This is a genomic window from Antiquaquibacter metalliresistens (assembly GCF_029211225.1).
In the GTDB taxonomy this organism is placed as follows: domain Bacteria; phylum Actinomycetota; class Actinomycetes; order Actinomycetales; family Microbacteriaceae; genus Rhodoglobus; species Rhodoglobus metalliresistens.
The window spans coordinates 451,419-506,820 of record NZ_JARGEM010000002.1; the positions used below are offsets into that span (position 1 = coordinate 451,419).

The 55,402-nt window shown below is 70.5% G+C and carries 55 protein-coding genes (2 of these 55 only partly in view); 25 read left to right on the top strand and 30 right to left on the bottom strand.

What is annotated here, in order from left to right; all coding sequences use genetic code 11:
* The 6 genes from PYV02_RS05105 to PYV02_RS05130 all read right to left on the bottom strand — a co-directional run.
* Window positions 1–2,547, bottom strand: the 5' portion of a protein-coding gene (locus tag PYV02_RS05105) for an ATP-binding protein (protein ID WP_275756831.1). Its footprint begins 336 nt before the window's first position; only the first 2,547 of its 2,883 coding nucleotides appear in the window; the start codon lies at window positions 2,545–2,547; its stop codon lies beyond the left edge, outside the window.
* A gap of 41 nt (window positions 2,548–2,588) precedes the next feature.
* Complete coding sequence (locus tag PYV02_RS05110; protein WP_275756832.1) at window positions 2,589–3,404, bottom strand: alpha/beta fold hydrolase; 816 nt, start codon at window positions 3,402–3,404, stop codon at window positions 2,589–2,591.
* Window positions 3,401–4,696, bottom strand: coding sequence for a glycosyltransferase (locus tag PYV02_RS05115; RefSeq protein WP_275756834.1), 1,296 nt, complete (start codon window positions 4,694–4,696; stop codon window positions 3,401–3,403). Before PYV02_RS05115 ends, PYV02_RS05110 begins: the two co-directional genes overlap by 4 nt.
* Window positions 4,697–4,754: 58 nt before the next feature.
* Window positions 4,755–6,773, bottom strand: a complete 2,019-nt coding sequence (locus tag PYV02_RS05120) for an OmpL47-type beta-barrel domain-containing protein (protein ID WP_275756836.1) — start codon at window positions 6,771–6,773, stop codon at window positions 4,755–4,757.
* An 85-nt stretch (window positions 6,774–6,858) separates the two neighbouring features.
* On the bottom strand, window positions 6,859–7,680 hold the full coding sequence (locus tag PYV02_RS05125; RefSeq protein WP_275756838.1) for an alpha/beta fold hydrolase: 822 nt from the start codon (window positions 7,678–7,680) through the stop codon (window positions 6,859–6,861).
* 90 nt (window positions 7,681–7,770) lie between these two features.
* Window positions 7,771–8,310: an NUDIX hydrolase family protein gene (locus PYV02_RS05130; protein WP_275756840.1), complete on the bottom strand. Its 540-nt coding sequence runs from the start codon at window positions 8,308–8,310 to the stop codon at window positions 7,771–7,773.
* A gap of 38 nt (window positions 8,311–8,348) precedes the next feature.
* On the opposite strand from PYV02_RS05130, the gene PYV02_RS05135 reads away from it, so the two are divergent.
* A complete protein-coding gene (locus PYV02_RS05135) occupies window positions 8,349–8,966 on the top strand; it encodes an alpha/beta hydrolase (RefSeq protein WP_275756841.1) in 618 nt (205 codons plus the stop codon).
* A gap of 27 nt (window positions 8,967–8,993) precedes the next feature.
* On the opposite strand, the gene PYV02_RS05140 is transcribed toward PYV02_RS05135, so the two are convergent.
* Entirely contained in the window at window positions 8,994–9,563 is a 570-nt protein-coding gene (locus tag PYV02_RS05140) for a TetR/AcrR family transcriptional regulator (protein ID WP_275756843.1), read from the bottom strand.
* Window positions 9,564–9,665: 102 nt separating this feature from the next.
* On the opposite strand from PYV02_RS05140, the gene PYV02_RS05145 reads away from it, so the two are divergent.
* The 4 genes from PYV02_RS05145 (at window position 9,666) to PYV02_RS05160 (ending at window position 16,857) form a co-directional block, all read left to right on the top strand.
* Entirely contained in the window at window positions 9,666–10,508 is an 843-nt protein-coding gene (locus PYV02_RS05145; RefSeq protein WP_275756845.1) for an alpha/beta fold hydrolase, read from the top strand.
* Between the two features lie 104 nt (window positions 10,509–10,612).
* Window positions 10,613–15,217 carry a DNA glycosylase AlkZ-like family protein gene (locus tag PYV02_RS05150; RefSeq protein WP_275756847.1) on the top strand — a complete coding sequence of 1,535 codons (4,605 nt, stop codon included), beginning with the start codon at window positions 10,613–10,615 and terminating at the stop codon, window positions 15,215–15,217.
* 128 nt (window positions 15,218–15,345) lie between these two features.
* Window positions 15,346–16,140, top strand: a complete 795-nt coding sequence (locus PYV02_RS05155; RefSeq protein WP_275756849.1) for a DNA-formamidopyrimidine glycosylase family protein — start codon at window positions 15,346–15,348, stop codon at window positions 16,138–16,140.
* A gap of 111 nt (window positions 16,141–16,251) precedes the next feature.
* Complete coding sequence (locus PYV02_RS05160) at window positions 16,252–16,857, top strand: hypothetical protein (RefSeq protein WP_275756851.1); 606 nt, start codon at window positions 16,252–16,254, stop codon at window positions 16,855–16,857.
* A 10-nt stretch (window positions 16,858–16,867) separates the two neighbouring features.
* Here the strand turns inward: PYV02_RS05160 and PYV02_RS05165 are convergent, their stop codons facing one another.
* A complete protein-coding gene (locus PYV02_RS05165; protein ID WP_275756853.1) occupies window positions 16,868–17,683 on the bottom strand; it encodes an HpcH/HpaI aldolase/citrate lyase family protein in 816 nt (271 codons plus the stop codon).
* A gap of 36 nt (window positions 17,684–17,719) precedes the next feature.
* Between PYV02_RS05165 and PYV02_RS05170 the strand changes: the two genes are divergently transcribed.
* On the top strand, window positions 17,720–18,478 hold the full coding sequence (locus PYV02_RS05170; RefSeq protein ID WP_275756855.1) for an SGNH/GDSL hydrolase family protein: 759 nt from the start codon (window positions 17,720–17,722) through the stop codon (window positions 18,476–18,478).
* Between the two features lies 1 nt (window position 18,479).
* On the opposite strand, the gene PYV02_RS05175 is transcribed toward PYV02_RS05170, so the two are convergent.
* Genes PYV02_RS05175 through PYV02_RS05195 form a run of 5 tightly spaced genes read right to left on the bottom strand, consistent with a single transcriptional unit; the run spans window position 18,480 to window position 22,934 of the window.
* Window positions 18,480–18,842 carry a hypothetical protein gene (locus PYV02_RS05175; protein ID WP_275756856.1) on the bottom strand — a complete coding sequence of 121 codons (363 nt, stop codon included), beginning with the start codon at window positions 18,840–18,842 and terminating at the stop codon, window positions 18,480–18,482.
* Between the two features lie 48 nt (window positions 18,843–18,890).
* Window positions 18,891–20,318 (bottom strand): MFS transporter, encoded by a 1,428-nt coding sequence (locus PYV02_RS05180; RefSeq protein ID WP_275756858.1) that lies wholly within the window; start codon window positions 20,316–20,318, stop codon window positions 18,891–18,893.
* Between the two features lie 11 nt (window positions 20,319–20,329).
* The gene (locus PYV02_RS05185; protein ID WP_275756859.1) at window positions 20,330–21,250 is read right to left on the bottom strand and encodes an NAD-dependent epimerase/dehydratase family protein; all 921 of its coding nucleotides are present in this window, start codon (window positions 21,248–21,250) and stop codon (window positions 20,330–20,332) included.
* A complete protein-coding gene (locus tag PYV02_RS05190; RefSeq protein ID WP_275756861.1) occupies window positions 21,247–22,032 on the bottom strand; it encodes a MaoC/PaaZ C-terminal domain-containing protein in 786 nt (261 codons plus the stop codon). Before PYV02_RS05190 ends, PYV02_RS05185 begins: the two co-directional genes overlap by 4 nt.
* Window positions 22,029–22,934, bottom strand: coding sequence for an SDR family oxidoreductase (locus tag PYV02_RS05195; protein WP_275756863.1), 906 nt, complete (start codon window positions 22,932–22,934; stop codon window positions 22,029–22,031). Before PYV02_RS05195 ends, PYV02_RS05190 begins: the two co-directional genes overlap by 4 nt.
* Window positions 22,935–23,049: 115 nt before the next feature.
* Here PYV02_RS05195 and PYV02_RS05200 point away from each other — a divergent pair, with 115 nt between their 5' ends.
* The 4 genes from PYV02_RS05200 to PYV02_RS05215 are packed head-to-tail and all read left to right on the top strand — an operon-like array spanning window position 23,050 to window position 26,487.
* On the top strand, window positions 23,050–23,808 hold the full coding sequence (locus tag PYV02_RS05200) for an enoyl-CoA hydratase family protein (RefSeq protein ID WP_275756865.1): 759 nt from the start codon (window positions 23,050–23,052) through the stop codon (window positions 23,806–23,808).
* The gene (locus tag PYV02_RS05205) at window positions 23,805–24,665 is read left to right on the top strand and encodes a CoA transferase subunit A (protein ID WP_275756867.1); all 861 of its coding nucleotides are present in this window, start codon (window positions 23,805–23,807) and stop codon (window positions 24,663–24,665) included. Before PYV02_RS05200 ends, PYV02_RS05205 begins: the two co-directional genes overlap by 4 nt.
* Window positions 24,662–25,417, top strand: a complete 756-nt coding sequence (locus PYV02_RS05210) for a CoA-transferase subunit beta (RefSeq protein ID WP_275756869.1) — start codon at window positions 24,662–24,664, stop codon at window positions 25,415–25,417. The genes PYV02_RS05205 and PYV02_RS05210 overlap by 4 nt, the downstream gene beginning before the upstream one ends.
* On the top strand, window positions 25,414–26,487 hold the full coding sequence (locus tag PYV02_RS05215) for an NAD(P)H-dependent flavin oxidoreductase (protein ID WP_275756871.1): 1,074 nt from the start codon (window positions 25,414–25,416) through the stop codon (window positions 26,485–26,487). Before PYV02_RS05210 ends, PYV02_RS05215 begins: the two co-directional genes overlap by 4 nt.
* 16 nt (window positions 26,488–26,503) lie before the next feature.
* Here the strand turns inward: PYV02_RS05215 and PYV02_RS05220 are convergent, their stop codons facing one another.
* From PYV02_RS05220 to PYV02_RS05230, 3 genes are read right to left on the bottom strand one after another with little or no spacing between them, the layout of a single operon-like run.
* Window positions 26,504–27,655: an acetyl-CoA C-acetyltransferase gene (locus PYV02_RS05220; protein ID WP_275756873.1), complete on the bottom strand. Its 1,152-nt coding sequence runs from the start codon at window positions 27,653–27,655 to the stop codon at window positions 26,504–26,506.
* A gap of 43 nt (window positions 27,656–27,698) precedes the next feature.
* Window positions 27,699–28,499: an SDR family oxidoreductase gene (locus PYV02_RS05225; protein WP_275756875.1), complete on the bottom strand. Its 801-nt coding sequence runs from the start codon at window positions 28,497–28,499 to the stop codon at window positions 27,699–27,701.
* Entirely contained in the window at window positions 28,496–29,662 is a 1,167-nt protein-coding gene (locus tag PYV02_RS05230; RefSeq protein WP_275756877.1) for an acyl-CoA dehydrogenase family protein, read from the bottom strand. Before PYV02_RS05230 ends, PYV02_RS05225 begins: the two co-directional genes overlap by 4 nt.
* 106 nt (window positions 29,663–29,768) lie before the next feature.
* Here PYV02_RS05230 and PYV02_RS05235 point away from each other — a divergent pair, with 106 nt between their 5' ends.
* The 4 genes from PYV02_RS05235 to PYV02_RS05250 are packed head-to-tail and all read left to right on the top strand — an operon-like array spanning window position 29,769 to window position 33,869.
* On the top strand, window positions 29,769–30,620 hold the full coding sequence (locus tag PYV02_RS05235) for an enoyl-CoA hydratase (protein ID WP_275756879.1): 852 nt from the start codon (window positions 29,769–29,771) through the stop codon (window positions 30,618–30,620).
* Complete coding sequence (locus tag PYV02_RS05240; RefSeq protein ID WP_275756881.1) at window positions 30,617–31,789, top strand: acyl-CoA dehydrogenase family protein; 1,173 nt, start codon at window positions 30,617–30,619, stop codon at window positions 31,787–31,789. Before PYV02_RS05235 ends, PYV02_RS05240 begins: the two co-directional genes overlap by 4 nt.
* Entirely contained in the window at window positions 31,786–32,748 is a 963-nt protein-coding gene (locus PYV02_RS05245; RefSeq protein ID WP_275756883.1) for an acyl-CoA dehydrogenase family protein, read from the top strand. Before PYV02_RS05240 ends, PYV02_RS05245 begins: the two co-directional genes overlap by 4 nt.
* 17 nt (window positions 32,749–32,765) lie before the next feature.
* On the top strand, window positions 32,766–33,869 hold the full coding sequence (locus PYV02_RS05250; RefSeq protein ID WP_275756885.1) for an acyl-CoA dehydrogenase family protein: 1,104 nt from the start codon (window positions 32,766–32,768) through the stop codon (window positions 33,867–33,869).
* Here the strand turns inward: PYV02_RS05250 and PYV02_RS05255 are convergent.
* Both PYV02_RS05255 and PYV02_RS05260 read right to left on the bottom strand, forming a co-directional pair.
* Complete coding sequence (locus PYV02_RS05255) at window positions 33,852–34,475, bottom strand: gamma carbonic anhydrase family protein (protein WP_275756887.1); 624 nt, start codon at window positions 34,473–34,475, stop codon at window positions 33,852–33,854. The two genes, PYV02_RS05250 and PYV02_RS05255, sit on opposite strands and share 18 nt — an antisense overlap.
* Window positions 34,475–35,221, bottom strand: a complete 747-nt coding sequence (locus tag PYV02_RS05260) for an SDR family NAD(P)-dependent oxidoreductase (RefSeq protein WP_275756889.1) — start codon at window positions 35,219–35,221, stop codon at window positions 34,475–34,477. The genes PYV02_RS05255 and PYV02_RS05260 overlap by 1 nt, the downstream gene beginning before the upstream one ends.
* 59 nt (window positions 35,222–35,280) lie before the next feature.
* Between PYV02_RS05260 and PYV02_RS05265 the strand changes: the two genes are divergently transcribed.
* The gene (locus PYV02_RS05265; RefSeq protein WP_275756891.1) at window positions 35,281–35,712 is read left to right on the top strand and encodes a VOC family protein; all 432 of its coding nucleotides are present in this window, start codon (window positions 35,281–35,283) and stop codon (window positions 35,710–35,712) included.
* Between the two features lie 7 nt (window positions 35,713–35,719).
* Here PYV02_RS05265 and PYV02_RS05270 read toward each other — a convergent pair whose 3' ends face one another.
* Window positions 35,720–36,448, bottom strand: a complete 729-nt coding sequence (locus PYV02_RS05270; protein ID WP_275756893.1) for an SDR family NAD(P)-dependent oxidoreductase — start codon at window positions 36,446–36,448, stop codon at window positions 35,720–35,722.
* 100 nt (window positions 36,449–36,548) lie between these two features.
* Between PYV02_RS05270 and PYV02_RS05275 the strand changes: the two genes are divergently transcribed.
* Together PYV02_RS05275 and PYV02_RS05280 are read left to right on the top strand one after the other, a co-directional pair.
* Window positions 36,549–37,415, top strand: coding sequence for a CoA transferase subunit A (locus tag PYV02_RS05275; RefSeq protein WP_275756895.1), 867 nt, complete (start codon window positions 36,549–36,551; stop codon window positions 37,413–37,415).
* Entirely contained in the window at window positions 37,415–38,167 is a 753-nt protein-coding gene (locus PYV02_RS05280; protein ID WP_275756897.1) for a CoA-transferase subunit beta, read from the top strand. Before PYV02_RS05275 ends, PYV02_RS05280 begins: the two co-directional genes overlap by 1 nt.
* 14 nt (window positions 38,168–38,181) lie before the next feature.
* Here PYV02_RS05280 and PYV02_RS05285 read toward each other — a convergent pair whose 3' ends face one another.
* On the bottom strand, window positions 38,182–38,817 hold the full coding sequence (locus tag PYV02_RS05285) for a TetR/AcrR family transcriptional regulator (protein WP_275756899.1): 636 nt from the start codon (window positions 38,815–38,817) through the stop codon (window positions 38,182–38,184).
* A gap of 122 nt (window positions 38,818–38,939) precedes the next feature.
* On the opposite strand from PYV02_RS05285, the gene PYV02_RS05290 reads away from it, so the two are divergent.
* Window positions 38,940–40,568 (top strand): AMP-binding protein, encoded by a 1,629-nt coding sequence (locus tag PYV02_RS05290; RefSeq protein ID WP_275756901.1) that lies wholly within the window; start codon window positions 38,940–38,942, stop codon window positions 40,566–40,568.
* 14 nt (window positions 40,569–40,582) lie between these two features.
* Here the strand turns inward: PYV02_RS05290 and PYV02_RS05295 are convergent, their stop codons facing one another.
* Both PYV02_RS05295 and PYV02_RS05300 read right to left on the bottom strand, forming a co-directional pair.
* Window positions 40,583–41,803, bottom strand: a complete 1,221-nt coding sequence (locus tag PYV02_RS05295) for an acetyl-CoA C-acetyltransferase (protein WP_275756903.1) — start codon at window positions 41,801–41,803, stop codon at window positions 40,583–40,585.
* On the bottom strand, window positions 41,800–42,606 hold the full coding sequence (locus PYV02_RS05300) for an SDR family oxidoreductase (RefSeq protein ID WP_275756905.1): 807 nt from the start codon (window positions 42,604–42,606) through the stop codon (window positions 41,800–41,802). The genes PYV02_RS05295 and PYV02_RS05300 overlap by 4 nt, the downstream gene beginning before the upstream one ends.
* Before the next feature lie 68 nt (window positions 42,607–42,674).
* On the opposite strand from PYV02_RS05300, the gene PYV02_RS05305 reads away from it, so the two are divergent.
* Window positions 42,675–43,505 (top strand): SDR family NAD(P)-dependent oxidoreductase, encoded by an 831-nt coding sequence (locus PYV02_RS05305; RefSeq protein WP_275756907.1) that lies wholly within the window; start codon window positions 42,675–42,677, stop codon window positions 43,503–43,505.
* Window positions 43,506–43,519: 14 nt separating this feature from the next.
* Here PYV02_RS05305 and PYV02_RS05310 read toward each other — a convergent pair whose 3' ends face one another.
* The 4 genes from PYV02_RS05310 to PYV02_RS05325 all read right to left on the bottom strand — a co-directional run bounded on the left by PYV02_RS05310 (window position 43,520) and on the right by PYV02_RS05325 (window position 48,568).
* A complete protein-coding gene (locus tag PYV02_RS05310; RefSeq protein WP_275756909.1) occupies window positions 43,520–44,332 on the bottom strand; it encodes an ABC transporter ATP-binding protein in 813 nt (270 codons plus the stop codon).
* Entirely contained in the window at window positions 44,329–46,155 is a 1,827-nt protein-coding gene (locus tag PYV02_RS05315) for a branched-chain amino acid ABC transporter ATP-binding protein/permease (RefSeq protein WP_275756911.1), read from the bottom strand. Before PYV02_RS05315 ends, PYV02_RS05310 begins: the two co-directional genes overlap by 4 nt.
* A gap of 2 nt (window positions 46,156–46,157) precedes the next feature.
* Window positions 46,158–47,015 (bottom strand): branched-chain amino acid ABC transporter permease, encoded by an 858-nt coding sequence (locus PYV02_RS05320; RefSeq protein ID WP_275756913.1) that lies wholly within the window; start codon window positions 47,013–47,015, stop codon window positions 46,158–46,160.
* Between the two features lie 317 nt (window positions 47,016–47,332).
* Complete coding sequence (locus PYV02_RS05325) at window positions 47,333–48,568, bottom strand: ABC transporter substrate-binding protein (protein ID WP_275756915.1); 1,236 nt, start codon at window positions 48,566–48,568, stop codon at window positions 47,333–47,335.
* Window positions 48,569–48,731: 163 nt separating this feature from the next.
* On the opposite strand from PYV02_RS05325, the gene PYV02_RS05330 reads away from it, so the two are divergent.
* A complete protein-coding gene (locus tag PYV02_RS05330) occupies window positions 48,732–49,517 on the top strand; it encodes an SDR family NAD(P)-dependent oxidoreductase (RefSeq protein WP_275756916.1) in 786 nt (261 codons plus the stop codon).
* Window positions 49,518–49,536: 19 nt separating this feature from the next.
* Window positions 49,537–49,974, top strand: a complete 438-nt coding sequence (locus PYV02_RS05335; RefSeq protein ID WP_275756918.1) for a nuclear transport factor 2 family protein — start codon at window positions 49,537–49,539, stop codon at window positions 49,972–49,974.
* Here the strand turns inward: PYV02_RS05335 and PYV02_RS05340 are convergent.
* Window positions 49,971–50,468, bottom strand: a complete 498-nt coding sequence (locus tag PYV02_RS05340) for a nuclear transport factor 2 family protein (RefSeq protein ID WP_275756920.1) — start codon at window positions 50,466–50,468, stop codon at window positions 49,971–49,973. The genes PYV02_RS05335 and PYV02_RS05340 overlap by 4 nt on opposite strands.
* 96 nt (window positions 50,469–50,564) lie before the next feature.
* Between PYV02_RS05340 and PYV02_RS05345 the strand changes: the two genes are divergently transcribed.
* Window positions 50,565–51,737 (top strand): NADH:flavin oxidoreductase/NADH oxidase, encoded by a 1,173-nt coding sequence (locus PYV02_RS05345; protein WP_275756921.1) that lies wholly within the window; start codon window positions 50,565–50,567, stop codon window positions 51,735–51,737.
* Here the strand turns inward: PYV02_RS05345 and PYV02_RS05350 are convergent.
* Both PYV02_RS05350 and PYV02_RS05355 read right to left on the bottom strand, forming a co-directional pair.
* Entirely contained in the window at window positions 51,725–52,198 is a 474-nt protein-coding gene (locus PYV02_RS05350; RefSeq protein ID WP_275756923.1) for a nuclear transport factor 2 family protein, read from the bottom strand. The two genes, PYV02_RS05345 and PYV02_RS05350, sit on opposite strands and share 13 nt — an antisense overlap.
* Window positions 52,195–52,944, bottom strand: a complete 750-nt coding sequence (locus tag PYV02_RS05355; protein ID WP_275756925.1) for a hypothetical protein — start codon at window positions 52,942–52,944, stop codon at window positions 52,195–52,197. Before PYV02_RS05355 ends, PYV02_RS05350 begins: the two co-directional genes overlap by 4 nt.
* Window positions 52,945–53,077: 133 nt before the next feature.
* On the opposite strand from PYV02_RS05355, the gene PYV02_RS05360 reads away from it, so the two are divergent.
* From PYV02_RS05360 to PYV02_RS05370, 3 genes are read left to right on the top strand one after another with little or no spacing between them, the layout of a single operon-like run.
* Window positions 53,078–53,821, top strand: a complete 744-nt coding sequence (locus tag PYV02_RS05360) for an SDR family NAD(P)-dependent oxidoreductase (RefSeq protein ID WP_275756927.1) — start codon at window positions 53,078–53,080, stop codon at window positions 53,819–53,821.
* Window positions 53,818–54,258 (top strand): acyl-CoA thioesterase, encoded by a 441-nt coding sequence (locus PYV02_RS05365; protein WP_275756928.1) that lies wholly within the window; start codon window positions 53,818–53,820, stop codon window positions 54,256–54,258. The genes PYV02_RS05360 and PYV02_RS05365 overlap by 4 nt, the downstream gene beginning before the upstream one ends.
* A complete protein-coding gene (locus PYV02_RS05370) occupies window positions 54,246–55,079 on the top strand; it encodes an SDR family oxidoreductase (protein WP_275756930.1) in 834 nt (277 codons plus the stop codon). The genes PYV02_RS05365 and PYV02_RS05370 overlap by 13 nt, the downstream gene beginning before the upstream one ends.
* 21 nt (window positions 55,080–55,100) lie before the next feature.
* On the opposite strand, the gene PYV02_RS05375 is transcribed toward PYV02_RS05370, so the two are convergent.
* Window positions 55,101–55,402, bottom strand: the final stretch of a protein-coding gene (locus PYV02_RS05375; protein WP_275756932.1) for an enoyl-CoA hydratase/isomerase family protein. Its footprint extends 481 nt past the window's final position; the window shows 302 of its 783 coding nt (coding positions 482–783); its start codon lies off the right edge, out of view — the gene reads right to left on this strand; it ends in the stop codon at window positions 55,101–55,103.

Here is a 55,402-nt window from a genome sequence, read left to right on the forward strand (position 1 = left end):
ATCACGTTGGCGCTCGGCCAGCGAGACGGCGATCGCGCCCGCGTGCAAGGCGAGGATGACCGCGAGCACGTCGCCCTGCGGCGCCAGTAGATCGAGGCAGCGCACGAGCTCGTCGATCGCATCCCGCGGGCGGCGGGCCTTGATGAACTCGTGGGAGAGGCTCCACGACGAGGATCCCGCGGCCCACCCGTCGCTCGCGGCGAGCGCGGCGCCGATCGCAGCTTGAAGGTCCGCCATCGTGTTGGCCGGCTTGCGTGCGGAGATGTGACAGATGCTGCGAAACCGGAAGAACTCGCTCACGGCCCATGGCTCGACACCACTCGCGAGGATCGATTCCGCCTCGGTCATGAGCTTCATGCCTGCGGCCACGTCGCGGTCGCACAGCCACATGGCGTTGCAGGCGAGGAAGAGCGCGTGCAAGGTTCTGCTGCCCGAGCGGGCGGCGAGCGGCATTCCGGCGAGCGCGTAGGCCTCGCCCGCGAACTTGTCACCGGAGCGGTAGACGATCATGATCGCGCCCCAGTAGGCGCGCGCGTCGAAGTATGGCGACACCTCGCCCGGCAGGTCGAGCGCCGTGTCGATCCATCGCCAGCCCTCCGAGATCACGCCGCGCATGAACCAGTGCCATGCCTGTCCGCCAGCGAGCCGCACCGAGATCTGCCGGTCGTTTCTGGCGATCGCATTCGAGAGTGCGGCCAGCAGCTCCGCGCGCTCGCTGTCGAAGGCGTCATGGGCCTCGGCACTGTGTGGGCCCCGCACGCGAGGCTCGAGCGTGTCGACGAGGTCGGCGAACCATTGCGAATGCCGCACGCGCCACGCGTCGCGGTCATCGATCGACGGCAGCTGCCGCGCATACAGCTTGACCGACTCCAGCAGACGGTAGCGGCGACCGCGCGCGCCGCCCCCCTCGACGGCGAGCAATGACTTCTGCGCCAGCACCGCGGCCACCTCGCGCACGTTGTCGTCGGGCAACACGCAGATGCCCGCGATCGCATCGAGCGAGACGCTGCCGGCGAAGTTGCCCAGTTGCGCGAGCAGTTCGAGCTCGGCGGGGCGCAGCAATCTCGCACTCCACTCGATCGTGTTGTGCAGGCTGCCGTGCCTGCCCGCGTCGTGCCCCCGCAGGCTCAGCAACTCCTCCGACTCGAGCGAGCGCACCAGTTCGGCGAGGTCCATCACATCGAGTCGCGCCGCCGTGAGTTCGAGGGCGAGCGGCAGCCCGTCGAGCAGTCGCGACAGATGCTGCACGGTGGGCAGCGTCTGCGCGTCCAGCTCGAAGCCGGGCATGGCATCCGCTGCCCGCTCGCTGAACAGGGCGACGGCGTCGTCCGCATCCTCACCGAGCATCGGGGCGACCGGGATGAGACGCTCCCCCGCGATGCGCAGCGGCTCCCTGCTCGTGACGAGCACGCTCAGGCCCGGGCTCGCCGCGAGAAGAGCGGCGATGAGCGAGGCGACGTCTTCGCGCAGGTGTTCCGCGTTGTCGACCACAAGCACGGTGCCCTGCCCGGAGAGTTGTTCGGCGATCGCCTCGATCGTCGTCGTCGTGGCACCGACGAGTTCGCGAAGCGCGGATGCCACCTCCCGCCCACTCGTGTAGCTCGCGAGTTCGAGCAGCCACTGCTCGCCATCGACCGAGCCGATCGTTTCACGCAGCGACTCCACCGCGAGTCGGCTCTTGCCGACACCACCCGGACCGGTGACGGTCACCAGGCGCGACAGACGGCGCGCCTGCGCGATGAGCTCGAGCTGGGCCCGGCGCCCGATGAACTTCGTGATCGGCAGGGGCACACCGTGCTGGGCCTGGCGACCGACCGCCATGGCCGGCAGCACGTCCGGATCCTGTCGGACGATGGACATGCGCAACGCGGCGAGCGCCGGCGAGGGGTCGAGCCCCTGGTCAACGGACAACCGCCGCGAGAACGCGTCGATCACCTCGAGGGCATCCGTCGTGCGCCCCGAGCGCGCCAGCGCGGTGGCGAGCAGGCGGGCCGGCGCTTCGTGGGCCGGGTGCGCCGCCACGAGTGGGGGCAACGCGTGCAGCACCGAGTCGAGCTCACCGTCGGCCAAACGCTGCTCCGCGAGCGCCTCGCAGACCCGGCGCCAGAGGTCGAGCAGTTCGGCCCGCCAACCGTCGGCGAACGGTGCCACGATTCCGCGAAGCGGCTCGCCCGCCCAGAGCGACTCGGCGCGCTCCAGGCCCGCGCGTCGCCTCGTCACCAGTGCCGCCTCCGCGGCGTCGCGAAAGTCGAGCACATCGACGCGAGTGTCCGCGGCGAGGGCGTACCCACCTCGACCGCCCTGAACGTGATCGCCAAGGCCAGCGGAACGCAGCCGGGAGACATTCGCCCGCAGCGTGCCCGCGGCCGTGGGAGGAGGGCTGGACCAGACATCGTGCGACAGTTGCTCGACCGAGATCTGCTCGCCAACGCTCACCGCGAGGCGAGCAACGATTGCCGCTGGCAGGGCGCCGCGCAACGCAACGGGCGATCCGTCCACATGCAGCACGATCCGCCCGAACAGCGTGACGGTGGCTGGCGCGGACACCCGCCCATTCTGGCTGACGACCGAACTCACCTGCGCGAGCGTCATCCCGCCAGCTCCTCCCAGAACGCGACGATCTCGCGAGCGAGAGCCGCAGGCTGCTCGAGGGGCACGAGCGTGCGCGACCAGGAGACCGTCGTCGAGCGAGCGCCGGCACGCTGGCCGGCGATCGCCTTCGCGAGTGCCGGGGTCCACTCACCACGGTCATCGCTCGCGATGAAGAGCGCGGGCGCGCTGCCGGCGCACAGGACCGTCCTGAGGTCACGGCGGCGAAGCACGAACGACGCGAACGTCGTCGAGAGGCTGCGTTTGCTCTGTCGATGCATGGAGTCGTGGATGACGGCGAGCGCATCCGGGTCGGCGGCGCGACTGTAGTCGGTCAGCTGCGCCTCGGCCACGAGCGCGATGAGGAAGGGCGCGGGGCCGGCGGCGCGCAGCACCGGGCGCAGCATCCGGAGCTTCCTCTTCTGGCGCGGGGTGAGGCACTCGGACGGCGCGCTGATGGCGACCAGACTGCCGATCCGACCGGGGTGGGCCGCGTCGAGCTCGTAGCCGACGTGCCCGCCCCAGGCGTTGCCCACCCAGTCGACAGGTTCCGTGATGCCGAGGCCGTCGAGCAGATCGACCGCGGCATCCGCACAGTGCTTCATCGTCGTGACTCGAACGAGTTCGTCGGATGCCCCGTAGCCGGGGCCATCGACGACCACGAGCCGGCGGTGACGTGAGAGCGGCTCGATCATGCGCGACCAGCTCGAGGAGTCGACGAACATGCCGTGCCACAGCACCGCGATGGCGCCCTGACCGTACTCGCGAACGGCAAGCCTGCCCAGTCTCGTCTGCACAAGCCGCGGTGTGGTCACGAGCGGACGTTCTCCGCGGAGAGTCGGTCGACGATCGCGAGGATGCCCTCAACCCCCGGAGCGCGTGCGATCGAGGCACCGATGCGGTTCGCTGCGTCGCGGAAGGAGTTGTCCGCCAGCACGCGACGCACGCCCGCGGCCACGGCGGTGTCGCTCGGACGATTGGTGCGCAGGTTCACCCCGACTCCCGACCACTCGACGCGGGCGCTGACCTCGATCTTGTCCTCGGTCGCACCCGCGACGACGAGGGGAACACCGTGCGTGAGCGCGAAGTGCACCCCGCCGTATCCGCCGTTCGTCACCATCACATCGACGCGAGGCAGGAGCTCGTCGTAGGGCAGGTACTCCGCCAGTCGAACGTTCGCCGGGACGCGTTCGGGCACCGACGAGATCGGACGACCGCCCGTCGACACGACCACGATCACGTCGTCGCCCGCGAGACCGCGCATGGTGGGCAGGATCAGCTCTTCGTAGTCCTGATTCGCGACCGTGCCCTGACTGACGTGGACGACCGGGCGTGAACCATCGAGCTCGCCCCACCACTCGGGCAGGGCCCCCGCGTTCGGCGCCGACGTGGAGACCGGTCCGACGAAGTGCACCATGTCGGGCAGGTCGGAACGCGGATACTCGAACTCCGGAACCGTGAACTGCACGATGGCATCCGCGAGGCTCGGCCAGTTGAGGAAGAAGCCGGGCATGTGCTTGCCGGTGATGGCCAGCATCTGCTCGTCAGCGAACTTCTGCACCGGGGCGAAGATGATCTTCTCGGCGACGAAGGTGTTGAAGCTGTCCCGCAGCCGGCCGACCGGACCAGGCATGGGTTTGAGCCCGAGGCCGAACGGTGCGGTGTCGCGACTCTTGATGCCGAGCGGAATGATGCCCAGGTTCACGATCGGAGGACGCTCAGCGCGTGGGGTGACGAGCAACGAGAGGATGCCCGTGAACATCGATTCCGTCATGATGAGATCGGTCGGTGCCGTCAGCGCTCCGCGAAGAGCAGCGGCCTGGGCGCGCATCGGCCTCAGGAATATCTCGATCATGTCGTATCGGATGCCGGCCGGCCCGGTCAGGCCGACGCGCCGGGGGAACGCGGTATCCATCGAACGATCGTCGTAGTCGGCGGCGTCGGGAAGCGGCAAGAATCGTGCACCGGCCGCCTCGACCGCGTCGCGGTAGCGCTGGCCGGTGAGAAACCGCACCTCGTGGCCCGCCGCGACAAGGGTGCGAGTGACGGCGAGCAAGGGGGTGACGTGCCCGTGCACGGGGGTGCTGCAGATGAGGATCGAAGACATTGGGTGCTTTCTGTTGGGGGCCGCCCGGCGGAGTCGCCAGGCGGCCCGTTGAGAGGGGTCAGCGGCGCACGCGCGCCACGGCCAGGAAGGAGGCACCGGCAGCCATGAGTCCGCCGATCAGCAGCAGGGGTGCCCAGATCTCGACGCCCGTGGATGCGAGGCCGAAGGTCGGCGCCTGGTTGCCCGCGACGACCGTGTACTCGAGCGAACGGGTCGTGCGGTTGCCCGCCTCGTCGATCGCTTCGAAGTCGATCGTGTGCTGCCCGAGCGTCTCGGTCGGCAGCACCGAACCGGCCACATCGACGGCCTCACAGCTCGCGACTCCCGAGAGCGCGTCGGCGCACTCGAAGGCGAGATCGACGACCTCACCCTGCGTGAACGTCTTCGTCGCGACGAGCGAGGCCACCTGGTTGCCGGGCTTCGAAATGTCGATCGTCGGCGCCGTGCGGTCGATGCCGACCGTGTAGTGCTGCGGCGCGGAGCTGTTGCCGGCTGCGTCGATCGCGTAGGTCGTGAAGACCGTCTCACCCTCGGCGGTCACCGTGTACTCGAAGGACGCGCCATCCACGAACCGACCGCTGATCGGCTCGGCGCCGTCGGCCTGCACCCACAGTTGCGCCACGCCGCTGACATCATCGGTCGCCCTGAGCGTCACCGTGACATCGCCGCGCGACACCCAGCCGCTCGCGGTCGACTGAACGTTCACCTGCGGTGCAGTGGTGTCGTCGGCGACCGTGTAGTTCCAGGTGGTCGTCGTGCTGTTGCCCGCGACGTCGGTGTTGGTGAGCGTGAAGGAGTGATCGCCCTCGACATCGGTGGGCAGCAGGCTGCCGGATGCCCCGTTGCTCGACGCGCACGATGCGACGCCCGAGAGGGCATCCGCGCAGTCGTAGTGCAACTCGTAGACCTCGCCGACCGTGAAGTGGCCCGGGAAGCCGCTGACGGTCGCCCCCGAGACCTCCTTGTCGACCCGGTGCACGTACTCGATCGGTTCGCTCACGTTGCCGAGCGAGTCGGTGGCGCGGAACTGGTTGGTGTGGATGCCGCTGGCGAAGAACTGGAAGGACGCCCTGACCTCCGACTCACCACTTGGGTTCGCGGCCGCGGTGACCCACGGGCCCCATCCACCAGCCGCGAGCGCGGGACGATACTCGAACGACTGGATGGGGTTGGCATCCGTGGCGACGAAGTCCACCTCGACCGCCTTGTTCCACCAGCCAGACGCGGGAACGGTCTCGCTCGGCTCGACGGTCACGACCGGGGCGGTGGTGTCGGGCTCCAACGCGGGGAGCACGGTGTAGTTGACGTGGGGCTGCGCGCCGTTCGTCGAGTTGTCGTTGCCGCCGAAGTACATGATCCACTCGCCGACCTTGTCGAGCGTGTAGGTCTCACCAGACACGACAGGCCTCCCCGGCTCCTCGTACGGGAACGCCGCGCACACGTTGACGCCGCTCAACGCGTCGGTGCAGCTGAAGTCGAACGTGATCTGATCGCCGACGCGGTAGACGTCGCCCTCCTTGGGCGAGTTGATGGAGAACACGGGGCCTTCGCTGTCGATGCGCAGGGTGTACTCCTCCACTGCGACGAACTCGGCCGAGTCGGTCACCGTGACCTGAAGGGTCGTGACTCCTTCCCCGGTGATCGAGATGGTCGCGGGCGACGAGCCCTTCGAACCGGATCCGGTGGTGGCACCGCTGAGGGTCCACTCGATGCTGACGATGCTTCCCTGGCCGACGGTCGCGCCGACCTGCACCGCGAACGGCTCATGGTGCCATCCGTTGTAGCCCGCGGGGATCGAGGGCTCGTGGAGTGTGACCGTGGGGCCCTCGGGGTCTTGCGGGTCGCCGGTTGAGGCGAGGCCCTCGGGTTCGGGCAGGGAGGCCTCGACGGGTGCCTCGAGAGCCTCGGCGACCGGAAGGGTCTCATCGACCGCGGTCTGTGCGACCTCGACGGTCTCGGGGGTTTCGGGCTCGCCGGTCGCGTAGGCGGCACCGACGGTGGTGGCAATGGTGATGGGTACCAGTGCGGCCACGGCGATCGCGGCGCGCGCCCATCTGGATGCGTTCTTGGTTGTCATGCGATCCACACTGACGAACCGCCGCGCCGCATCCGCTCGCGGGGAGGGGCTCACAACGTCCGCGCAACGTTGCCTGTCGCGGCGCTTACAGCTCGGCCCAGAACTCCAGGATGACCTCCGCGAGCTCCGCCGGCCTCTCGGCGGGAACCACCACGCGCGACCCGGCGATGATCGCCGTGCGGCTGTGCGGAACGAGTGCCGCCGCGGCATCCATGGCTTCGGGCGTCCACTCCGGACGGTCATCGCCGGTCACGAAGAGGGTGGGCGCGGAGATGCTCGAGAGGGATGCGGTGACATCCAGCCGTCGGATGATGAACGACTCGACCGTGTTCGCGAGGCTGCGCTTGCTCGCGCGCGACAGCGCCCCCGTGACCGACCTCGCAATCTCGGGATTCGCGCGGTTCTCGTCGGTGAACTGATTCTCGAGGATCGCCGATCGCACGGGCCCGACGGGCCCGAGCACGCGCAGCAGGGCCGTCAGGAAGCGCACCTTACGGCTCAGCGCAGCATCGATGGGCTGCGTGGGTGAGCTGATCGCAATGAGGCTCGCCACGAGTGCGGGGCGACTCGACGCGAGCGCCATTCCGGTGTGGCCGCCCCACGCGTTGCCCACCCAGTCGACCGGCTCGCGGATGCCGAGGCCGCGCAGCAGCTCTGCTGCTGCCTCCGCGCCCTCCTCGATCGAACTGATGGTCTCGAGCTCGTCGCTGGCCCCATAGCCGGGACCGTCGACGATGTAGAGGGTGCGTTCGGCGGCGAGCGCGGGAATCAGGCCGTCCCAGCTCGCGCCGTCGACGAACATGCTGTGCCACAGGATCGCGGCGGGGCCAGTGCCGACGATTCGCACCGAAATGTTGCCCAGGCGGGTCGGAATGAGTTGGGTTTGGATCGGAAGCGAGACAGTCATGCTGATCAGCTTCGGTGCCGGGGTGACAACCCGGACGCGCGGAACGCCGGCAACAACGTCCCTGCAACGTGCGACCCGGGCCGACGCAAACTACGGCAGCACGCCCACCGAGGCGAGCGCCGCCCGCAGCAGCGACCCGCGGCCACCCTCCATGTCGGCGGTGACGGACTCGGATGCGGCCTCCGCCGGGCGCAGCCACGTGACTTCCAGCGCGTCCTGGCGCGGCTCGCAGGTGCCCGTGATCGGCACGACGTAGGCGAGCGACACGGCGTGCTGGCGGGCATCCATGAACTGGCTCGATCCGGGCCAGGGGAAGTACTCGGCGACCGAGAACGGCACCGGTGAGGCCGGCAGTAGCGGGAACGCCATCGGGCCGAGGTCCTTCTCCAGGTGGCGGAACAGCGCGTCACGGAGTGTCTCGCCGTAGAGCACGCGTCCGGAGACGAGCGTGCGGGTGATCTCGCCGTCGTTCGCACGCAGCAGCATCCCGACCTCGGTGACCTTGCCGAGGCCGTCGACGCGCACCGGCACCGCCTCGACGTAGAGCAGCGGGATGCGCTTTCGCGTCTCCGCGAGCTCGTCGTCTGAGAGCCAGCTCGACTGCGGATCGGGGGTGCCCACGGTGCTCATGCTCCATTCTGACCTACGGATGGTGCTTGACTTGGCGAATGCAGCTCGACGAGTCCGCGATCCTCTGGTCCTCCCCCGAGCGCGAGCGCGCCGGGCGTCCCCTGCTGGTGCTCATGCACGGGCTCGGCTCCCACGAGGGCGATCTCTTCGGCATGGCGCCCGGCCTCCCGCTCGGGCCCGTCATCGCCTCGCTGCGGGCACCGCTGCCGGAGAGCGGCGGTTGGGCCTGGTTCCCGCGCACCACCCCCGGCAGTCCCGAGCCGACCGGCGTCGACGAGGCCGCCGTCGCGGTGCTCACCTGGCTGGACACCCTCGAGTACACCAGCGTCTCGCTGCTCGGGTTCTCGCAGGGCGGGGCGATGGCGTTGCAGCTGCTGCGCCACGCGCCCCAGCGGTTCACCGCCGCGGTGAATCTCTCCGGGTTCCTCGCGCCCGGCGAGCTGCCCGGCGATGCGGAGCTCGCCCAGCGCCGTCCGCCGGTGTTCTGGGGTCGCGGCACGGCCGACCCGATCATCCCGGATGCCGCGATCGAACGCACCGAGGCGTGGCTGCCCGCGCACGCCGACGCCACCATCCGCATCTACGAGGGACTGGGGCACTCCGTCTCCACGCAGGAGCTGGGCGACCTGGTCGCGTTCCTGCACGCCCACCCGTAACCCCTGCGGCGAGCGGTCGCTCAGACCCTATGCGGCGACGGGCCTCAGCGCCGCGGCGATCAGGGTCTCCGCGGCCCGTCGGGCGTGGGCGGCCGAGTGCGAGTCCGGCAGGATCGCCGCCGAACTCTGGGCGCCCTCCGCGAGCAGCGCGAGCTGCGGAGCGAGTGCTGCTGGGGCGCCCGCCTGCGCCACGAGCTCGCCGACGTAGTCGAAGAACGCCTGCTTGTGCTCGCGTGCGAGCTCGGCGACGACCGGCGAGGTGCCTCCGAGTTCGCCGAACGAGTTGATGAACGCGCAGCCGCGGAAGTCGTCTTCGTCGAACCACTGCTCGAGGAAGTCGTAGACGGCCAGCAGCCGGCCCTGCGGGTCCGGCACCGCGGCGACCGCGGCGGTCAGCCGCTGCGTCCAACTGCGCTGGCGGCGACGGAGCACCTCGGCGACGATCGACTCCTTCGAGGGGAACTGCGCATACATCCGCTTCAGCGGCACCCCGGCGTCCGCGCGCAGCTGGTCCATCGTCACGGCCTGGATGCCGCGCGAGTAGAACAGCCGCTCCGCGGCCTCGAGCACGCGCTCACGGGTGGTCTGGTCATCCATTCCGGCTCCTGGTGATGGGGGACTTGCGCTGAGAACGTCCGTTCTCTAGTGTAGGCCACAGAGATCGAGAACGCACGTTCTCACGATGAACAGGAGTCAATGATGGGATACGTCACCGTCGGCCAGGAGAACTCGACCGACATCCAGCTGTACTTCGAGGACCATGGCGCGGGGCGTCCAGTGGTGCTCATCCACGGGTATCCGCTCGACGGTCGCTCCTGGGAGCGCCAGACCGCAGCACTGCTCGACGCCGGGTACCGGGTGATCGCCTACGACCGCCGCGGATTCGGCAAGTCCAGCCAGCCGTCGACGGGATACGACTACGACACCTTCGCCGCGGACCTGAACGCGCTGCTGACGCAGCTCGACCTCAGCGATGCGACGCTGGTCGGCTTCTCGATGGGCACCGGCGAGGTCGCCCGGTACGTGGCGAACTATGGGACCGAGAGGCTCAGCAAGCTCGCCTTCCTGGCCTCGCTCGAGCCGTTCCTCGTGCACGGCGACGACAACCCGACCGGCGTGCCGTCATCGGTGTTCGAGGGGATCGAGGCCACCGCGAAGGCGGACCGTTTCGCCTGGTTCACGCAGTTCTACCAGGACTTCTACAACCTCGACGAGAACCTCGGCACCCGCATCAGCCAGGAGGCCGTGACGAACAGCTGGAACGTGGCCACCGGCAGTGCACCCATCGCCGCGTCCGCGGTCGTGTCGAGCTGGATCGAGGACTTCCGCGGTGACGTGCAGAAGGTGAAGGAGTCGGGGCTGCCGGTGCTCATCGCCCACGGCACCGCCGACCGCATCCTGCCGATCGACTCGACCGGACGCCCGTTCTCGGCACTGCTGGACGGCGCGCGGTACGTCGAGATCGACGGCGCCCCGCACGGCATGCTGTGGACGCACGCCGCCGAGATCAACGACGCGCTGCTCGGCTTCCTCAAGGGCTGACCTGCGCACCGATCGCCCGCCCGCCGCGTCCAGGTACCCGGCGCGGCGGGCATCGTCGCGTGCGATCCCTGCGCGCTGACAGCCGTGCGGGGGAGGATGGAGCCATGGTGCTCGAACGCTTCTCCCCCGCGACGCGGGAGTGGTTCACGGGCGCCTTCCCCGCCCCGACGCCCGCGCAGTTGGGCGCGTGGGATGCGGTCTCGTCCGGTTCGCACGCGCTCGTGGTCGCACCCACCGGATCGGGCAAGACGCTCGCGGCGTTCCTGTGGTCGATCGACCGTCTCATCACCGCTGCCGGCGAGGGCACGCGAGTGCTCTACATCTCGCCCCTGAAGGCGCTCGGCGTCGACGTGGAGCGCAACCTGCGCGCACCACTGGTCGGCGTGACCCAGACGGCGAAACGCCTGGGCCTGCCCGCACCGAACGTCACCGTCGGGGTGCGCTCGGGCGACACCACCCCCGCGGACCGCAGGCTGCTCGCGCGAACGCCGCCCGACATCCTGATCACCACCCCCGAGTCCCTCTACCTCATGCTCACCTCCGCGGCCCGCGAGACGCTCGCCGGCGTCGAGACGGTGATCATCGACGAGGTGCACGCCGTCGCCGCGAGCAAACGCGGCGCCCACCTCGCGGTCTCCCTCGAGCGCCTGGATGCCCTGCTGCCGAAACCCGCACAGCGCATCGGTCTCTCCGCCACCGTGCGGCCGCTGGAGGAAGTGGCACGCTTCCTCGGCGGACGGGCGCCCGTGACGATCGTGCAACCGCCCGCCGCGAAGACCTTCGACCTCTCGGTCGTCGTCCCGGTGGAGGACATGTCCGAACCCGGCGTCTTCGCCCGGCCCGACGGCTACACGCCGGTCGATGCCCCGCCGAGCGGCATGGCGCCGGAGGCCACCGGCTCGATCTGGCCGCACGTCGAGGAGCGCATCGTCGACGAGATCCTCGCGCACCGCTCGACGATCGTCTTCGCCAACTCCCGCCGTCTCGCCGAGCGCCTCACCGCCCGCCTCAACGAGATCGTGGAGGAACGCCTCACCGGCGTCGCCCCCGAACGCCTCCCGGCCCAGATGATGGCCCAAGCCGGCTCCACCCGCCGCAGCACGTCGAGCAGGAGCGGGGATGTCGACCAGGTCGCGCGGGGTTCGGCGGGCATCCATGGGCGGCGCGAGCTGGTCGACATCCCCGCGACCCCAGCCCCCGCCGCCCCCGCCCTACTCGCCCGCGCCCACCACGGCTCGGTCAGCAAGGAGCAGCGCGCCACGATCGAGGACGATCTCAAGTCCGGCCGCCTCCGCTGCGTGGTCGCCACGAGTTCGCTGGAGCTCGGCATCGACATGGGGGCGGTCGATCTCGTGATCCAGGTCGAGTCGCCACCGTCCGTGGCATCCGGACTGCAGCGCATCGGGCGTGCCGGGCACCAGGTGGGCGAGATCTCGAAGGGGATGCTGTTCCCCAAGCACCGCACCGACCTGCTGCACTCGACCGTCGTCGCCGAGCGGATGCTGGCCGGGCAGATCGAGGCGATCGCGATCCCCGCGAACCCGCTCGACATCCTCGCCCAGCAGACCATCGCCGCGTGCGCGCTCGGACCGATCGACGTCGAGGAGTGGTTCGACACGGTGCGCCGCAGTGCGCCGTTCGCGACCCTGCCGCGTTCGGCGTTCGAGGCGACCCTCGACCTCGTCAGCGGCCTCTACCCGAGCGACGAGTTCGCGGAGCTGCGCCCGCGGGTGGTCTGGGACCGCGTGGCCGGCACGATCGCGGGACGACCCGGTGCGCAGCGCCTGGCCGTGACCTCCGGCGGCACCATCCCGGATCGGGGGCTGTTCGGGGTCTTCATGGTGGGCGGCGAGGGCCCGGGGCGCCGGGTGGGCGAGCTCGACGAGGAGATGGTCTACGAGTCGCGGGTCGGCGACGTGTTCGCGCTCGGCACGACGAGTTGGCGCATCGAGGAGATCACGCACGATCAGGTGCTGGTGAGTCCCGCCTTCGGGCAGCCCGGCAAGGTGCCGTTCTGGAAGGGCGACGGACTGGGGCGGCCGGCGGAGCTCGGGGAGGCGATCGGGGGGTTCACGCGAGCGCTCTCGACGGGCTCGATCACCGATTCGAGCGCGAGGCTGGCCGCCATCGGTCTCGACGAGCGCGCCGCGAACAATCTGGTCGCCCTCGTGAAGGAGCAGCGGCAGGCCACCGGGCAGGTGCCCACCGACACGGTGCTCGTCGTCGAGCGCTTCCGCGACGAGCTCGGCGACTGGCGGCTCGTGCTGCACTCCCCGTACGGGATGCCCGTGCACGCGCCCTGGGCGCTCGCGGTGAGCGCGCGGGTGCGCGACCGCCTCGGGGTGGACGGCGCCGCGATGGCCGGTGACGACGGCATCGTCGTGCGCATCCCCGACACCGACGCCGAACCGCCGGGAGCCGACCTCTTCGCGTTCGAGCGCGCCGAGCTCGAGGAGATCGTCACGGAGGAGGTCGGTGGCTCCGCGCTGTTCGCGGCGAGGTTCCGGGAGTGCGCGGCGCGCGCACTGCTGCTGCCGCGGCGAGACCCGGGGCGCCGTTCCCCGCTGTGGCAGCAGCGGCAGCGGGCATCCCAGCTGCTGGACGTGGCCCGGCGCTACCCGAGCTTTCCGATCGTGCTGGAGACGGTGCGCGAGGTGCTGCAAGACGTCTACGACCTGCCCGCCCTCGGTGCGCTCACGACGCGGATCGAGCAGCGCAAGGTGCGCATGGTCGAGGTGGAGACCGAGGTGCCGTCGCCCTTCGCGCGCTCGCTGCTGTTCGGCTACGTCGCGGCCTTCATGTACGAGGGCGACTCGCCGTTGGCCGAGCGTCGGGCGGCCGCGCTCTCGCTCGACCCGACGCTGCTGGCCGAGTTGCTCGGCCGCGCGGAGCTGCGGGAGCTGCTCGACCCCGCTGTGATCGAGCAGACCGAGGCCGAGTTGCAGCGGCTGACCCCCGAGCGCCGCGCCCGCGACGCCGAGGGGTTGGTGGATGTGCTGCGGATGCTCGGGCCGCTGACCCTCGAGGAACTCGCCGCGCGCAGCATCCCCGCGCCCTCGGCATGGGTGGAGGGGCTGGCGCGGGATGGGCGCGTGCTGCCGGCGACGATCGCCGGCGAGGCGCGATGGGCCGTGATCGAGGATGCCGCGCGCCTGCGCGATGCCCTCGGCGTGCCGCTGCCGATCGGTGTGCCCGCGGCGTTCATCGAGCCCGTCGACGACCCGCTCGGCGACCTCGTGTCGCGGTACGCCCGCACGCACGGTCCGTTCACGGCACAGGATGTCGCGTCCCGCTTCGGTCTCGGCAGCGCCGTCGTCACCGACGCCCTGCGCCGCCTCGCCGCCGACCGGCGCGTCGTGGACGGGGAGTTCCGCCCCGGCGCTTCCGGCACGGAGTGGTGCTCGGTCGAGGTGCTGCGGCGGCTGCGGGCGCGGTCGCTCGCGGCGCTGCGCTCGGAGGTCGAGCCGGTCGAGCAGTCAGCGCTCGGTCGATTCCTGCCGTCGTGGCAACATGTCGGCGGCGCGCTGCGCGGTCTGGACGGCGTGCTGCAGGTGATCGATCAGCTCGCGGGGGTGTCGCTGCCGGCCTCGACCTGGGAGTCGCTCGTGCTGCCGGCCCGCGTACCGGACTACTCACCCGCCTGGCTCGACGAGCTCACGACGAGCGGAGACGTGGTGTGGTCGGGCAACGGCACGCTGCCCGGTTCCGATGGCTGGCTGGGCCTGCACCTGGCCCCGACCGCGCCGCTGACCCTGCCGGAGCCGAGCGGCGCCGAGACCACGGAACTGCAGCGCAGCATCCTCGCCGCCCTCGCCGGCGGGGGCGCCTACTTCTTCCGCCAACTGCAGCAGGCGGTGGGCGAGCCGGATGATGCGGCCCTCGTCACCGCGCTCTGGGAGCTGGTCTGGGCCGGGCTCGTCACCAACGACACGCTCTCGCCGCTGCGCGCCTGGCTCGGCGGACCGGCGAGCACGCGACGCGCGCCGAGGCCGCGTTCATACCGCGGACGGTCGCTCTCGGTCGCGGTCTCCGGCCCGCCGACCGTGGCCGGGCGCTGGTCGCTGCTGCCGCTCGCGGAGCCCGACCCGACGATCCGCGCGAAGACGACAGCGGAGCTGCTGCTGGAGCGGCACGGGGTGGTCACACGCGGCGCGGTCGTGAGCGAGGGCATCCGCGGCGGCTTCGCACTGACCTACAAGGTGCTCAGCGGGTTCGAGGAGCAGGGCCGCGCCAGACGCGGCTACTTCGTCGAGGGACTCGGCGCCGCGCAGTTCGCGACCGGTGCGACCGTCGACCGGCTGCGCGCCTTCGCGCGCGACCCCGACTCCGTGCCCGAACTGCGCGCGATCGTGCTCGCGGCGACCGACCCGGCGAACCCGTACGGCGCGGCGCTGAGCTGGCCGCAACTCGACGACGTCGCCGCGAAGGGCCACCGGCCGGGTCGCAAGGCCGGCGCGATCGTGGCGATCGTGGACGGTGGCCTCGCCCTCTACGTGGAGCGCGGCGGCAAGAGCGTGCTGACGTTCACGGCTGACCCGGACGTGCTGCGCGCCGCGACCCTCGAGCTCGCCTCGGTGGTGCGCGCTCGCATCGGCAGGATGCGCATCGAGCGCGTCGACGGCGAGTTCGCGGTCGGCACCGCGCTGGGTGCGCTCCTGGTGGAGGCGGGTTTCGCGGCGACGCCGCAGGGGTTGCGGTTGCGGGGATGATCAGGGGCGTCCGGGCCCCGGATTCACGGTCTCAGCGTCGGGTCGACCCGCTACCGTGAGGCACAGCATCCGTCATCGAAGGAGTCCAGCGATGCACCCGTCCGCGCCACCCGCACCACCGTGGGCCGATGCCCGAGGGTGACACCGTCTACCGCGAGGCGGTGCAACTGCATGCCGCCCTCGCCGGCTCGACGCTCACGCGCTGCGACCTTCGGGTTCCCGCCTTCGCCACCGTGGATCTCAGCGGGCAGACGGTGCACGAGGTCGTCAGCCGCGGCAAGCACCTGCTCATCCGGGTCGGGGATGCCACGATCCACAGCCACCTCAAGATGGAAGGCTCTTGGCACGTCTACCCGAACGGCACGCGCTGGCGCCGACCGGAGTTCACGGCGCGCGCGATCCTGACGAACGAGCGGTTCACCGCGGTCGGCTTCGAGCTCGGGCTGCTCGAGGTCGTGCCCACCGCGGCGGAATCGGAGGTCGTCGGCCATCTCGGGCCCGACCTGCTCGGCCCGGACTGGGATCCGGATGCCGCACTCGCGAACCTCGTGCGCGATCCGCAGCGCGCCGTCGGCCTCACCCTGCTCGACCAGCGGGTCATGGCCGGGCTCGGCAACGTCTACCGGTCGGAGCTGTGCTTTCTGCGCGGCATCCCGCCAACCATGGCCGTGGGCGACGTGCGCGAGCCGGCGAAGCTCATCGAGCTGGCCCAGCGCCTGATCGCCGCGAACCGGGATCGCCCCGAACGCACGACGACGGGCAACCTGTTCCGCGATCGACTGTGGGTCTACGGCCGCGGAGAACAGCCCTGTCGACGGTGCGGCACTCGCATCGAACACGGCCGACTCGGCGACGACGAACTGCAACTGCGCGACGTGTGGTGGTGCCCGAGCTGTCAGCCGACGTTCTCGATCACCGGCTGATTCGACTCCGACACGGCTCGACGCCCGCGCGGTGGGTCAGACGGTGGCCCTGGGGAGCACTCCCCATGCGCCGGGGCGCGAGGGCGGGTACGCCTTCGCTAGGGTTACCGCATGACTGACTCGATCGTTCCACCGCCGTCCGAGAACGTGTCGCGCGGACTGCTGTTCTCCCTCGGGTCGATCGTCGTGGGCATCGCCGGCTTCACCGTGCTTTCCGGCGTCATCGGCATCTACGGCACCATCACCGGCATCGTGGCCGTCGCGATTCCGCTGGTCTCCGCCTGGCTGTACACGAAGGGCGCCGGCGCCCCCGTCAAGAACGGACGCTGGCCCTGGATCGCGATCACCGCGTTCGCCGTCGTCGTCGGAGCGGTCACGAGCCTCGTCGCTGGCGCGTTCGCCGCGTTCACCAGCGTCGGTGGCGATGGCGGGTTCTTCGCGCCCGCCTTCTGGCGCACGGTCGGCAACCTGGCCGCCAAGCCGGACTTCCTGCTCCCGATCCTCATCACGCTTGCCGCCGGTGGATTCGGCATCTACCTGGGTCTGCGCGGGCCGCGCACGACGAGCGCCGTCGACGCCGCGAACCCGAACCGCATTCCGCCGACGGCGATGCCGGATGCCCCGACCCAGGCCACCCCGCCGGAAGCCGCCGCGCCCGCCGTCCCGTCGCCGGGCGTGATGCTCAACGGCAAGCCGCTGGACGAGAAGAAGCGATAGCGCTGCGCCCTCACCGTTCCGTTCGACGCCCCAGGATCGCCCGGGCCTGACGCAGCACCGGCTCATCGATCATCGCGCCGCGGAACGCGAAGGCGCCCGGAGCGCCCTCGGCGGCCGCGAGCAGCTCGGCGGCCCAGCGCACCTGCGCGTCCGTCGGTCGGTAGGCCGCTCTGATCGTCTCGACCTGCGAGGGATGGATGCACGCGGTCGCCGCGAACCCGAGGGCCGCTGCGTCGGCGGCCTCCTCCGCGAGCCCCGCGAGGTCCGGGATGTCGACGTGCACCGCGTCGATCGCCGCCGCGCCACCGGCCGCGGCAGCGAGCGCGATCATCGAGCGCGCCTGGCGGGGCACATCCCGGTAGCGGCCGTCCGGCGCGCGACTGGACGTGCCGCCGAGCGAGACGACCAGGTCTTCCGCTCCCCACATCAGCGCGACGACGTTCGCCTCGGCCGCGAGCGCGCCGGCCGCCAGCACGCCGGCCGCCGTCTCGCACAGCGCGATGACGTCGTAGTCCGCCAGCCGGGCGAGATCGGCGGGGTCGGCGGCCTTGGGCAGCATGACGGTGCGGAAATCCGTGGTGGCGAGCGCCGCGACATCCGCATCGTGATGGGCCGATGCCGCGCCGTTGACGCGCACGATAACCCGAGCCGGGTCGAGGTCCGCCGTGACGAGGGCTTCGCGAGCGGTCGACTTGGCATCGTCGGCGACCGCGTCCTCCAGGTCGAGAATCAGCGCGTCCGCGCGCTCGAGCGCCTTCGCGAAGCGATCGGGACGGTCCGCCGGGCAGAACAGCAGGGCGGGTCCGAGGTCGAACGATCGCGTCACACCCGTAGTCAAGCAGGTCTGTGATGGACTCGGTGCATGCAGCACAGCTTCTCGAGCTACGTGGCGATCGGCGACAGCTTCACCGAGGGCGTCGGTGACGAGTCGCCGGATGGCGGCACCCGCGGCTGGGCCGACCTGGTCGCCCTCGGCCTCGCGCTCGCGTCGCCCGAGCCGGTCGGCTACGCGAACCTGGCGATTCGGGGCAGACTGCTCGCGCCGATCGCGACCGACCAGCTCGACGCGGCGATCGCGCTCTCGCCGGCGCTCCTGAGCATCAACGGCGGCGGCAACGACATCATGAGACCGCGCGTCTCGATCTCCCGCGTCGCCGACCAGCTCATCGCCGCGGTGGAGCGGGCGACCACGGCCGGCATCCACGTGCTGCTGGCCAGCGGCGCCAACCCGACGCGGCACATCCCGCTCGGCGCCTCGATCGAGAAGCGCGGCGATCGACTCGCCGAGGCGGTGCGCGCCCACCTGCCACTCGGCCGGGTCACCTTCGTCGACAACTGGGCCGACGACGAACTCACCAAGCTCGAGTACTGGTCGCTCGACCGCCTGCACCTGGGGCCGGCCGGCCATCGGCGCGTCGCGGGCAACGTGCTCGCGGCGTTGGGAGTCGCGATCCCGGATGTCGCGGCCGACGCCATCCCCACCGAAACCCGACCGCGCACCGCCGCCTACTGGCGCGAGTACGTGCTGCCCTGGATCGGTCGCCGTCTCACCGGGCGATCGTCGGGCGACCACCGCGAGCCGAAGTCCGCGACGCTGCAGCGCGTCGAGGTGCCCCGCTGAGTCAGTTCGCGAACACCGCGATGAAGCCGACGAACACGCCGACCAGTAACAGGACGAGCCCCGCGCGGATGGCGAACGACTTCTGCCGGTACGCGGTCTGCACGTTCCCCCAGTAGATCGGACAACCCGCGTAGCCGATGGCGATGAGCCCGAGGCCGGTGACCAGCGCACTCGACCACCACGTCGCCGCAGCCGGTGGTGGCAACTGGGCTGGCCGCCATCCGCTCAGCACCAGCGCTCCCGTGGCGATCGCGGTCGCGAGCAGCGCGAACGCGAACCACCATGGAGCGACCGCGTCGATGCGGCGCAGTTCGGCACGAGCCGACATCTCCGGCTCGATCTCGGTCTCTTCCGTAGTACTCACGTCATCGATTGTAGAAACCGATCCGGTTCGACGGCACGGTCGGTGCGTTCAGACGGAGCCGCGGGCGGCTCTGCGCTGATCGACCACGGCGACGACGGCCGCGACTGCGAGCAGTCCGAGCGAGACCGCGGCGCCGTTGCGGTAGGCATCGCGATACGCCGACACCGCGTCCCCGTGCGCGACCGGCATCACCGAGGCGTAGAACACCGCGGTGACGATCGTCGTGCCGACCGCGGTGCCGATACGCTGTCCGACCTGGCCGACCGAGGCCGCGACGCCACCGCGCATCGGTTCCACGTCGTCGAGCGTGAGGGTCTGGTTGGCAGCGACCACCGCGCCGCCACCCGCGCCGCCGACCGTCAATACCCCGGCCACGACCCACGGCACGATCGCCTCCGGCACCAGAAACGTCACGGCGACGGCGCCCGCGAGGCCGACGGCGGTCGTCACCACTCCCGCGACGACGATGCCGCGACCGAATCGGTGGGTGTACTTGCCGAGCACCCAGGATGACACCGCCGACGCGAGCGCGAACGGCACGGTCGCGGCGCCCGCCGCCGCCGCCGAGACGCCCCAGCCCTGCTGCAGCACGAGCGCGGTCACGAGCAGGGCTCCGGGCATCGCGGCGTAGAACGCCGAGCCGAGCAGGATGCCGTTGCGATATCCGGCGATCCCGAAGAGCGTGAGGTCGACGAGCGGCCCACGGCCGAGGGCGCGGTAGCGCCGCTCCCACCACACGAACGCGGCCGTCGCGGCCGCCGCGATGGGCAGCGCGAGCCAACGCGCCGGATCATCGCCGGGCAATCCCGTCGTGAGCACGAACGGGGCCAGCAGCGCGACCGTCGCCACCGCGAGCAGCGCGACGCCGAGCGGATCGAGGTCGCGCGGGAGGCTCGACTCCGGCTGGTGCCTCGGGAGCACCCGAACGGCGATCGGCACGATCGCCACCACGATCGGCAGGGTCATCACGAACAGCAGACGCCAGCCGAACTCCGGCCCGCCGAGCGCGATGAGCACGCCGCCGATCGTCGGCCCGAGCGCGAGTGCGATGCTGAGCACCGCCCCGAAGACGCCGAGCGCGCGACCGCGTTCCGCTCCCCGGAACAGCTGCTGGATGATGCCGAGCGTCTGCGGCACGACGATGCCGGCCGAGACGCCCTGCAGCAGGCGGAACGCGATGAGCATCTCCGCCGTCGCCGCGAGGGCGCACCCGACGGCCGCGACACCGAAGAGCACGAGGCCGGCGATGAACAGGCTGCGCCGCGAACGCATGTCGCCGCGCCGCCCGGCCGGCACGAGCACGAGCGCGAAGGTCACGAGGTAGCCGACGACGATGAGCTGGATGCCCGTCGGACCGCCACCGAGGCTCCCCTCGATCGCCGGAACCGCGACGTTGATCTTCGAGATCTCGATGAGCGTCACCGCGGAGCCGATGACGCACACCGCGAATGCGGACCGTCGCCCGCGGTCGGACATGCCCGCGGCGGTCAGCCTCGTGCCCGATCGACCTCGTCGACGATCTGGCGCACGGCCCGCCGGACATCGCCGCGGTCGTAGCCGAGCAGCGCGCTCTCGGCCGGATCCGGCTCGTAGGCGAGCACCCGGCCGCGGCCCTGCGTGATGTAGCGGTCCATCAGGAAGGGATGCTCCTCATCCCGCTCCCGAATCGTCGCGCCGGACTCGGACTCGTCGGCGAACAGCTGGAAGAACTCGCGATAGCTGAGATTCTCGTCCCCGACGAGGTATGCGGTGCCCGCGACGCCGCGATCCAGCGCACCGGCCACGGCCTGCGCGAGGGAGCGAGCGGAGAGGTAGTTCGTGCCGCCGGGTGGGGCGGTCAGCGGCGGGGCATCCGTCGCGCCGCGCACCCAGTCCACCATCCGCTCGTAGCGGCGCAGCACCGGCCCCGGGATGCTCCCGACGATCGGCGGCGGGTTGAGGGTGACCGCGGCGAACGCCGACGACGAGAGGGCGCGCGTGCGCTCGTCGGCGAGCTGGCGGGCGCGCACGTAGGGATGCACCGCCGCGAGTTCGGGCATCGCCTGGTGGTAGCAGCTTCCGATCTGAACGAACCGGGCCACCCCGGCATCCCGCGCGAGGGCGGCGAACGCGGGCACGGCGTCGCTCTGCGCGGCGGCCCAGTGCGCCTCGGACTCGTCCTCGGCGGAGACATGGCGGGTATCGGTGCCCGCGGTGAAGACGACGGCGTCGAAGGGCTCGAGCTGCTCGCGGGTGAACGTGCCGGCGGCGTAGTCACCGGCGAGGTGGGGCATCCCCCGCACCGGAGAGGTGGCACGCGGTTCTGCACGCGACGAGACCGTGACCTCGTCGCCGCGTTCGGCGAGGAGAGTCGCGACGTGCGCGCCGATCATGCCGGTGCCGCCGACGACGAGCACGCGGGTGCTCATGCGAAGCGCACCGAACCGTCGGAGATGACCGTCGTGCCGGAGACCAGCACGTCGAACGCGCCGTCGTCCCACGAGCGAACGAGCAGTTCGTCCCCGGGCAGCACCGGACCGCTGAAGCGACCCGCGAGCGAGGCGAGGTCGGCGGGATGCGCTCCGACGACATCCGCGAGCGCGAGCGTCGAGGCCGCGAGCGTGCACAGTCCGTGCAGGATGGGCCTCGGCTGCCCGATGCGGGCGGCGGCCTCGGGGTCGATGTGGATGTGGTGGCGATCGCCCAGCAGGCGGTAGAGCGCCGCTTGATTCGGCGCCGTCGCGATGGTGCGTTCGTCGGTCGGCGCCGTCGCGGGTGCGTGGGCGCGGCCCGGCCCGCGCTCGCCACCGAACCCGCCGAACCCGGGAGCGAAGAGCGTCCAGGTGGCCGCGAAGTGGTCGCTCTCCACGATCACCTCGAACACCGCGGCCGCGCCCTTGTCCCAGACGTCACCCACACGAGCGGCAAGACGGATCTCGCCCTCGCGCGGTAGCGGCGCGAACACCTCAAGGGTCTGCGCGCCGTGCACGGCTCGCGCGTCGAAGGCTCCCGCCTCGGCGAGCACGTCCGGTGCCCATTGGGCGAGCGTGAGGCCGAAGGAGGGCAGCACGCGCAATCGGTCTTCGAAGACGAGATCGAGCGCGGTCGCCGGTGCGCCGATCGCGAGGGCGTAGAGGATGGCGTCGCGACTCGAATACGCGACGGTGCGTTCGCCGAGTGCGCGCCCGGCCCAGTCGCCCGCGCCGCTCACGAGCCGTACACCGGCTCGGGCACCGCCGCCTGGGCGATGAGCGAGCGGATCACGGGACCGAGCTCGGCGGCATCCCAGCGACGCCCGACGTCCTCGGCGGGACCGTGCCGCCAGCCCTCCTCGATGCAGATGCGGCCGCCCTCCACCTCGATGACGCGCCCGCTGACGTCGGCGGCGTCCGCACTGGCCAGCCACGCGACCACCGGCGAGACGTTGGCCGGGTCCATGCGGTCGAAGCCGTCGGCCGGGGCCGCCATGGCATCCGCGAACGGGCCCTCGGTCATGCGGGTGCGCGCCGAGGGCGCGAGCGCGTTGACGGTCACGCCGTAGTTGCGCAACTCCTGTGCGGCCACGATGGTCAGCGCCGCGATGCCCGCCTTCGCCGCCGAGTAGGCGGCCTGGCCGACCGAGCCCTGCAGCCCGGCGCCCGAGGACGTGTTGATGACCCGGCCCACGGGCTGGCGCCCCGCCTTTGACTCGGCGCGCCAGTACGCGGCGGCATGCCGCATCGTCGCGAAGTGGCCCTTGAGGTGCACGCGGATCACGGCATCCCACTCCTCCTCGCTCTGGTTGAAGAGCATGCGGTCGCGCACGAAGCCCGCGTTGTTGACCAGGACGTCGAGCCTGCCGAAGGTGTCGATCGCCAGCTGCACCATCTCGGATGCCTGCTGGAAGTCGGCGATGTCGGCGCCGTTGGCGATCGCCTCGCCTCCCTCGGCCACGATCAGGTCCACGACCTCTTGCGCCGGTCCCACCGATCGGCCCTCGCCGTCGAGCGAGGTGCCCAGATCGTTCACCACGACCTTCGCGCCCTGCCGTGCCAGTTCGAGCGCGTGCTCTCGCCCCAGCCCGCGGCCCGCGCCGGTGACGATCGCCACCCGTCCTTCACAGATTCCCGTCATCGCGTCCAGTCTCCTCGTCGAGCGCTCAGCGGGATGCACGACGGCTCGAATCTCCGTTGTATCCCGCTACCAAGCAAATGCTAGGCTATCAAGCAAACGTTAGGTCAGGGGTCCCATGGCAATCAATTCGACGATGCATCACAAGGGTGTGCGGATCGTCACGATGGATTATCCGCCCGTCAACGCCCTGCCGGTGGCCGGTTGGCACGGCATCGCGGACGCGATGAAGCAGGCCGGGACGGACGGGGAGACCCGCGTCATCGTGCTGCGCGCCGAGGGCCGTGGTTTCAATGCGGGTGTCGACATCAAGGAGATGCAGGCCACCAAGGGCTTCGAAGCCCTCCTCGGCGCCAACAAGGGCTGCTACGAGGCGTTCAAGGCGATCTACGAGTGCCCGGTGCCGGTCGTCTCCGCGGTGAACGGCTTCTGCCTCGGCGGGGGCGTCGGCCTCGTCGGCAACTCCGACGCGATCATCGCCTCCGACGACGCCTACTTCGGGCTGCCCGAAGTGGACCGCGGTGCGCTCGGCGCGGCGACCCACCTCTCGCGGCTCGTGCCCTCGCACCTCATGCGTCCGATGTACTACACGGGCCGCACCATCACGGCGCAGCGCCTCCACGAGCTCGGCAGCGTGCTCGAGGTGACCACGCGCGACCGGCTCGACGAGGTGGCCATCGCGCTCGCCGACGAGATCGCGGCGAAGGACCCACGCGTGGTGCGCGCCGTGAAGGAGGCGCTCAACGGCATCGACCCGATCGACGTCAACGCGAGCTACCGCTTCGAGCAGGGCTTCACCTACGAGCTCAACCTCGCCGGTGTCGCCGACGACCACCGGGACGAGTTCGTGGCGACCGGCGGCAACCTCACGACGTGAACGGCAAGCTGCGCGACCTCGACGATGCGGTCGGCACGATCTCCGACGGCATGACGGTCGGCATCGGCGGCTGGGGCTCGCGACGCAAGCCGATGTCGCTCGTGCGCGCGCTCATCCGTTCGGGGGCGCGCGACCTGCGCATCGTGAGCTTCGGCGGTCCGGATGTCGGCCTCCTGTGCGCGACCGGACAGGTGCGCGAGGTGACGGCCGGCTTCGTCTCGCTCGACTCGATCGCGATCGACCCGCACTTCGCGCGAGCGCGCGAGCACGGCGAGATCGGGTTCGTCGAACTCGATGAGGCGATGCTCGTCGCGGGGCTGCGGGCGGCGGCCCACCGGCTGCCCTTCGAGCTGACGCGTTCGGGCCTCGGTTCGGATGCCGTGCGCAGCAACCCGCAGATCCTCACGATCGTCTCCCCCTACCCCGATCGCGAGGAGTTCGTCGCGATGCCCGCCGTACCGCTCGACGTCGCCCTCATCCACGTCGACGTCGCGGACGATCGCGGCAGCGCCCGAATCCTCGCACCCGACGGACATTTCGACGACCTCTTCGCGCTCGCCGCCGAGCACGTGATCCTCAGCACCGAGCGCGTGGTGCCGACGGCCGAGCTTCCCGCGTTCGCCCCGGGCGGCAGCCTCGACCGCACGATGGTCCACGCCGTCGTCGAGGCGCCGGCCGGTGCGCACTTCACCGACGCGCCGGCGGTCGCCGCGCGCGACGAGGCGATGCAACGCGCCTACGTCGCGGCCGCAGCCGACCCCGAAGCGTGGGAGCGGTTCCGCGATGCGTTCCTGCTCGTCGACGAGTCCGGCTACCACCGGGCCGTCTCCGCGTTCCATGCGGGGGGCGCGGCATGACCGCGACCCGGGCCGAGATCGCCGCTGCGGCGTGCGGCGACGTGTTCCGCGACGCCGGCGAGGTGCTCGCCAGCGCGACAGGCACGGTCGCGACGATCGGGGTGCGGCTGGCGCGACTGACGCACGCCCCGCAGCTCATGCTCACCGACGGCGAGGCCGCGATCATGGCCGACACCCCTGCCGTGGACCGTCCCAGCGAGGCGAGCGAGGGATCGCTGCCGTACCGGGCGCTGTTCGACCTGATCATGCGCGGTCGGCGCCACGTGCTCATGGGCGGAGCCCAGCTGGATCGGCACGGCAACCACAACTTCTCCGCGATCGGGCCGCACGATCGCCCGACGCGGCAACTGCTCGGCACCCGTGCTGCCGCGACCAACACGGTCAATCACCCGACGAGCTACTGGATCGCGCGTCACTCCCCGCGCGTCTTCGTGCCGCGGGTGGATTTCGTCACGGGGCTCGGCACCGACCGCGCGGTCGAGGCGGGGGCCGCGGCATCCCGGTACCACCGGCTGCACCGCGTGGTCACGGATCTCGGTGTGTTCGACTACTCGGGTCCGGGCGGCACGATGGCCGTGCTCTCGCTGCATCCGGGGGTGTCGCTCGACGACGTCCGTGCGGCGACCGGATTCGAACTGCATGCACCGGCCGACGTGCCGGTGACCCGCACTCCCGACGCCGAGGAGCTGCGGTTGATCCGCGAGGTGCTCGATCCTCGCGGCGTTCGCGAACGAGAGGTACCGCAACCATGAGCACACCCCAGCTGATCTCGACGCGACTCACCGAGCTGACCGGGGTGGCACACCCGATCGTGCAGACCGGCATGGGCTGGGTGGCCGGCGCGCGACTGGTCACCGCCACCGCGGAGGCGGGAGCGCTCGGCATCCTCGCCTCCGCGACGATGACGATCGAAGAACTGGAGCGGGCGATCCTCGAGGTGAAGCGCCGCACCGACAAGCCCTTCGGCGTCAACCTGCGCGCCGATGCCGGCGACGCGCTCGAACGCGCCCAGCTGCTCATCACGCACGGCGTGAAGGTCGCCTCGTTCGCGCTGGCGCCCAAGCGCGAACTCATCGAGCGGCTCAAGGATCACGGGGTCGTCGTGATCCCCTCGATCGGTGCCGTGCGGCACGCGGAGAAGGTCGCGTCGTGGGGTGCGGATGCCGTGCTCGTCCAGGGCGGAGAAGGCGGCGGCCACACGGGTGCGGTGCCGACCACGCTGCTCGTGCCCTCGGTGATCGACGCCGTCGACATCCCCGTCATCGCGGCGGGCGGGTTCTACGACGGTCGGGGTCTCGCGGCCGCGATCGCCTGGGGTGCCGCCGGCATCGGCATGGGCACCCGGTTCTTGCTCACGAGCGACAGCGCCGTGCCGGAGGAGATCAAGCGGCAGTACCTGACGTTCGGTCTCGACGGCACGGTCGTCACCACCAAGGCGGACGGCATGCCGCACCGGTTGCTGCGCACCGACTTCGTCAACGACCTCGAGCGGCACAGCGCGCTGCGCCAGGTGCTGCCGACGCTGCGGCGCTCCTACCGCTTCAAGCGCATGTCCGGACTGTCGTGGCGCGAGCTCGCGGCCGATGCCCTGTCGATGAAGCGCAGTTCCGGTCGCAGCTGGGCCCAGATGATGCTCGCCGCCAACACCCCCATGCTGCTCAAGGCCGGGCTCGTCGACGGCGACACCGACGCGGGCATGCTCGCCGCGGGGCAGGTCGTCGGCGTGATCGACGACCTGCCCTCGTGCGAGCAGCTCGTCGACCGGGTGGTGCGCCAGGCGGCCGAACGGCTCACGAGCGCGGCGCGCACCGTCGTCGGCTGAGCGGCGACGGCGGGCGCTACAGCCGCTCGATGATGGTCACGTTGGCCTGACCGCCGCCCTCGCACATCACCTGCAGACCGAATCGCGCCTCACGACGCTCGAGTTCGTGCAGCAGCGTCGTCATGATGCGAGTGCCGGTCGCCCCGATCGGGTGCCCCAGCGCGATGCCGCCGCCGTTGACGTTGAGCTTCTCGCGATCGACGCCGAGCTCGCGCGACCACGCGATCACGACCGAGGCGAAGGCCTCGTTCGACTCGAACAGATCGATGTCATCGACGGTCATGCCCGCCTTCTCGAGCGCGTACTGCGTGGCCCGGATCGGCCCGGTCAGCATCCAGACCGGGTCGTCGGCGCGCACCGAGATGTGGTGGATGCGGGCCCGCGGCCGCAACCCGTGCCGTTCGACGGCGCGTTCGGAGGCGATGAGCATGGCGCTCGCAGCGTCGCTGATCTGGGATGCGACGGCCGCCGTGATGCGCCCGCCCTCGATCAGCGGCTGCAGCCCCGCCATCTTCTCGAGCGACGTGTCGCGGCGGGGACCCTCGTCGGCGGTGAGACCGGCGATCGGGGCGATCTCGCGCGCGAAACGCCCCTCGTCGGTGGCTGCGAGCGCGCGCCGATGACTCTCGAGCGCGAACTCCTCCATCTCGCCGCGGCTGATGTCCCACTTCTCGGCGATCATCTCGGCCGACCGGAACTGCGAGACCTCCTGCGTGCCGTACCGAGCAACCCACCCCGGTGATTCGGCGAAGGGCGTCGTGAACCCGAACTGCTCGCCGAGCGTCATCGCCGAGGAGATCGGGATGGCGGACATGTTCTGCACGCCGCCCGCAACGATGAGGTCGGCCGTGCCGCTCATCACCCCTTGCGCGGCGAAGTGCACGGACTGCTGGCTCGAACCGCACTGCCGGTCGATCGTGACCCCCGGCACGTGGTCGGGGAATCCCGCCACGAGCCACGCGGTGCGCGCGATATCGCCCGACTGCGATCCGATGGTGTCGGTGCACCCGAGGATGACGTCGTCAACAGCCGCCGGATCGATGCCGCTGCGCTCCACGAGCGCCGCGATCGCGTGCGCTCCCAGATCGGCGGAGTGCACGCCCGCGAGCGAGCCCCCGCGCTTGCCGACCGGCGTGCGCACGGCCTCGATGATGTAGGCCTCGTTCATCTGTGTCTCCTTCGATGGTGCCGCGCGAGCGGGCTGGTTCGGCTCAGGCGTGTTGACTCGACACGGCGACGACCTCGCCGGTCATGTACGAGGAGTAGTCGCTCGCCAGGAACACCATGACGTTGGCGATCTCCCACGGTTCCGCGGCGCGGCCGAAGGCCTCCTTCGCCTTGAGCTGCTCGAGCAGTTCCGGGGTCGTGACCTTCGCGAGGAAGGGATGCATCGCAAGGCTCGGCGAGACCGCGTTCACACGGATGCCGTGCTCGGCCAGGTCCATCGCGGCCGACCGCGTCAGCGCCATGACCCCGGCCTTCGCCGCGGCGTAGTGCGCCTGCCCCTCCTGGGCACGCCAGCCGATGACGGAGGCGTTGTTGACGATGACGCCCTTCGTACCGTCGGCGACCATGCGCCGCCCCGCCTCGCGGATGCAGCGGAAGGTGCCGGTGAGCGTCACGTCGAGCACGAGCGACCACTGGTCGTCGGTCATCTCGAGGATGGAGGCGGTGCCGCCGAGGCCCGCGTTGTTGATCATCACGTCGATGGGGCGGCCCTCGGCCTGCGCGACATCGAGCAGGGCCACGATGTCCGCATCCACGGTCACATTGCAGACTGCGTGCCGCACGCGCTCGGCGCCGAACTCGCTCGCAAGCTCCGCAGCGGCGGCCTCGAGTCGGGCGGCGTGCGTGTCACCGATCGTGACGAGCGCGGCGCCCTCCTCGAGACAGCGGCGCGCGACCGCGGAACCGATGCCCGCGCCCGCTGCCGCGGTCACCACCACGTGACGACCGTTCAGCAGTCCGTGCGGCGCGACATACTCGGGGGTCGGCTGTTCGCTGCGGGTCATGGGCGTGGCTCCTTCGGAAGGCCGAGCACGCGCTCGGCGATGACGTTTCTCTGGATCTCGTCCGAGCCGCCGTAGATGGTGTCCGAGCGGCTGAACAGGAACAGGGTCTGCAGGTCGTCGAGCTCGTACGGGGCATCCACGGTGAGCGCCGCGGCGCCGGCGACCGCCATCGCGAGCTCGCCGAGTTCGCGATGCCAGGGCGCCCACAGCAGTTTCGCGATCGACATCTCCGGGCCCTGCTCGCCGCTGAGCGTGCGCATGCCGTGCAACCGGATCACCTCAAGCCCCATCTGCGCCCGCACGATGCGGTCGTGGATGCCGGCGTCGTCGATCGCACCCGTGCGCCTCGCGAGGGCGACGATCCGGTCGAGCTCGCGCTGGAATCCGAGCTGCTGGCCGAGGGTGGACACGCCGCGCTCGAAGCCGAGGGTGGCCATGGCGACCGCCCAGCCGCCGCCGGGTTGCCCGACGACGAGGTCGGCATCCGTCGTCGCCGCGTCGAAGAAGACCTCGTTGAACTCGGAGGTTCCGGTGAGCTGCAGGATCGGTCGCACCTCGACGCCGGGCTGGTGCATCGGCACGAGCAGATACGACAGGCCGTCGTGCCGGCGGGAACCCTCGCCGGTGCGCGCGATCACGAAGCACCAGTCGGCGTGGTGGGCGAGCGAGGTCCACACCTTCTGCCCGTCGATGACCCAGTGGTCGCCGTCGAGGCGCGCTCGCGTGGCGACCGCGGCGAGGTCGGAGCCCGCGTTCGGCTCGGAGTAGCCCTGACACCAGAGTTCCTCGACGGCGACGATCTTCGGCAGGAACCGCGCCCGTTGCTCGGGTGTGCCGAGGGCGATCAGGGTCGGTCCGAGCAGCTCTTCGCCGAGGTGATTGACCCGGGCCGGCGCATCGGCGCGTGCGTATTCCTCGTGGAAGATCACCTGCTGCAGCAGGTCGAGCCCGCGCCCGCCGTACTCGGTCGGCCAGCCGACGCAGCTCCAGCCGTTGGCGGCGAGGTGCCGGTTCCACGCGAGCCGCTCGTCGAAGGCCTCGTGCTCGCGTCCCGAACCGCCGCGACCGCGCAGCTCGGCGAACTCGCCGACGAGGTTGCTCTCGAGCCAGTCGCGCACTTCAGCGCGAAAGGCCTCGTCCGCCTCGGAGAATGTCAGGTCCACATCTGCCTTTCGACCGCCGAACACCATTGGTCACGAAGTCAAGCATCACGTATGCTAGCAAACCAAGCACTTGTTTGGGTGCGAGAACTCGACGAGGAGCAGCATCATGGCCGACTCGACGTCCGACGTCGTCACGTACGAGGTGCGGGGCAGCACTGCCATCATCCGCCTCAACCGGCCGGAGTACCGCAACGCGCAGAACTCCAAGGTCACCTACGCGCTCGACGCCGCATTCACCCGCGCGGTCGACGAAGACGCGGTCAAGGTCATCGTGCTCGGGGGCAACGGCGATCACTTCTGTGCGGGCCACGACATCGGCACCCCCGATCGCGATGTCGATCAGAGCTTCGAGCGCAAGGCCGTCATCTGGTGGGATCACGTCGGCGCGGAGGGCGTCGACTCCCGCTTCGCCCGCGAGTCCGAGGTCTACCTCGGCATGTGCCGGCGTTGGCGCGAGATACCCAAGCCGACGATCGCCATGGTGCAGGGTGCCTGCATCGCGGGCGGGCTCATGCTCGCCTGGTCGTGCGACTTGATCGTCGCCGCCGACGACGCGTTCTTCTCCGACCCCGTCGTGAAGATGGGCATCCCCGGTGTGGAGTTCTTCGCGCATCCCTTCGTCATGAACCCTCGTGCCGCGAAGGAGTTCCTGTTCACCGGCGATCGCTTCTCGGCCGAGCGCGCGCACCAACTGGGCATGGTCAATCACGTCGTGCCGCGGGCCGAGCTCGAGGATGCCGTGCTCGCGCTCGCCGAGCGCATCGGCGCGATGCCGCGCCTCGGCCTCGCCCTCGCGAAGAAGGCCGTCAACCAGGTCGAAGACTTGCAGGGCTACCGCGCCGGCATGGACTCGGTGTTCGGTCTGCACCACGCCGCCCACGCGCACAACGCCGAGGTCGGCGGGGACTCGCTCGGCGGCATGCGCGTGAGAGAGATGCGCGAGGGGGACGGCGCATGAACCTCGACCTCTCCGACAGCGAACGCGCCTTCGACGCGGAGGCGCGCGCCTGGCTCGCCGCCAACGTGCCCGCCGAGCGGCTGCCCTCCATGGACACCCCGGAAGGCGCCGCCGCACACCGGGCGTGGGAGGCGAAACTCGCCGAAGGCCGCTGGTCGGTCGTCGCCTGGCCCGAGCAGTTCGGCGGCCGCGACGCGAGCCTCATCGAGTGGGTGCTGTTCGAAGAGGCCTACTACCGTTCGGGGGCGCCGACGCGCATCGCGCAGAACGGCATCTCGCTGCTGGCGCCGATCCTGTTCGAACACGGCACCGACGAGCAGAAGGCTCGATTCCTTCCGGCGATGAGCGACGGCTCGGAGATCTGGGCCCAGGCCTGGTCGGAGCCGGGCGCCGGGAGCGACCTCGCGGCCATCCGCGCGAGCGCACGACGCGACGAGGAACGCGGCGGCTGGCTGCTGAGCGGTCAGAAGACCTGGAGCTCGCGCGCGCCGTTCGCCGACCGCGGGTTCGGGCTGTTCCGTACCGACCCGGCCGCCGAACGGCACCGCGGACTCACCTACTTCCTGTTCCCGCTCGACGCGCCCGGCATCACGGTGCGACCCATCGCGCAGCTCGACGGCGACGCGGGGTTCGCGGAGATCTTCTTCGACGACGTGTTCGTGCCGGACGCCGACGTGCTGGGAGCCACGGGCGACGGTTGGCGGGTGGCGATGAGCACCGCCGGCAACGAGCGCGGGCTCTCGCTGCGCTCCCCTGGACGATTCTGCGCCGCCGCCGACCGGCTCGTCGAGCTCTGGCACAGCCACGGCGACAACGCCCCGCACGCGATCGATCGGGTCGTGGATGCCTGGGTCGGCGCTGAGGCGTACCGCCTCTACACCTGGGGCACCGTCAGCCGCCTCGCCGAGGGCGGGGATGTCGGACCGGACGGCAGCGTCAACAAGGTCTTCTGGTCCCAGCTCGACCTCGCGCTGCATGAGACCGCACTCGATCTGCTCGGCCCCGAGGCGGAGCTGCGTGGCGCCGGCGCGCCCGCCGGAGGCCGCTGGGCCGACGACTACCTCTTCGCGCTGGCCGGTCCGATCTACGCGGGCACGAATGAGATTCAGCGCGACATCATCGCCGAGCGCATCCTCGGCCTGCCGCGCGGTGACAGGAGGCGGTCGTGAGATTCACCCCGAGTGACGAGCAACTAGCGTTCGCCGACGCCGTCGACGACATTGTGATCTCGGGCGGCGGCCTCTCGGTCGCGCGCTCCTGGGCGGAGGGCGACCATCGCCCGGGCCTGAAGGTGTGGCGCGACCTCGCCGCGAGCGGCGTGCTGGGACTGCGCATCTCCGAGGAGGAGGGCGGTGTCGGTGCGAGCGCGAGCGAGCTCGTGGTGGTCTTCGAGCGTCTCGGCTTCCACGCGGTGCCGGGCCCGTACCTCGAGTCCGCGGTGCTGCTGCCGACGCTCGTCGACGCGACGCTGCGCGAGGGCATCGCCGATGGCTCGGTCGTGGCGACCGCCGCGGTGACCGGCACGACCCCGTTCGCGGTGGACGCGGATGCGAGCACGCACGCGTTCGAGGTGAGCGGTGCGTCGATCGCGGCCGCAGCATCCGACACCGTGCTGGAATCGCTCGATCCCGCGCGCCGGCTCGCGCGACTGCGGGCCACGGCGCCCGCGATGCCGCTCGATCCCACCGTGGTCGAGGCCGCGATCGCCGAGACCACGCTCGCGTGCGCGGCGATGCTCGTCGGTGCCGGGGAGCGGCTGCTGGCCGAGGCCGTCGCCTATGCGAAGGTGCGCGAACAGTTCGGCCGGGCGATCGGCGAGTACCAGGCGGTCAAGCACGCCCTCGCGGACGTGCGCATCGCGCTGAGCTTCGCGCGCCCTCTCGTCTACGGCGCGGCCCTCGATCTCGGCACGTCGACGACGGCGCGCAGCGTCTCGGCGGCGAAGCTCGCCGCCGGACAGGCCGCACTGAAGGCTGCGGGCACGGCCCTGCAGGTGCACGGCGCGATCGGCTACACCGCCGAGCACGACCTCGGGCTCGTGCTGCTGCGGGTGCGCGCCCTCGCCGGGGTGTGGGGCACGGCCTCCGATCATCGCGCCGTCATTGCGCGCGCGATCCTGGCATCCTGAGACCAAAGGAGCCCGACATGCATTTCGCACTGAGCGAGGAACACCTCGAGCTCGCGAGCACGGTGCGCAGCCTGCTCGCCAGGCACGCCGACTCGGTGGCCGTGCGCGCCGCGATGGTCTCCGAGGTGGGCTATGACGGCCAGCTGTGGCGACTGCTCTCCGAGGAGGTCGGGGCCGCCGCGCTCGCGATCCCGGAAGAGTACGGCGGGGCGGGGTTCAGCTCGTTCGAGACGCAGATCGTGCTCGAACAGCTCGGGGCGTCGCTGGCGCCCTCACCGCTGCTCGGCTCAGCGGTGGTCGCCGCCGACGCCCTGCTGCTCGCCGCCGACGACGAGGCCTGCGCACGCCTGCTCCCCGGAATCGCCGACGGCACGTCCGTCGCGACGGTGGCCTGGGCGGATGCCACGGGCCGCTGGCGCACGAACGGCTCCGGCATCCGCGCCACCCCCGGCGAACCCTGGCGGCTCACCGGCGAGGCGACGCTCGTGCTCGACGGAGCGAACGCCGACGTCGTGCTCGCGATCGCCGAAACGGATGACGGCGTCGGCATCTTCGAGGTGCTCGGCGACGGGGTGACCCGGGTTGCCACGCCGGCCCTCGACCCGACGCTGCGGTTCGCGACGCTCACGTTCTCCGACGCCGCGGCGCGTCCGTTGCTGCTCGATGCCGCAGCGGCCGTCGCCGGCCTGCGCGATCGCGCGATCACCGCCGTGAGCGCGCTGCAGGTGGGCGCGGCACAGCGCGGACTCGACATGACCGTCGCCTACTCGCAGCAGCGGGTGCAGTTCGGCCGCGCGATCGGATCGTTCCAGGCGCTCAAGCACCGGATGGCGGACATGCTGCTGCAGGTCGAGACGGCGCGCACGGTGTCGTGGGCGGCGGGATGGTCGGCCTCCGTGGATGCCGCGGACCTGCCCGAACGTGCCGCGCTCGCGAAAGCGTGGTGCACGACCGCCCTCGACCACGTGGCCGCCGAGACCGTGCAGCTGCACGGCGGCATCGCGATCACCTGGGAGCACGACGCGCAGCTGCTGTTCAAGCGCGCCCACGCTCTCGGCCAGCTGTTCGGCGACGCCGGGGAGCACCGCCGTCGGTTCGGGGAGCTACGCGGGCTCGGCTGATCCACCCCGCCGCTCGTGCAACGGCACGGAGACGTCGCGCCCGGTGCTCACGCGCGCGCGATCGGGCTCGGGTTCGGTCAGCGGCGTCACGGGGCGCAGCGTCGCGATGCTGCGCTGCGCGAGTTCCTGGTAGATGCGCACGCCATCGCGCTTCCACTCGATCGCCACCTGGTCGAGCTGCCGCACGACCTTCGCCGGGCTGCCGAGCGCCAGCGCCCCGGCGGGGATGATCGTGCCCGCCGTCACGACCGCGCCTGCACCGACGAGGGCGTTCTCGCCGACCTCGGCGCCGTCGAGCACGATCGCGCCGATGCCGATGAGGGCGTAGGAACCGATCGTGCAGCCGTGCAGCACGGCCTGGTGCCCGATGTGGCTCCCGGGCTCGAGCACCGCGTCCGCGCCGGGGAAGGCGTGGATGACGCACGAGTCCTGCACGTTCGACCCGGCACCGACGACGATGCGGCCGAAGTCACCCCGCAGGCTCGCGAACGGGCCGATGTAGCATCCCGGCCCGATGATCACGTCGCCGATGAGGCTCGCAGTCTCGTGCACGAACGCGGTCGGGTCGACCACGGGCACGACGCCGTCGATCTCGTAGGCCGGCATCAGGCGGTCACCCCGCCGTCGATGACGAAGTCCTGCCCGGTGCAATAGCTGCTCGCGTCGCTCGCGAGGAAGGCGATCAGGTTCGAGACCTCCTCGGGGCGCCCCGCGCGCGGGATCGGGATGGTCGAGATGAAGCCGACGCCCTGACGCGTCTGCTCGCTGATCATCGGGGTGTCGACGGCGCCCGGGCACACGGCGTTGACCCGGATGCCGTACGGGCCGTACTCGCGCGCCACCGAACGCGTGGCACCCCGCAGGCCGAACTTCGAGGCGGAGTACGGCACACGGCCCGGGGCGCCCTCGAGACCCGCGGTCGAGCTGACGTTGATGATCGAACCGCCCCGATCGCGCATCAGGGGCAGCACCTCGCGCATGCCGATCATGGGCCCCACGAGATTGATCTCGAGCGTGCGGCGCAGGAGTGCGTCGTCGGAGTCGGCGAGGGGTGCCACCGGCGAGTACCCCGCGTTGTTGACGAGCACGTCGATGCGACCGAACCGCTCCCGCGCGAGAGCGACGACCGCCTGCCAATCGGCCGTCGAAGTCACGTCGTGCGCGACGCCGACCGACTCGCCGCCGAGGGCGGCCGCGAGCGCGACCACGCTCGCTTCATCGACGTCGGTGAGGATGATGCGCGCCCCGAGCTCGTGCAGCAGGGCGGCATGGGCGCGCCCCTGCCCGCCCGCGGCACCGGTGAGCACCACGACCTTGCCGTCGAGCTGCAGGATGCGGTCGGTCGCGGTCATGTCAATCCACCTTCGCTAGAGTCTGAGCAAACGCTTGATCGAGAGGAGCGGGCATGGTCGTGCACCACGCAGGAATCACCGTGAGCGACCTGGATGCGGCCGCGGACTTCTTCGTGCACCTCACCGGTGGCGAACTGCTGGGCCCGTACGAGAAGAGCGGACCGGCGATCGACGCCGTCACGGGATACGTCGGCGTCGTGGTGCGGCAGGCCTTCGTGCGGCTGCCCGGTGACGCCACGCTCATCGAGTTGCTGGAGTACCGCGGCGGTTCGGGCGTGCGCATCGACCCCGACAACGGCAGCATCGGCGCGATGCACGTCGCGCTCGTCGTCGACGATCTCGACGCCACGCTGGACCGACTCGCGGCGCGCGGCGTGACCAGGCTCTCCGACCCCATCACCGCCACGAGCGGACCGCTCGAGCACCACCGGCTGCTGTACGTGCTCGGACCCGACGACGTGCGCGTCGAGCTCATCGAGGCGCCACGCTGACCGGCGGTCACTTGCCCACCGCCGTCCACCCGCCGTCCACGGGCAGCGTCTGACCCGTGACGAATCCGGCGTCGCACAGCAGGTAGACGATCGAGGCCGCCATCTCCTCGGGCGAGGCGAGCCTTCCGAGCGGGGACCGTCGCTCGATCGCTCCCACGTCGTAGCCGCCGTCGATCATCTCCTGCACCATCGGGGTGAGGGTGTGCCCCGGGGCGACGCCGTTGACGCGCACCCCGAGCGGGGCCCATTCGATCGCCAGGTTCGCGGTCAGCTGACGCACGGCCGCCTTCGCGGTGCCGTAGTCGGCCTGGTTCGGCCAGCCGCCGTAGGCGGTGGTGGAGGAGACCGTCACGATCGATGCCGCGCGGCCCTGCAGCCGCCGCACGACCGATCTGGCCACCACGAGCGTGCCGATCACGTGCACGTCCAGCACCCGGCGTGTGCGCTCGAGATCGAGCTCGAGCGCCGGCACGAACTCCCCGCGGACGCCGTGACAGGTCACCAAGCCCGTCACGATCCCCGAACGCGTCTCCGCCGCGGCCAGGGCGACCTCCACCGCGACCTCGTCGCTGCAGTCGACCGCGGCGAATCCGACCCCGGCCGCACTCGGCTGCTGCAGGTCGAACACCGTGATCGCGTGGCCGCGTTCGAGCAGAATCCCCACCACCGCAGCACCGATGCCGCTGCTGCCCCCGGTGACGAGCGTGTGCGGCGCTGTGGTGCTGGTGTCTGCCATCTCGTCCTCCTCGACGACCCCGGAGGGCGTGGTGATTCATGGTACTGTGGCAACCAAACAAGCGCTAGGTTTCGCAGCGTCGCGACATGAGGAGCGGGGAATGCTCGATAAGACGATGAGCCTCGATGAGGCCGTCGCGTCCATCGAATCCGGCATGACGGTGGGCATCGGGGGCTGGGGTTCGCGGCGCAAGCCGATGGCGCTCGTGCGCGCGCTGCTGCGCACCGAGGTCACCGACCTCACGATCGTCGCCTTCGGCGGGCCCGACGTCGGACTCCTCGTCGAGGCCGGCAAGGCGCGCAAGGTCGTCTACGGCTTCGTGTCGCTCGACAGCATCCCGCTCGATCCGCTCTTCACGCGGGCACGCGAACGCGGCGGGCTCGAGGTCGAGGAGTACGACGAGGGCATGTTCGTCACCGGCCTGCGCGCCGCCGCCGCGCGTCTGTCGTTCCTGCCGACCCGTGCGGGGCTCGGCTCCGACGTGCTCGCCGCCAACCCGAGCTTGCGCATGGTGGCATCCCCCTACGACGACGAGGAGTACGTCGCCATGAAGGCGCTGCCGCTCGACGTCGCCCTGTTGCACGCCAATCGCAGCGACAGCGCGGGCAACGCCCAGTTCCTCGGGCCGGACCCCTACTTCGACGACCTGTTCGCGATGGCGGCGACCCGCACGTTCCTGAGCGCCGAGCGCGTCATCCCGACGGAGCGACTGCTCGACGAGGGCTCGTTCCACACCCTGATGTTCAGTCGCATGTACGTCACCGGCGTGATCGAGGCGCCCGGCGGAGCCCACTTCACGGCCTGCGAGCCCGACTACGACCGCGACGAGGCGTTCCAGCGCCACTACGCCCAGTCGGCGCGCGACGACGCGGCCTGGCTCGAGTTCAGTCGCGAGTTCCTGGGCGGCGATGAGGCCGACTACCGCGATGCCGTGGCGCGTTTCGCCGCACGGAAGGACGAGAACTGATGCCCGCCACCACCGCCGAGGTCTGCATCGCCGCGTGCGCCGACACCTACCGCGAGTCGGGCGAGGTGCTCGCGCACGCCGTCGGCACCATCCCGACGATCGGCGCGCGCCTGGCCAAGCTCACGTTCGCGCCGCAGATCGTGCTCACCGACGGCGAGGCATTCCTCATGAGCGAGCCGCCACCGCTCGGGGCGACGGCCGCCGCCGGTGGCGTGATCGAGGGCTGGGCGCCGTTCCGTCGCATCTTCGACATCCTCGCGACGGGCCGGCGGCAGAGCATGATGGGGGCGAGCCAGATCGATGCCTTCGGCAACCAGAACATCTCCCTCATCGGCGACTGGAACACCCCGAAGCGCCAGCTCATCGGCGTGCGCGGCGCGCCCGGCAACACCGTCAACCATCGCGTGGACTACTGGGTGGCGCGCCACAGCGCGCGACTGTTCGTGCCGAAGGTGGACATGGTCTCGGGCGTCGGCAACGACCGCGCTCGCGCCGGGGGTGCCGCCATGCGCTTCCACCACCTCGGCGTGATCGTGACGAACCTCGCCGTACTGGACTTCGACGAGCAGGGGCGCGTGAAGGTCAAGTCGCTGCACCCCGGCGTGACGGCCGAACAGGTGCGCGAGAACACGGGCTTCGAGATCGAGATCGGGGATGCCCCGACCACGCGCATCCCGAACGCCGAAGAACTCCGCCTCATCCGCGAGGTGCTCGACCCGCGGGCCAAGCGCACGCGAGAAGTGCCGGACTGACCCGAATGCGACCCTCAGTGCGACGAAGCGCTTGCGGGATCCAGCATCCCGTGATGCAGCAGGGCGAGACACTGGTCCCGCACGGTCTCGACGGTGTTGCGCCCGCCGTGGCGGTACCACTTGACGGTCGCCCACACCGCGTCGCGGATGAAGCGGTAGGTCAGCTGCACGTCGAGCTCGGGGCGGAACACGCCGGCCGCCTGGCCTGCGCGCATCGTGCTGAGCCAGATCATCTCGATCTGCTGACTCTTCTCCGCGACGAACTCGAACCCGCGCTGCCGGTAGAGGAACGACGATTCGTTCTGGTACAGGGCCACGGCATCGGGCTTGGAGTCGATCGTGACGAACGCGTAGGCGATGAGCTCGTCGAAGGTCTCGCGCGGGTCGAGCCCGGCATCGGAGATCGTCTGGAATCGCGCGAGCAGGTCATCGAGGAAGCTCCGAAGGATCTCCTCGAGAATGGCCTCCTTGGAGGAGAAGTGGTGGTACAGGCTGCCCGAGAGGATCCCGGCCTCATCCGCGATGTCGCGCACCGTCGTCGCGGAGTAGCCGCGCGAGGCGATGAGGTGGGCGGCGATGAGCAGCAGCTGATCCCGACGGCTCTGCGGTGCTCCGGTGGCCGGGTCCTGGATGATGGGATTGCTGGTCATCGGCGAGTCTCCCTGCGGTCTTGTACAAGCACTTGCTCAGTGTGCCGTATCCGCGGGCGCTTCGGCGACATCCGCGACGGCCGATTCTTCCGACGCGACCGCATTCCAACGATGGGATACCGATGAACGCCAACCCCGACGACCGCACGATTCCGGGGATGCTCGCCGCCGCGGCCGAGCGCTACGACGAGCACCTCGCCGTCGTCGACGGACCGCAGCGGGTGAGCTACCGCGGACTGTACGAGCTCGTGCGACGCGCCGCGCGCGCCTACCTCGCTCAGGGCGTGCGCCGCGGAGACCGGGTCGCGGTGTGGGCGCCCAACCGGCTCGAGTTCATCGTCGCCATGCTCGGGGCGCAGTCGATCGGGGCCGCCGTGGTGCCGCTGAACACGCGCTACACCGGCCGCGAGGCGCACGTGATCCTCGAGCGCTCCGGCAGCTCGGTGCTCGTCGTCGCCGACGGCTTCCTCGGCAAGGACTACACGCATCTGCTGCAGGATGCCGGCCGCGCCGAGCACGCGGACGACCCGTCGTCACCGGTGGTCGGCCTACCCCAGCTGCGACTCATCGTCGACCTCGACGATGCCGCCGCCGGTCCCGGCGAGTTGAGCTGGCCGCAGTTCCTCGCCCTCGGCGACGCCGACGCGGAGGAGGCGCTGGACGCCGCCATGGCGGCGGTGACCGCGGAGGACATCGTCGACATCCTCTACACCTCGGGCACCACCGGTGTGCCGAAGGGCGTCATGAGCGCCCACCGTCAGACGCTCGGCGTGGCGCGCGCCTGGGCGGCCGGCGCGAACCTGTCGCCGGACGACCGCTACGCCATCGTGAACCCCTTCTTCCACGGCTTCGGCTACAAGGCCGGGATGACCTCGTCCCTTGTCGCGGGCGCCACCATCTACCCCGTGGCCACGTTCGACACCGACCAGCTGCTGACCCTGATCCAGACGGAGCGCATCACCGTGATGCCGGGCGTGCCGACGATCTTCACGTCCCTGCTCGACCACCCCCGCCTTCGGGAGTACGACCTCTCGTCGTTGCGGTTCGCGGTCGCCGGTGCGACGGCGGCTCCCGCGACCCTGTTCCGCGACATGGTCGAGATCCTCGGGTTCGAGACGATCGCGCAGGCCTACGGGCTCACCGAGTGCATCGTCGCGACGATGTCGCGCCCCGGCGAGACCCTCGAGCACGCGGCCCAGACGACCGGGCCGGCGGTGGCGGGCACCGAAATCCGGGTGATCGACACCGAAGGCCGTGACGTGCCCGTCGGCGAGGACGGCGAGATCCTGCTGCGCGGCGACAACGTGATGCTCGGGTACTTCCACGACGAGGAGGCGACGCGCGCGGCGATCGATCCCGAGGGCTGGTTCCACACCGGTGACATCGGGCGCCTCGATGAGCACGGCTGCCTCAAGATCACCGACCGACTGAAGGACATGTACATCGTCGGCGGGTTCAACGTGTACCCGGCGGAGGTCGAGAACGTGCTGCGCCAGCATCCGGCCGTCAACGAGTCCGCCGTGATCGGGTTGGATGACGCCCGCCTCGGCGCCGTGGGCCGGGCCTACGTCGCGCTGCTGCACGACGCCGACCCCAAGCCCGACGCGAGCGACCTCGACGCGTTCTGCCGAGCGCGCCTGGCGAACTTCAAGGTGCCGCGCGAGTTCGTCTTCGTCGAAGACTTCCCCCGCAACGCGACCGGCAAGATCATGAAGTCGGAGCTGCGGGAGCTCGCGACCCGCGAGGGCTGAGCCCCGTCTCGACCTCAGCTGAGGCGCTCGAGCACCATCGCCATGCCCTGACCGCCGGCGGCGCACATCGTCTCGACGGCGAACTGCTCGTCGCGCTCCTGCAGGGCGTGGATCGCCGTGGTCGCCATCCGCGCGCCCGTCATGCCGAACGGGTGGCCGAGCGCGATCGCGCCGCCGTTGACGTTGACCTTGTCCATGTCAATGCCGATGTCCTCCACACACGGCAGCACCTGCGCGGCGAAGGCCTCGTTGATCTCCATGATGTCGATGTCGGAGACCGAGAGCTTGGCCAGCTCGAGTGCGCGCGCCACCGACTGCACCGGACCGAGACCCATGATCTCCGGGCTCACCGCTGACACCGCGGTCGACACGATGCGCGCCAGCGGCGTCAGCCCCAGCTCCTTGGCCTTGCGGTCGCTCATGATGACGAGGGCCGCTGCGCCGTCGTTGAGCGGGCAGCAGTTGGCGGCGGTCACGGTGCCGTGCTCGCGGAAGACCGGCTTCATGCCGGAGATGCCGTCGAGCGTCACACCGGCACGCGGGCCGTCGTCGGTGGTCACCCACGAGCCGTCGGGCAGCAGCACGGGCGTGATGTCGCGCTCCCAGAAGCCACGAGCGGCCGCCTGCTCGGCGAGATTCTGACTGCGCACGGCGAACTCGTCCTGCGCCTGACGTGAGACGTTGCGGAACTGGGCGACGTTCTCGGCGGTGTCCCCCATCGCGATGTAGATGTCCGGGATCTCGCCGTGCTCGCGCGGGTCGCTCCAGCGCGCGCCGGGGTCGGCGGCGAGCAGCGCAGTGCGCTCGGCACCCTTCAGGAAGGCGGGGTTCTTGGTGTCGGGCATCCCGTCCGACTTGCCGGCGCCGAAGCGCGAGACGGTCTCGACACCCGCGGAGATGAAGACGTCGCCCTCGCCCGCCTTGATCGCGTGGAAGGCCATGCGGGTGGTCTGCACCGACGATGCGCAGTAGCGATGCACGGTGGTGCCGGGCAGGGCGTCGAAGCCGAGCTGCATCGCGACCATGCGCGCGATGTTGTAGCCCTGCTCCCCCGCGGGCTGAGCGCAACCGACCATGAGGTCGTCGATCATCGCCGGATCGAGCTCAGGAACGGCCGCGAGCGCGGCACGCACCATCTGCACGGCGAGGTCATCACCGCGCAGGTCTTTGAGCGACCCCTTGTAGGCGCGGCCGATCGGCGAGCGGACGGCGGAGACGATGACGGCTTCGGTCATGACGGGGTTCCTTCTGAGCGTTGGGCGAACGAGGCGTGCGGGGTGTGGGCCAGGAAGGCGGGCCATTCGCCGCCCCCGTCGACATCGAGCACGGCACCGGTGATGTGGCTGGAGAGCGGGGAGGCGAGCACGACGCAGGCCGCGCCGATCTCCCGCGGGTCGGCCAGGCGCCCGCGGGGAATCGTGGCGGCGACGCGCGCGTAGCTTTCGGCGTCGCCGTAGTGGTCCTCGGCACCGTCGGTCGCGACCAGGCCACAGCTGACGGCGTTCACCCGGATGCGCGGTGCCCATTCGACGGCGAGGCTGCCGGTCAGACTCTCCAGCGCCGCCTTCGCGGCGCCATAGACGGCGGTGCCGGGACTCGGGCGCCTGGCGCTGATGGAGGTGACGTTGACGATGCTGCCGCCGCCTGACTGCCCGGCCATGATCGGGTACACCGCGTGCGAGACCGCGGCGGCGGCGAAGAAGTTGAGGTCGAGGATCTTGCGGTGCAACCGCAGCGATCCCTCGGCGAACCCGACGAACGGCGCCCCGCCGGCGTTGTTGACGAGCACGTCGATGCGGCCGCGGCGGTCGGAGACCTCGCTCACCCAGCGCGCGACCTGCTCATCGTCGCGCACATCGACCGCGCTGAATCGCGCGGTGCGCCCGTCGGTCTCGCGCAGGGTCTCGGGCGTGGTGCGACCGCAGATCTCGACCTCGGCGCCGGCGCGCAGGAACGTCTCGACGATGCCCTCGCCGACGCCTCGGGCGCCGCCCGTGACGAGCACCACCTGGCCGGTCAGGTCGATGACGATGGACATCGTTGGTCTCCTTGCTCCGCGTCTGCGCGGACCTCCCCACTCTACCAACCAAATGCTAGGTTAGTGCGATGAGCGATGAGGCTTCTCTCCAGCGGCGGGTGTGCGTGGTCACGGGTGGCGCGCTCGGCATCGGCGGCGCGATCAGCCGCAGGTTCGGGCGCACTGGCGATCATGTCATCCTGAACGATCTCGACGGGCCGGCCGCCGCGGTCGCGGCCGCGGAGATCGAGGCGAGCGGCGGCGCCTGCTCCGTCGTGATCGGCGACATCACCGAGCCGGCCGTCGTCGACGAGCTGGTCGCCGCCATCGATCGCGACGCCAACGGCATCGTCGACGTGCTCGTCAACAATGTCGGCGACTTCCGACCGGCGTCGCCGATCTTCCTGCGGAGCACCCCGGAGGCCTGGGACCGCCTCTACCGCCTCAACCTGCTGCATGTGCTCGCCGTCACGCACGCGCTCGCGCCGCGGATGGTCGAGCGCGGGCGGGGGTCGATCGTGAACCTGTCGACGGTCGAGGCCTACCGCGGCATCCCCGGGCACGCCGTGTACTCCGCGTTCAAGGCCGGCGTCTCCGCCTTCACGAAGAGCCTCGCCGTCGAGCTCGCTGGCTCCGGGGTGCGCGTCAACGGCATCGCGCCCGACCTGGCAGACACCGAGCAGACCCCCGCCGAACTCATGCTCGCCGGTCGCGACCCGGCGCTCATCCGCACCTGGGTGCCGCTCGGCCGCTTCGGCGACCCGGATGACTACGCCAGCGTCGTCGAGTTCCTCGCCTCCGATGCGGCGGGCTTCGTGACCGGCCAGACCCTGCCGGTTGACGGAGGCACGCTCGCGGCGTCGGGGTGGTACGCCCGCAGCACGCGCCGCGGCTGGACGAACCTCCCCGACGCCACCTGAGCGCCGGCGCTACGCTACCGCTTGGTCTTCTTCTGCCCGGGGAACTCGTCGTGCGCCCGCTCGGAGGCCTCAAGGTCGGTCTTGAGCGAGTGCTTTCCGAAGTAGGCGTCGTGCAGGATGCTGATGTCCGTGATCTCGGATGCCGGTGCCGACAGCACGGTGCGCCCCATGTCGAGCACCACCACGTCGTCGGCGATCGCCACCGAGGCGTCCACCGCCTGCTCGACGAGCAGGATGCCGATGCCGGTCTGCTTGAGCTCGGCGATGCGCTGCATGACCTCCTTGACGATCACGGGGGCGAGGCCGCCCGAGGGTTCGTCGAGCAGCAGCAGGCGGGGCGCCGCCATGAGCGCCGTGCCGATCGCGAGCATCTGCTGCTGACCGCCGGACATGCTACCGGCCGGCAGAGCCCGCTTCTCCTTGAGAATCGGGAAGAGACCGTAGATCTTGTCGATCTCCTCGCGCAGTTCGGATCGCTTGACCCGGCGCACCCGGCCGCCCAGCAGCAGGTTCTCCTCCACGGTCTGCGCGTGGAGCACGCGCTTGCCCTCCTGCACGTAGGAGATACCCATCTTCACCCGCTCGGGCACGCTGCGCTTGGTGAGCGCCTCGCCGTCGTACTCGACGGTGCCGCCGGTGACCTTGTTGAGTCCAGTCACGGCCCGCAGCGTCGTGGTCTTGCCCGCCCCGTTGCGGCCGAGGAGCACGGTGAGGCGTCCGGGATGCACCTCGAAGGAGACATCCCACACCACTCGCAGGTCGCCGTAGCCCGTGGCGAGGCTCTCGACCTTCAGCAGCGGTCGGGGGGTCGTGTCGGTCGAGCTCATCGGTGTCCCTCTCGCTGCTGTTCTTCGAGTTCATCGGGGTCGACGCCGAGGTACTCACTGAGCACCCGCGTGTTCGACTCGATCTCGGCTGGCGTGCCCTTGGCCATGACCTCGCCGTGCGCGAGCGCGACGATCTCGTCGGCCAGTGAGAGCACGAGTTGGAAGTTGTGCTCGACGAGCACCACCGTGCCTCCCGCTTCGGCGACCTTGCGCACGACGCGCGCGAGACGCTCCACCTCGTGCTCGTCGAGCCCGGAGGCGACCTCGTCGAGCAGCAGCACGCCGGGGCGCGAGATCAGGCAGCGCGCCACCTCGAGCATGCGACGCATGCCGAGCGGCAGCGAGAGGGCCTCGACGTCGCGGTACTGCGTCAGCCCCACGAGGGCGAGCACGCGATCCGCCTCGTCGTGGTCGCCGCGGCGTACGCGCCGGAATCCGGGCAGCCGCAACACGGCACTGACGATGGATGCGCGGTCGGACATATAGCGGCCCGATGCCACGGCGTCGTACACCGAGATGCCCTCGGGGATGTTCGGCGTCTGGAACGTGCGCGCCACGCCCGCGCGGGCCACCGCATCCGGACTCGAGGACTGCAGGCGGCGACCGTCGAGCTCGATCGAGCCGGCATCCGTGCGATAGAAGCCGCAGACCATGTTGAGCAGCGTCGTCTTGCCCGAGCCGTTCGGCCCGATGATCGCGGTGACGCGGCCCGGCTCCGCCGTGAGCGACACGTCGTTGAGCGCCCGGTTTCCGCCGAACGACTTCGTGACGCCGCTGATCACCAGCCGCTTGCCGTCGAAGCCCGAGAGCCCCGCAGCCTCCGCCTCGGCGGTCGCCCCGGCGGGCTTGGGCGTCTCCCTCGCCGCGCGCGCGTCGAGGCGTGCGACGAGCGATCGGAACACCCCCGCAAGGCCGCCGGTCAGCAGCACGCCGCCGATGATGAGGAACGCCCCCGTGAACAGCAGCGCGTACTCCTGGAAGCCGCTCGACTGGTTGAGGCCGAACTGCAGGATGCCCGCACCGATCACCGCCCCGTAGACGCTCGCCGAGCCGCCCAGGATCGAGGCCGCGAGCACGGTGGTCGCAAGCGTGAACCCGAACGCCTCCGGCGAGATGTACAGGTCGAGGTTCGCGAACAGCGCTCCCGCAAGTCCCGCGGGAACCGCGCCGAGCGCGTAGGCGGTGAGCTTCATCCGGAAGACCGAGATGCCGAGCGACGAGGCGAGCACGGGGCTGCGCTTGAGCACCCGGAACGCGACGCCGTGCCGCGAGGTCACGATGTTGCGCACGATGGCGAACCAGAGGATGACGACGACGCCGATCACGAGATAGACCTGGTCATCCGTCAACCGCTGCCCGAACAGGGTCGGCGGAGCGATGCCCGTGAGCCCGTTGCGGCCGCCCGTGTACTCCTTGAAGATCGCGAGCACATCGGGCAGCACGAGCACCAGGAAGAACGAGGTCATGGCCAGCGACCACCCGCCCAGCCTGAGCCCGGGTATGCCCGTGAGCAGGCCGACGAGCAGCGCGACGACCGCACCCGCGCCCAGCTGGATCAGGATGTCGGTCTGCCCCGCCTTGGAGATGAGACCAGCCGTATAGGCACCGGCCGCGTACATCGCCGCCTGGCCGAGAGCCAGCTCACCGGCGTAGCCGAGCGAGAGGTTCAGTCCGCTCACGACGAGGGCGAGGATGAGCGTGAGCTGGATCTGACGCTGGATCGAGAACTGCAGGCCCAGTTGCGGCAGGAGCAGGATCACGATGCCCAGCGCGAGCGGGATGATCCAGAGGGGGAACGAACGAAGGCGGATCCACCAAGCCACGATCACACCATCCTTTCTCGGGCGCGCACGAACAAGCCCGCGGGCTTGACGAGCAGGATGACGATGAGCAGGAAGAACACGGTGAGGTTCGCGAACTCGCCGCCGAGGTAACGGGCGGCGAGCGACTCCGCGAGGCCGACGACGACCGCGCCCACGAGCGCACCCGGCATGGAGCCGAAGCCGCCGATCGCGAGCACGACGAAGCCCTTGAGCGCCAGGGACGCGCCGAGGGTCGCGACCGCGAACGTCTTCGGTCCGACGAACATGCCGAGGATGCCGGCGAGCGCGCCCGAGAACACGAACGCCATGAGCGCGAGCCGGCGCACGTTCACGCCCCGCAGCTGCGCCGCCTCCGAGTCCTCGGACATGCCGCGCAGCGCGAGGCCGGTCAAGGAGACCTTGCCGTAGATGCCGAAGGCGATGACGAGCACCACGACGAGCACCACGAGTGCGATCTCGACCGGGTAGACGCGACCGCCGAGGAAGTCGATGGCCGCGTCGCCGGCGAAGAACGGCACCTTGAGCGGCTCGCCGCCCCAGATGAGCTGCGCTGCGCCATCGAGGAAGATCGACGCACCGAGCGTGGTGACCAGGATGTTGTGCTGGTCACGCACCGGCCGGATCGCCGCGATGTACTCGAGGTAGGCGACGATCGCGATCGCCACCATCGCCAGCAGCGCGGCGAGCACGGGGTTGAGGCCGAGCACCACGATGCCGGTGTAGGTGACGAAGGCACCGACCATCATGAGCTGCGCCTGGGCGAAGTTGAAGGTCTTCGACGAGACGAAGACGATGTTGTAGCCGATCGCGACGAGCGCGTACACCGCGCCCAGCGCGAGGCCGGTCCAGATGACGGTCATCGACGCGACTCCCGCCTGAGACGGGTGGCCTGCTCGGCGACCGGGGTGTGCGCGTTGCGCTCGCTCATGGATCTTCCTCTTTGAAGTAGCACGGCCAGTGGTCACTGCCGGTCGGCAGCCGGTCCGATCATCACGATCATCTCAAGTCACCAACCAAGCAATTGCTAGTTCGATAACGTATCACGGCTCGACGCCGTGCGGGAGTCCGAAATCGGGATGCCGGGCGGTCGCCACGACGCGCTCGCCCGGCACGCGCAAAAGGGTGACCTCCGCACGCGAATGCACGCGCGGAGGTCACCCTGCTGTCGATGTCTCAACTACCCCTTCGGGTGGTACTGCCCGTCGCGAACCTCGGACGGCGGGATGAAGGCGAACTCCGTACCGCTCACCTCGGGCGCGTGCGACTTCGCCGAGTAGGTGTAGTGAGACAGGATCGCGGTCTCCGCGGAGCCCGTGACCTCCGGGTCCTCGAGCGCCTTGGCGAGCGCCGCGGGGTCATCCAGGCTGCCGACCTTCTCGGCGGCGGCCCGAATCAGGCGCAGCGAGTCGTAGTTGTAGGCCAGGATGAGCGTCGCCTTGATCGGGTCGATCGAGACCATGGCCTCGACGGCCTGGTTCACGAGCGTCGCATCCTTGTTGAACACCGTGCTGTTGAAGACCTCCATCACGAGGTTCTTCACCTGGTCGGTGCCGAGCACGCCCGTCGGGGGCGGGGTCGAGATCAGGCCGGTTGCGGCGACCGAGTTGTTCCCGACGATCGGCACGTCCCAGCCGAGCTTCTCGATGCCCTGCAGCACGTAGCCGAGCGGTGCGCCGTACGCGTCGAGCACGAGGGCATCCGGGTTCTCGGCCTTGATGGTCTCGAGCTGCGGCGTCATGTCGAGCGAGGCGACGTCGTACTCCTCGTTCTTGAGCACGTCGAAGCCCGCCTTGGTGAGGGTCTCCTCCATGATGGCGCCGAAGGTCTCACCGTACGAGCTGCTGCCGTGGATGATGCCGACGGTCTCGTAGCCCTCGGCCTCCATGTGCTCGACGAAGCCCTTGGCGTACTGGGCCGGGCCGGGCGAGAGGTCGAAGTTGAGGGGGAAGGCGGACGGGTCGCTGGAGGTCGCGGTGGGGCCGATGTTGAACGACATGATGCCGGCCTGCGCGATGATCGGCAGCATGGCGTCGGCGACCGTGGACGGTCCCGAGTTCAGCACGAGGTCGGGCGGGGTGTCGGAGTTGATCGCCTCGCGCAACTTCGTGACAGCGGTCGTCGGATCGCCGGTGTCGTCCACGACGGTGACGACGACCTCGCGACCGAGGATGCCGCCTTCCTCGTTGATCACCTGCGCGCTCGCCTTGGCGGAGAGCACGGAGGTTGCCGCGTTGTTGGCGAGCACGCCCTCGGCGCTCAGCGCACCGAGCACGAGCACCTGGTAGGGCTCCTGGTCCTCGGTGTTGCCCGAGTCGCCACCGGTGGCACAGCCCGAGATGGCCAGAGTGACCGTCGTCGCCATCGCGGCGCCGAGCAGAATGCCCTTCGCTGCACGACCTTTGCCTGTTCGCATTGCTTCTCCTTTGAAGACTGAACCAGTTACTGAATGGATTGCGGAACGATCGGCCGCCTGTTTCGGGGAAACCAAGCAACCGCTAGCTCAGGGTAGCACGATTGCGCCGTCATACCAATCGCTTGCTTGGTATCGGGCGATCACCCCTGCTAGCGTGACGCGCATGCGCACTGAAGCGACAGATTCGACAGGCGGCGGCGAGTACTCGCGGCGCGCGGGCATCGCCCTCGTGACCGGAGGCTCCGGCGGCGTCGGCGCCGCGGTGGCACGACGTCTCGTCGAGGAAGGGGCGGCGGTCGCCCTGACCTACTTCAACAACTCGCCCCGCGAGCTTCTCGATGAACTCGGTCCGGCGGCCGAGGCCCACCGGCTCGACGTCACCGACGCGGATGCCACGCGGAGCCTCATCGGTGAGCTGGCCGCTCGGCACGGAGCCATCCACACCCTCGTGCACGCCTCCGGACCGCACGTGCCGATGGTGCACCTCTCGCGGGTGACCCCCGAGCAGTTCGCGGCCCAGGTGGACGCCGACCTGAACGGCTTCTTCAACGTCATGTCTGCGGCGATCCCGTCGCTTCGGGCATCGTCCGGCGCGGTCGCCGTCGTGACCACGGCCGCGACCACGCGGTATCCCGTGCGGGACGGGCTCTCCGCGGCACCGAAGGGGGGCGTCGAGGCGCTCGCCAGGGCGCTCGCGGTCGAGGAGGGGCGGTTCGGCATCCGGATCAACTGTGTCGGACCGGGCATGCTCACCGACGGGATGTCGGCGCGGCTCATCGGGTCTGGGGCGCTCGACGAGCGGGCGCTCGCGGTCGCGATGGGCAACATCCCGCTGCGCCGTTTCGGCACGACGGTCGACATCGCCGAGGCCGTGCTCTTCCTGTGCTCGGATCGCGCCCAGTTCATCACCGGCCAGAAGCTCGACATCGACGGCGGCTATGGGGTCTGATCCCCGAAACGGAGCGGCAATGATCGGCCCACTCGACGCGGACGACATCCTCGAGATCCAGCAGCTCATCGCGAGGATCGCCACCACCGCCGACCTCGCGGAGAACCTCGACGACTACCTCGCGAACTTCACCGACGACGTCGTCTTCGACTTCGCGCCCGTGCCGGCCGTCGGCCTCGCCGCGCACGTCTACTCGGGGCTCGATGCGGTGCGCGCGGGCGCGCTCGAGCGCCGCAGCGCGGGCGTGCAGGGTCCGGGGTCGCGCACGATGCACGTGGTGAGCGATCTCGTCGTCACGCCGAGCGGCGCGGAGACCGCGGAGGTGCACGTGGCGTGGCAGTACTTCGGGCTGCGCGACGGCGTTCCCGCCGTGCTCGCGCTCGGCTTCTACCGCAACCTCGTGCGGCGAGTCGACGGTCGTTGGCTGCTGGCTCGACGCGAGGTCACGGTCTTCTAGCGCAGCTCCCCGACGAGCCGTAGCACGAGGTCGTCACCGGCGGTCGAACGCGGACCGGTCGCCTCGGGGGTCATCCATCGGCCGGCCTCGGAACGCGTCCACTCCCGGATCGCGAACCGCTCGACGATGCGCCACCCGCCGGCCTCCACACGCAGCCGGTCGACGTAGCGGAACCCGCTCGTGAAGTTGCGTGCCGGGCTGTCGGAGGGCTCGCCCCAGTGCACGGCCGTGCCGTAGGTCTCGGCGACGGCGGCATCCCCTGCGACCCAGCTGAGGTGGTTGGCCGCGATGTGCATCGTGCCCGTGAAGTCCGCGAGCCGTTCCTGCACCCAGGCGACGTAGTCGTCGGCCGCGCCGGAGAAACCGGTGTGATGGTCGACCCCGTCCGCCGCGTAGACGGCACGCACCGCGGCGAAGTCGCGTCGGTCGATCGCGCGGCAGTACTGCAGCACGAGCTGGTGGATGTCGTGCTTCGCCGACAGGAGATCGCTCATGGCCCCAGCCTTGCCGCTCCGGCATGATTGCACAAGCGCTTGCTTGCTAGTATCGCCAACAGCCGGTGTGCGCCGGGGAGTGGAAGCCGTGGATCGATGGACCGGGCCAGCAGCGTGTTCACGCCATTGCGATTGCGCGACATCGAGATCCCCAACCGCGTGATGGTCTCGCCCATGTGCATGTACGCGGCCGCGGACGGCATCGCCTCCGACTACCACCTGGTGCACCTGGGCCGATTCGCGCTCGGCGGCGCCGGACTCGTGGTGGTCGAGGCGACGGGCATCACCGCGCAGGGCCGCATCTCGCACCACGACCTCGGGCTCTGGAACGACGAACAGGCGGATGCCCTCGCCCGCGTCGCGACGTTCCTGAAGGCCCATGGCAGCATCCCCGGCATCCAGCTCGCCCACGCGGGCCGCAAAGCGTCGACGACGCCGCCGTGGGAGCGTGGACGCCCGCTCGTCGATGCGGATGCCGCCAGCGGCCTCGGGCCGTGGCCCGTCATCGGGCCGAGCGCGGTCTCGGCGGGTCCCGGCTGGCCGGTGCCGCACGAACTCGACGAACGCGGCATCGCCGAGTCGATCCGCGCCTGGGGCGACGCCGCGAGGCGGGCGAGAGCCGTGGGATTCGAGGTGATCGATCTGCACGGCGCCCACGGCTATCTGCTGCACAGCTTCCTCTCGCCGATCTCGAACACTCGCGGCGACCGCTACGGAGGCGACCTCGAGGGTCGCATGCGCTATCCGCTCGAGGTGGTGCGCGCGGTGCGCGCCGCGATCGGGGATGAGGTCGCGCTCTTCTACCGGATGTCGGTCACCGACGGCGTGGAAGGCGGCATCACCCTCGACGACTCGATCCTCTTCGCGCGAGCCCTCGGCGACGCGGGCGTGGATCTCATCGACGTCTCCTCCGGGGGCATCGTGACGGACCGCGCGATCGACACGCGCGTGCGCCGCGGCTTCGCCTTCCACGCGCCGTTCTCCGGCCCGTTGCGCGCGGCGACGGGACTGCCGGTCGCGACCGTGGGCCTCGTCGTGGATGCACTCCAGGCCCAGGCGATCATCGATCACGGCGACGCCGACCTCGTCGCGCTCGGGCGGGAGATGCTGCACGATCCGAACTGGGCGCATCACGCGCGCGCGAGTCTCGACCTCGAGGACTGGGAGCGCTGGCACCGCGAGGCCGCGTGGGCCCTCGCCGCCCGGCACGCCTCCATGGCGAGATTGCGCGAGTCCGGCGAGTCGCCGATGACCCGCTACTCGGGCTGATCGAGCTCGAGCAGCCGCCGCGCCTCGGGCGAGCCGTCGAGCGGACGGTTCATCCTCGAGAGCACGCGCCAGCCGTCGGGCGTGCGCTCGAACTCCCACCGGTTGGCGCTGACCCGCACGACGGTCCAGTGATCGCCGTCGCGCACGTACACCCGCGAGTAGCCGATGGCCGTCGCGCGGTCGCCGTCCACGTGCACGACCGGCGGCGCGAGCACGTGCGCGCACCCGCGCGCGACCCAGGCGGCATGCTCCTCGAGATCGACGAGTGCCGCGACCTGCTCCGGCCCGACGAGGGCACCCGCGCCGAAGTCGTACTCGCCGTCTTCGCTCCACATCGCGGCGACCCGTTCGCGCGAGCGCGTGTCGACCGCCGGACCGTACCCGGCGACGAGCCGCTGCACCGCCAGTTCGTCCTCGATCGCGCGCAGTCGCCGTTCGAGTCCGGCCAGTTCCGCGCTCACCAGTCCTGCCACGGGATGATGCGGCGCAACGGCGAGCTGAGCAGCACCTCTCCGACCTCGGGCCCATCGCCCGAGGCATCCCGCATGTGTTCCGCCGACTCGAGTGGATCACCGTCGAGGTAGGTCAGCCGCAAGCGCAGCGAGCCGAGCTCGTCGTCGTCCCCGGTGCCGAGCGGCAGGGTCGAATGGCGTTGGTGGCGATCGAGGGCGAAGGTCCAGGCGCCGGCGACCCCAGGTATCCCGAGCAGCCGCGGCATGAGCACCCGGTCCTCCCAGGCGAAGCGTTCGTGCGTCTCGGCGGCGAACGGCCGCGCGTGACGGGTGAGCTCGACGTGCACGCCCCGGTTCGGTCGCAACGGCAGCACGTCGGCGCTCACGAGCGCCTCCGGCGCGGCATAGCCCTTGACCGGCGTGAAGAACGAGAGCATCCGTCGCTGGATGCCCGGCAGCATCGGGCCGCGCCCCCACTGGAACGACTCGGCACCGAGGCGATCCCACTCGGCGAGCGACTGGGCGGCGGGCTCGCGGAACAGGTACATCGCGAGATAGTCGATCTCGGCAAAGCGCTCCGTCGCGGTGCCGGCCGCGCGGTACTCCGCCGGTCTCGCCCATCGCTCGCCCCAGGCCACGCCGGGCAGCGCCCGGTTCTCGGGCAGATGGTCGAGCTGGTGCCACTCGTTGTAGGCCCGATGCTGGGCGGGATCGGTCATCTCGATGAGCGAGAAGAAGGCCAGTGCGTACGTCATTGAGCACCTCCATGCTCAACCTAACGCTTGCTCGTTCGTCGGTCCAGTGCCCCCGCGATGCGACCGTTCGACAGGCGACCCCTCGCACCGATACGATCGCAGAAACAAGCAAACGCTTGGCAGGAGGAGCATCATGGGCGATGCAGATTTCGGATTCGACGCGGGCGACGCGATCCTCATCACGGGCGCGGGCAGCGGCATCGGTCGCGCGACGGCGATACAGGCGGCCCGCATGGGCCTCGCCGTCAGCGCGTGGGACCTCGTGCCGGAGGGCCTGGAGACCACGGTCGCGGAGATCGAATCCCTCGGCGGCACGGTGCACAGCTGGGTGGGCGACGTGAGCGATGCGGTGGTCGTCGGCGACGGCATCGCAGACACCGTGGAGCATCTCGGCACGCCGCGGTACCTCCACAACAACGCCGGTCCCGCCTCGAGTTCGGGCATCGGATTCGACGACGCCGTGCGGGTCTCGCTCGGCAGCGTGCGCATGATGACCGATGCCTGGGCCGCGGCCGGGCCCGGTGCCGGCGCGTCGATGGTCGTCACGACCTCGGTCGCCGGCAACGTGGTCGGCACCCAGCCCGCGTGGTACTCCACGGTCAAGGCCGGCCTCATGGGCTACGTGCGGCACCTCGCGGCACACCGGGCGGACGAGTTCCGCTCAAACGGCGTCGCGCCGGGCATGACCGACACCCCGCGCTTGGCCGGATTCGCCGCGAGCGAGGTGGGGCAGCGCGTACTGACACGCATCCCCCTGCACCGCATGGCGCAGCCCGAGGACATCGCGTTCGCGACGCTCTTCATGCTCTCCCCGCTCGCCGGGTACATCAACGGCGTGTTCCTGCCCGTCGACGGCGGGTGGACGGTGACGCAGTGAGTCCCGCGCGCGAGCCCGCCTCCGGGCCGCCGTTGCATGAGCACGTCTTCCGGCTGAGCTACGGCGACACCGACCCGGCGGGCATCCTCTATTACGGCGCCTGGCTGCCGCGCATGGAGGCCCTGCAGTCCGAGTGGCTGCTGTTCCAGGGGCTGCGACAGGACACGCTCGCCAAGCGCTTCGGCTGGTGGACCGTCTCGCGTGCGAGCGAGTGCGAGTATCTCGAAGCCGCCCGGCTCTTCGACGAGATCCGCATCGAGCTGCGCATGGGGCGCATCGGCACCACGTCCCTGCAGTTCGAGTTCGAGATGTGGCGGCTCGCCGATGGCGTGCGCGTCGGCCGCGGGTCGAACACCATCGTGACGGTCTCTCCAGAGCTCGTGCCCATCCCGATCCCGGACGACTTCCGCACGCGGCTCGACGAGTGGGCGGCCTGACCTCCGGCGTCGCGGTCATCACCGGCGCCGGTGGTGGCATCGGGGCGGCGCTCGCGCGGCGCGCGGCCGGTGACGGGATGCGCGTGGTCGTCGCCGACATCGACACGGACGCCGCCCGGCGCGTCGCCGTCGAAACGGGAGGCGTTGCCGTCACCGCCGACGTGCGCGACCCGGCCTCGATCGACGCGCTCGCCGAGCGCGCATACGAGCACTTCGGCCGGGTGGACCTGCTCGTCAACAACGCCGGCATCGAGCAGTTCGGCCCGTTGTGGGACACCTCGGTGGAGAGCTGGCGCCGGATCGTCGACGTCAATCTGAGCGGGGTCTTCTACGGCATCCGGAGCTTCGTACCGCGCATGATCGCCCAGGGGCATCGCGCCGAGATCTGGAACACCGCATCCCTCGCGGCGATCATGTCGGTGCCGAATCAGGCCGCATACACCGCGACGAAGCACGCGGTGCTCGGCCTCAGCGAGACCCTGCAGCTCGAACTCGAGGCCGGTGGCCACCCGATCCAGGTCCGGGTGATCCTGCCGGCGGCGGTCGCGACCGGCATCCTCGACACGGCCGGGGTGGTCGATCGTGGGGATGTCGCGGCCGCGGAGAAGGTGCGCGCGGCCATGCGCCGACTGAGCCGCACGGCGATGGACGCGGATGAGACGGCCGCGGCCATCGTCGAGCAGGCCGCCGCGGGGCGGTTCCACCTCATCCCGCAGCCGCGCATCGCCGAGCGGATGGCCCGACAGCGCGCCGCGCGGGTGCGTGACTGGCTCCCGCCCGAACCGCCCCGGGCCGAGCACGCCGAGGACTGGGGGCGCTGAGGACTGGGGCGCTGAGCCGCCTCAGCCCGCCGACCGGCTCAGGAACGCCTCGATGCGACGCTGGGCATCCGAGGACGGCAGCATCGCGGTGATCGTGCGGGCCTCCTCCTCGAGGTGCGCTCCGAGATCGAGGAGCCGTGAGCGCCGCAGCAGTCGCACCGTCTCGTTGGCGGCCGGCGACGAGGTCAGCGTGGCGGCGAGCTCGGCCACTCGGGCGTCGAGACGATCGCCGGCGACGAGCTCGCTCGCGAGTCCCCAATCGAGCGCGGTGGCGGCATCGATGCTCTCGCCGAGCAGCAGCATGCGTCGGGCGCGAAGTTCGC

Excerpts from the sequence above, each read along its gene's own strand:
- PYV02_RS05340 (WP_275756920.1), bottom strand. The coding sequence starts at position 50,468 with ATGAGCGATCTCCTGTCGGCGAAGCACGACATCCACCAGCTCGTGCTG.
- PYV02_RS05120 (WP_275756836.1), bottom strand. The coding sequence starts at position 6,773 with ATGACAACCAAGAACGCATCCAGATGGGCGCGCGCCGCGATCGCCGTG.
- PYV02_RS05145 (WP_275756845.1), top strand. The coding sequence starts at position 9,666 with ATGGGATACGTCACCGTCGGCCAGGAGAACTCGACCGACATCCAGCTG.
- PYV02_RS05280 (WP_275756897.1), top strand. The coding sequence starts at position 37,415 with ATGCCCGCCACCACCGCCGAGGTCTGCATCGCCGCGTGCGCCGACACC.
- PYV02_RS05320 (WP_275756913.1), bottom strand. The coding sequence starts at position 47,015 with ATGACCGTCATCTGGACCGGCCTCGCGCTGGGCGCGGTGTACGCGCTC.
- PYV02_RS05275 (WP_275756895.1), top strand. The coding sequence starts at position 36,549 with ATGCTCGATAAGACGATGAGCCTCGATGAGGCCGTCGCGTCCATCGAA.
- PYV02_RS05130 (WP_275756840.1), bottom strand. The coding sequence starts at position 8,310 with ATGAGCACCGTGGGCACCCCCGATCCGCAGTCGAGCTGGCTCTCAGAC.
- PYV02_RS05260 (WP_275756889.1), bottom strand. The coding sequence starts at position 35,221 with ATGACCGCGACCGACCGCATCCTGCAGCTCGACGGCAAGGTCGTGGTG.
- PYV02_RS05115 (WP_275756834.1), bottom strand. The coding sequence starts at position 4,696 with ATGTCTTCGATCCTCATCTGCAGCACCCCCGTGCACGGGCACGTCACC.
- PYV02_RS05195 (WP_275756863.1), bottom strand. The coding sequence starts at position 22,934 with ATGACGGGAATCTGTGAAGGACGGGTGGCGATCGTCACCGGCGCGGGC.
- PYV02_RS05290 (WP_275756901.1), top strand. The coding sequence starts at position 38,940 with ATGAACGCCAACCCCGACGACCGCACGATTCCGGGGATGCTCGCCGCC.
- PYV02_RS05210 (WP_275756869.1), top strand. The coding sequence starts at position 24,662 with ATGACCGCGACCCGGGCCGAGATCGCCGCTGCGGCGTGCGGCGACGTG.
- PYV02_RS05325 (WP_275756915.1), bottom strand. The coding sequence starts at position 48,568 with ATGCGAACAGGCAAAGGTCGTGCAGCGAAGGGCATTCTGCTCGGCGCC.
- PYV02_RS05200 (WP_275756865.1), top strand. The coding sequence starts at position 23,050 with ATGGCAATCAATTCGACGATGCATCACAAGGGTGTGCGGATCGTCACG.
- PYV02_RS05240 (WP_275756881.1), top strand. The coding sequence starts at position 30,617 with ATGAACCTCGACCTCTCCGACAGCGAACGCGCCTTCGACGCGGAGGCG.
- PYV02_RS05225 (WP_275756875.1), bottom strand. The coding sequence starts at position 28,499 with ATGACCCGCAGCGAACAGCCGACCCCCGAGTATGTCGCGCCGCACGGA.
- PYV02_RS05295 (WP_275756903.1), bottom strand. The coding sequence starts at position 41,803 with ATGACCGAAGCCGTCATCGTCTCCGCCGTCCGCTCGCCGATCGGCCGC.
- PYV02_RS05180 (WP_275756858.1), bottom strand. The coding sequence starts at position 20,318 with ATGTCCGACCGCGGGCGACGGTCCGCATTCGCGGTGTGCGTCATCGGC.
- PYV02_RS05310 (WP_275756909.1), bottom strand. The coding sequence starts at position 44,332 with ATGAGCTCGACCGACACGACCCCCCGACCGCTGCTGAAGGTCGAGAGC.
- PYV02_RS05300 (WP_275756905.1), bottom strand. The coding sequence starts at position 42,606 with ATGTCCATCGTCATCGACCTGACCGGCCAGGTGGTGCTCGTCACGGGC.
- PYV02_RS05160 (WP_275756851.1), top strand. The coding sequence starts at position 16,252 with ATGACTGACTCGATCGTTCCACCGCCGTCCGAGAACGTGTCGCGCGGA.
- PYV02_RS05215 (WP_275756871.1), top strand. The coding sequence starts at position 25,414 with ATGAGCACACCCCAGCTGATCTCGACGCGACTCACCGAGCTGACCGGG.
- PYV02_RS05155 (WP_275756849.1), top strand. The coding sequence starts at position 15,346 with ATGCCCGAGGGTGACACCGTCTACCGCGAGGCGGTGCAACTGCATGCC.
- PYV02_RS05355 (WP_275756925.1), bottom strand. The coding sequence starts at position 52,944 with ATGACGTACGCACTGGCCTTCTTCTCGCTCATCGAGATGACCGATCCC.
- PYV02_RS05250 (WP_275756885.1), top strand. The coding sequence starts at position 32,766 with ATGCATTTCGCACTGAGCGAGGAACACCTCGAGCTCGCGAGCACGGTG.
- PYV02_RS05235 (WP_275756879.1), top strand. The coding sequence starts at position 29,769 with ATGGCCGACTCGACGTCCGACGTCGTCACGTACGAGGTGCGGGGCAGC.
- PYV02_RS05255 (WP_275756887.1), bottom strand. The coding sequence starts at position 34,475 with ATGCCGGCCTACGAGATCGACGGCGTCGTGCCCGTGGTCGACCCGACC.
- PYV02_RS05185 (WP_275756859.1), bottom strand. The coding sequence starts at position 21,250 with ATGAGCACCCGCGTGCTCGTCGTCGGCGGCACCGGCATGATCGGCGCG.
- PYV02_RS05220 (WP_275756873.1), bottom strand. The coding sequence starts at position 27,655 with ATGAACGAGGCCTACATCATCGAGGCCGTGCGCACGCCGGTCGGCAAG.
- PYV02_RS05125 (WP_275756838.1), bottom strand. The coding sequence starts at position 7,680 with ATGACTGTCTCGCTTCCGATCCAAACCCAACTCATTCCGACCCGCCTG.
- PYV02_RS05345 (WP_275756921.1), top strand. The coding sequence starts at position 50,565 with ATGGACCGGGCCAGCAGCGTGTTCACGCCATTGCGATTGCGCGACATC.
- PYV02_RS05135 (WP_275756841.1), top strand. The coding sequence starts at position 8,349 with ATGCAGCTCGACGAGTCCGCGATCCTCTGGTCCTCCCCCGAGCGCGAG.
- PYV02_RS05305 (WP_275756907.1), top strand. The coding sequence starts at position 42,675 with ATGAGCGATGAGGCTTCTCTCCAGCGGCGGGTGTGCGTGGTCACGGGT.
- PYV02_RS05360 (WP_275756927.1), top strand. The coding sequence starts at position 53,078 with ATGGGCGATGCAGATTTCGGATTCGACGCGGGCGACGCGATCCTCATC.
- PYV02_RS05270 (WP_275756893.1), bottom strand. The coding sequence starts at position 36,448 with ATGGCAGACACCAGCACCACAGCGCCGCACACGCTCGTCACCGGGGGC.
- PYV02_RS05170 (WP_275756855.1), top strand. The coding sequence starts at position 17,720 with ATGCAGCACAGCTTCTCGAGCTACGTGGCGATCGGCGACAGCTTCACC.
- PYV02_RS05335 (WP_275756918.1), top strand. The coding sequence starts at position 49,537 with ATGATCGGCCCACTCGACGCGGACGACATCCTCGAGATCCAGCAGCTC.
- PYV02_RS05140 (WP_275756843.1), bottom strand. The coding sequence starts at position 9,563 with ATGGATGACCAGACCACCCGTGAGCGCGTGCTCGAGGCCGCGGAGCGG.
- PYV02_RS05330 (WP_275756916.1), top strand. The coding sequence starts at position 48,732 with ATGCGCACTGAAGCGACAGATTCGACAGGCGGCGGCGAGTACTCGCGG.
- PYV02_RS05285 (WP_275756899.1), bottom strand. The coding sequence starts at position 38,817 with ATGACCAGCAATCCCATCATCCAGGACCCGGCCACCGGAGCACCGCAG.
- PYV02_RS05150 (WP_275756847.1), top strand. The coding sequence starts at position 10,613 with ATGGTGCTCGAACGCTTCTCCCCCGCGACGCGGGAGTGGTTCACGGGC.